The organism is Arthrobacter sp. P1_A5, assembly GCF_056406825.1.
Genome location: NZ_JBFTZL010000007.1, coordinates 1 through 57,671, shown reverse-complemented (window position 1 = coordinate 57,671; position 57,671 = coordinate 1). Strand labels below are relative to the sequence as shown.

At 66.9% G+C, this 57,671-nt stretch carries 51 protein-coding genes and 2 tRNA genes (1 of these 53 running past the window's edge); 34 read left to right on the top strand and 19 right to left on the bottom strand.

The genetic code is table 11. The features are described 5' to 3' along the window. A protein-coding gene (locus AC1D1S_RS03285; protein WP_476993707.1) for an FAD/NAD(P)-binding protein crosses the window boundary here: on the top strand, positions 1-565 show its 3' portion. Its footprint begins 1,658 nt before the window's first position; 565 of the gene's 2,223 nt are visible here — the last part of the coding sequence; its start codon lies beyond the left edge, outside the window; it ends in the stop codon at positions 563-565. A 183-nt stretch (positions 566-748) separates the two neighbouring features. Here the strand turns inward: AC1D1S_RS03285 and AC1D1S_RS03280 are convergent, their stop codons facing one another. Then, positions 749-5,302 carry an ExeM/NucH family extracellular endonuclease gene (locus AC1D1S_RS03280; protein ID WP_476993706.1) on the bottom strand — a complete coding sequence of 1,518 codons (4,554 nt, stop codon included), beginning with the start codon at positions 5,300-5,302 and terminating at the stop codon, positions 749-751. 374 nt (positions 5,303-5,676) lie between these two features. Then, positions 5,677-6,480, bottom strand: coding sequence for a VOC family protein (locus AC1D1S_RS03275; protein WP_476993705.1), 804 nt, complete (start codon positions 6,478-6,480; stop codon positions 5,677-5,679). 369 nt (positions 6,481-6,849) lie between these two features. On the opposite strand from AC1D1S_RS03275, the gene AC1D1S_RS03270 reads away from it, so the two are divergent. The 4 genes from AC1D1S_RS03270 (at position 6,850) to AC1D1S_RS03255 (ending at position 10,270) form a co-directional block, all read left to right on the top strand. Continuing rightward, the gene (locus AC1D1S_RS03270; protein WP_243181864.1) at positions 6,850-7,833 is read left to right on the top strand and encodes a glycosyltransferase family protein; all 984 of its coding nucleotides are present in this window, start codon (positions 6,850-6,852) and stop codon (positions 7,831-7,833) included. After that, positions 7,830-8,828 carry a glycosyltransferase family 2 protein gene (locus AC1D1S_RS03265; RefSeq protein ID WP_476993704.1) on the top strand — a complete coding sequence of 333 codons (999 nt, stop codon included), beginning with the start codon at positions 7,830-7,832 and terminating at the stop codon, positions 8,826-8,828. The genes AC1D1S_RS03270 and AC1D1S_RS03265 overlap by 4 nt, the downstream gene beginning before the upstream one ends. Next, the gene (locus tag AC1D1S_RS03260; protein WP_476870957.1) at positions 8,825-9,559 is read left to right on the top strand and encodes a polysaccharide deacetylase family protein; all 735 of its coding nucleotides are present in this window, start codon (positions 8,825-8,827) and stop codon (positions 9,557-9,559) included. The genes AC1D1S_RS03265 and AC1D1S_RS03260 overlap by 4 nt, the downstream gene beginning before the upstream one ends. Positions 9,560-9,745: 186 nt before the next feature. Next, on the top strand, positions 9,746-10,270 hold the full coding sequence (locus tag AC1D1S_RS03255) for a helix-turn-helix transcriptional regulator (protein WP_279294426.1): 525 nt from the start codon (positions 9,746-9,748) through the stop codon (positions 10,268-10,270). A gap of 261 nt (positions 10,271-10,531) precedes the next feature. Here AC1D1S_RS03255 and AC1D1S_RS03250 read toward each other — a convergent pair whose 3' ends face one another. Continuing rightward, on the bottom strand, positions 10,532-11,791 hold the full coding sequence (locus AC1D1S_RS03250) for an MFS transporter (RefSeq protein WP_476993703.1): 1,260 nt from the start codon (positions 11,789-11,791) through the stop codon (positions 10,532-10,534). 232 nt (positions 11,792-12,023) lie between these two features. Between AC1D1S_RS03250 and AC1D1S_RS03245 the strand changes: the two genes are divergently transcribed. Next, the gene (locus tag AC1D1S_RS03245; RefSeq protein WP_243181836.1) at positions 12,024-12,911 is read left to right on the top strand and encodes a helix-turn-helix transcriptional regulator; all 888 of its coding nucleotides are present in this window, start codon (positions 12,024-12,026) and stop codon (positions 12,909-12,911) included. Positions 12,912-12,966: 55 nt separating this feature from the next. Here AC1D1S_RS03245 and AC1D1S_RS03240 read toward each other — a convergent pair whose 3' ends face one another. Next, a complete protein-coding gene (locus AC1D1S_RS03240) occupies positions 12,967-13,248 on the bottom strand; it encodes a YciI family protein (protein WP_476993702.1) in 282 nt (93 codons plus the stop codon). Between the two features lie 759 nt (positions 13,249-14,007). After that, a tRNA-Ser gene (locus AC1D1S_RS03235) sits at positions 14,008-14,095 on the bottom strand. A gap of 163 nt (positions 14,096-14,258) precedes the next feature. Here AC1D1S_RS03235 and AC1D1S_RS03230 point away from each other — a divergent pair. From AC1D1S_RS03230 to AC1D1S_RS03200, 7 genes are all read left to right on the top strand, one after another. Next, positions 14,259-15,242, top strand: a complete 984-nt coding sequence (locus AC1D1S_RS03230) for an NAD(P)H-quinone oxidoreductase (RefSeq protein WP_028276366.1) — start codon at positions 14,259-14,261, stop codon at positions 15,240-15,242. 178 nt (positions 15,243-15,420) lie between these two features. Beyond that, entirely contained in the window at positions 15,421-15,957 is a 537-nt protein-coding gene (locus tag AC1D1S_RS03225) for a PadR family transcriptional regulator (protein WP_476944165.1), read from the top strand. 134 nt (positions 15,958-16,091) lie between these two features. Beyond that, the gene (locus AC1D1S_RS03220) at positions 16,092-18,431 is read left to right on the top strand and encodes a carbon starvation CstA family protein (protein WP_243181839.1); all 2,340 of its coding nucleotides are present in this window, start codon (positions 16,092-16,094) and stop codon (positions 18,429-18,431) included. A gap of 13 nt (positions 18,432-18,444) precedes the next feature. Then, complete coding sequence (locus tag AC1D1S_RS03215; RefSeq protein WP_476993701.1) at positions 18,445-18,636, top strand: YbdD/YjiX family protein; 192 nt, start codon at positions 18,445-18,447, stop codon at positions 18,634-18,636. A 160-nt stretch (positions 18,637-18,796) separates the two neighbouring features. After that, positions 18,797-19,474 (top strand): bacterial proteasome activator family protein, encoded by a 678-nt coding sequence (locus AC1D1S_RS03210; RefSeq protein WP_476993700.1) that lies wholly within the window; start codon positions 18,797-18,799, stop codon positions 19,472-19,474. 7 nt (positions 19,475-19,481) lie between these two features. Continuing rightward, positions 19,482-19,949, top strand: a complete 468-nt coding sequence (locus tag AC1D1S_RS03205) for a hypothetical protein (RefSeq protein WP_476993713.1) — start codon at positions 19,482-19,484, stop codon at positions 19,947-19,949. 163 nt (positions 19,950-20,112) lie between these two features. Next, positions 20,113-20,958 (top strand): aldo/keto reductase, encoded by an 846-nt coding sequence (locus AC1D1S_RS03200; protein WP_028276361.1) that lies wholly within the window; start codon positions 20,113-20,115, stop codon positions 20,956-20,958. A gap of 96 nt (positions 20,959-21,054) precedes the next feature. On the opposite strand, the gene AC1D1S_RS03195 is transcribed toward AC1D1S_RS03200, so the two are convergent. Together AC1D1S_RS03195 and AC1D1S_RS03190 are read right to left on the bottom strand one after the other, a co-directional pair. Further along, on the bottom strand, positions 21,055-21,312 hold the full coding sequence (locus AC1D1S_RS03195; RefSeq protein WP_476993699.1) for a hypothetical protein: 258 nt from the start codon (positions 21,310-21,312) through the stop codon (positions 21,055-21,057). Between the two features lie 36 nt (positions 21,313-21,348). Continuing rightward, positions 21,349-22,398, bottom strand: a complete 1,050-nt coding sequence (locus AC1D1S_RS03190; protein WP_476993698.1) for a hypothetical protein — start codon at positions 22,396-22,398, stop codon at positions 21,349-21,351. An 86-nt stretch (positions 22,399-22,484) separates the two neighbouring features. Between AC1D1S_RS03190 and AC1D1S_RS03185 the strand changes: the two genes are divergently transcribed. Next, a complete protein-coding gene (locus tag AC1D1S_RS03185) occupies positions 22,485-22,958 on the top strand; it encodes a DUF2231 domain-containing protein (RefSeq protein WP_243181844.1) in 474 nt (157 codons plus the stop codon). Here AC1D1S_RS03185 and AC1D1S_RS03180 read toward each other — a convergent pair. The 3 genes from AC1D1S_RS03180 to AC1D1S_RS03170 are packed head-to-tail and all read right to left on the bottom strand — an operon-like array spanning position 22,955 to position 24,466. Further along, positions 22,955-23,827, bottom strand: coding sequence for an MFS transporter (locus tag AC1D1S_RS03180; RefSeq protein WP_476993697.1), 873 nt, complete (start codon positions 23,825-23,827; stop codon positions 22,955-22,957). The two genes, AC1D1S_RS03185 and AC1D1S_RS03180, sit on opposite strands and share 4 nt — an antisense overlap. Before the next feature lie 29 nt (positions 23,828-23,856). Next, entirely contained in the window at positions 23,857-24,270 is a 414-nt protein-coding gene (locus tag AC1D1S_RS03175; RefSeq protein WP_476993696.1) for a hypothetical protein, read from the bottom strand. A gap of 43 nt (positions 24,271-24,313) precedes the next feature. After that, positions 24,314-24,466 carry a hypothetical protein gene (locus AC1D1S_RS03170; protein ID WP_476946098.1) on the bottom strand — a complete coding sequence of 51 codons (153 nt, stop codon included), beginning with the start codon at positions 24,464-24,466 and terminating at the stop codon, positions 24,314-24,316. Positions 24,467-24,485: 19 nt separating this feature from the next. Here AC1D1S_RS03170 and AC1D1S_RS03165 point away from each other — a divergent pair, with 19 nt between their 5' ends. The 4 genes from AC1D1S_RS03165 to AC1D1S_RS03150 all read left to right on the top strand — a co-directional run bounded on the left by AC1D1S_RS03165 (position 24,486) and on the right by AC1D1S_RS03150 (position 26,681). Continuing rightward, on the top strand, positions 24,486-24,773 hold the full coding sequence (locus AC1D1S_RS03165) for a cellulose binding domain-containing protein (protein WP_308197256.1): 288 nt from the start codon (positions 24,486-24,488) through the stop codon (positions 24,771-24,773). A 157-nt stretch (positions 24,774-24,930) separates the two neighbouring features. Next, positions 24,931-25,674, top strand: coding sequence for an HNH endonuclease family protein (locus AC1D1S_RS03160; RefSeq protein ID WP_476993695.1), 744 nt, complete (start codon positions 24,931-24,933; stop codon positions 25,672-25,674). Positions 25,675-25,899: 225 nt separating this feature from the next. Beyond that, complete coding sequence (locus AC1D1S_RS03155; protein ID WP_476946100.1) at positions 25,900-26,076, top strand: hypothetical protein; 177 nt, start codon at positions 25,900-25,902, stop codon at positions 26,074-26,076. A gap of 41 nt (positions 26,077-26,117) precedes the next feature. Next, the gene (locus AC1D1S_RS03150) at positions 26,118-26,681 is read left to right on the top strand and encodes a DUF805 domain-containing protein (RefSeq protein ID WP_476946101.1); all 564 of its coding nucleotides are present in this window, start codon (positions 26,118-26,120) and stop codon (positions 26,679-26,681) included. Positions 26,682-26,866: 185 nt separating this feature from the next. On the opposite strand, the gene AC1D1S_RS03145 is transcribed toward AC1D1S_RS03150, so the two are convergent. From AC1D1S_RS03145 to tmk, 4 genes are all read right to left on the bottom strand, one after another. Further along, positions 26,867-26,939, bottom strand: a tRNA-Thr gene (locus AC1D1S_RS03145). Positions 26,940-27,053: 114 nt separating this feature from the next. Next, positions 27,054-28,637 carry an alpha/beta hydrolase gene (locus AC1D1S_RS03140; RefSeq protein ID WP_476993694.1) on the bottom strand — a complete coding sequence of 528 codons (1,584 nt, stop codon included), beginning with the start codon at positions 28,635-28,637 and terminating at the stop codon, positions 27,054-27,056. 60 nt (positions 28,638-28,697) lie between these two features. Further along, a complete protein-coding gene (locus tag AC1D1S_RS03135) occupies positions 28,698-29,840 on the bottom strand; it encodes a DNA polymerase III subunit delta' (RefSeq protein ID WP_243181851.1) in 1,143 nt (380 codons plus the stop codon). Beyond that, complete coding sequence (gene tmk / locus AC1D1S_RS03130; RefSeq protein ID WP_476993712.1) at positions 29,837-30,493, bottom strand: dTMP kinase; 657 nt, start codon at positions 30,491-30,493, stop codon at positions 29,837-29,839. Before tmk ends, AC1D1S_RS03135 begins: the two co-directional genes overlap by 4 nt. Before the next feature lie 134 nt (positions 30,494-30,627). On the opposite strand from tmk, the gene AC1D1S_RS03125 reads away from it, so the two are divergent. Next, the gene (locus AC1D1S_RS03125) at positions 30,628-31,824 is read left to right on the top strand and encodes a trans-sulfuration enzyme family protein (protein ID WP_476993693.1); all 1,197 of its coding nucleotides are present in this window, start codon (positions 30,628-30,630) and stop codon (positions 31,822-31,824) included. A gap of 9 nt (positions 31,825-31,833) precedes the next feature. After that, the gene (locus tag AC1D1S_RS03120; RefSeq protein WP_028276353.1) at positions 31,834-32,193 is read left to right on the top strand and encodes a DUF2516 family protein; all 360 of its coding nucleotides are present in this window, start codon (positions 31,834-31,836) and stop codon (positions 32,191-32,193) included. 13 nt (positions 32,194-32,206) lie between these two features. On the opposite strand, the gene AC1D1S_RS03115 is transcribed toward AC1D1S_RS03120, so the two are convergent. After that, positions 32,207-33,055: a class I SAM-dependent methyltransferase gene (locus AC1D1S_RS03115; RefSeq protein WP_476993692.1), complete on the bottom strand. Its 849-nt coding sequence runs from the start codon at positions 33,053-33,055 to the stop codon at positions 32,207-32,209. Between the two features lie 178 nt (positions 33,056-33,233). On the opposite strand from AC1D1S_RS03115, the gene AC1D1S_RS03110 reads away from it, so the two are divergent. Next, positions 33,234-33,980: a phosphoglyceromutase gene (locus AC1D1S_RS03110; protein WP_243181854.1), complete on the top strand. Its 747-nt coding sequence runs from the start codon at positions 33,234-33,236 to the stop codon at positions 33,978-33,980. A 165-nt stretch (positions 33,981-34,145) separates the two neighbouring features. Here the strand turns inward: AC1D1S_RS03110 and phoU are convergent, their stop codons facing one another. Next, on the bottom strand, positions 34,146-34,808 hold the full coding sequence (gene phoU, locus AC1D1S_RS03105; protein WP_079552056.1) for a phosphate signaling complex protein PhoU: 663 nt from the start codon (positions 34,806-34,808) through the stop codon (positions 34,146-34,148). Positions 34,809-35,015: 207 nt separating this feature from the next. Between phoU and AC1D1S_RS03100 the strand changes: the two genes are divergently transcribed. Then, positions 35,016-36,248, top strand: coding sequence for a sensor histidine kinase (locus tag AC1D1S_RS03100; protein WP_476993711.1), 1,233 nt, complete (start codon positions 35,016-35,018; stop codon positions 36,246-36,248). Beyond that, a complete protein-coding gene (locus tag AC1D1S_RS03095; protein WP_028276348.1) occupies positions 36,245-36,925 on the top strand; it encodes a response regulator transcription factor in 681 nt (226 codons plus the stop codon). Before AC1D1S_RS03100 ends, AC1D1S_RS03095 begins: the two co-directional genes overlap by 4 nt. Before the next feature lie 164 nt (positions 36,926-37,089). Here AC1D1S_RS03095 and AC1D1S_RS03090 read toward each other — a convergent pair whose 3' ends face one another. Next, a complete protein-coding gene (locus AC1D1S_RS03090; protein WP_476993710.1) occupies positions 37,090-37,659 on the bottom strand; it encodes a hypothetical protein in 570 nt (189 codons plus the stop codon). Between the two features lie 326 nt (positions 37,660-37,985). Here AC1D1S_RS03090 and AC1D1S_RS03085 point away from each other — a divergent pair, with 326 nt between their 5' ends. The 6 genes from AC1D1S_RS03085 (at position 37,986) to rlmB (ending at position 43,205) form a co-directional block, all read left to right on the top strand. Further along, positions 37,986-38,468, top strand: coding sequence for a CarD family transcriptional regulator (locus AC1D1S_RS03085; RefSeq protein WP_026266570.1), 483 nt, complete (start codon positions 37,986-37,988; stop codon positions 38,466-38,468). Positions 38,469-38,664: 196 nt separating this feature from the next. Further along, entirely contained in the window at positions 38,665-39,510 is an 846-nt protein-coding gene (gene ispD / locus AC1D1S_RS03080; RefSeq protein WP_243181855.1) for a 2-C-methyl-D-erythritol 4-phosphate cytidylyltransferase, read from the top strand. Beyond that, complete coding sequence (gene ispF, locus AC1D1S_RS03075; RefSeq protein ID WP_243181856.1) at positions 39,507-40,025, top strand: 2-C-methyl-D-erythritol 2,4-cyclodiphosphate synthase; 519 nt, start codon at positions 39,507-39,509, stop codon at positions 40,023-40,025. Before ispD ends, ispF begins: the two co-directional genes overlap by 4 nt. Positions 40,026-40,145: 120 nt before the next feature. Continuing rightward, positions 40,146-40,505 (top strand): hypothetical protein, encoded by a 360-nt coding sequence (locus tag AC1D1S_RS03070; protein ID WP_079552067.1) that lies wholly within the window; start codon positions 40,146-40,148, stop codon positions 40,503-40,505. 115 nt (positions 40,506-40,620) lie between these two features. Further along, positions 40,621-42,069 carry a cysteine--tRNA ligase gene (cysS, locus tag AC1D1S_RS03065; RefSeq protein ID WP_243181857.1) on the top strand — a complete coding sequence of 483 codons (1,449 nt, stop codon included), beginning with the start codon at positions 40,621-40,623 and terminating at the stop codon, positions 42,067-42,069. A gap of 134 nt (positions 42,070-42,203) precedes the next feature. Further along, complete coding sequence (rlmB, locus tag AC1D1S_RS03060; RefSeq protein WP_028276342.1) at positions 42,204-43,205, top strand: 23S rRNA (guanosine(2251)-2'-O)-methyltransferase RlmB; 1,002 nt, start codon at positions 42,204-42,206, stop codon at positions 43,203-43,205. A 304-nt stretch (positions 43,206-43,509) separates the two neighbouring features. Here the strand turns inward: rlmB and AC1D1S_RS03055 are convergent, their stop codons facing one another. Further along, positions 43,510-44,313 carry a carbon-nitrogen hydrolase family protein gene (locus AC1D1S_RS03055; protein ID WP_476993691.1) on the bottom strand — a complete coding sequence of 268 codons (804 nt, stop codon included), beginning with the start codon at positions 44,311-44,313 and terminating at the stop codon, positions 43,510-43,512. 115 nt (positions 44,314-44,428) lie between these two features. Between AC1D1S_RS03055 and glgX the strand changes: the two genes are divergently transcribed. Together glgX and AC1D1S_RS03045 are read left to right on the top strand one after the other, a co-directional pair. After that, positions 44,429-46,543, top strand: coding sequence for a glycogen debranching protein GlgX (gene glgX / locus AC1D1S_RS03050; RefSeq protein ID WP_476993690.1), 2,115 nt, complete (start codon positions 44,429-44,431; stop codon positions 46,541-46,543). Positions 46,544-46,565: 22 nt separating this feature from the next. Further along, positions 46,566-46,922, top strand: coding sequence for a barstar family protein (locus AC1D1S_RS03045; protein WP_079552073.1), 357 nt, complete (start codon positions 46,566-46,568; stop codon positions 46,920-46,922). Positions 46,923-46,967: 45 nt separating this feature from the next. On the opposite strand, the gene glgP is transcribed toward AC1D1S_RS03045, so the two are convergent. Next, entirely contained in the window at positions 46,968-49,586 is a 2,619-nt protein-coding gene (gene glgP / locus AC1D1S_RS03040; RefSeq protein WP_476993689.1) for an alpha-glucan family phosphorylase, read from the bottom strand. Positions 49,587-49,737: 151 nt separating this feature from the next. Here glgP and AC1D1S_RS03035 point away from each other — a divergent pair, with 151 nt between their 5' ends. The 3 genes from AC1D1S_RS03035 to AC1D1S_RS03025 are packed head-to-tail and all read left to right on the top strand — an operon-like array spanning position 49,738 to position 57,339. Beyond that, the gene (locus AC1D1S_RS03035; RefSeq protein WP_476993688.1) at positions 49,738-51,810 is read left to right on the top strand and encodes an alpha-1,4-glucan--maltose-1-phosphate maltosyltransferase; all 2,073 of its coding nucleotides are present in this window, start codon (positions 49,738-49,740) and stop codon (positions 51,808-51,810) included. Between the two features lie 5 nt (positions 51,811-51,815). Continuing rightward, positions 51,816-53,612, top strand: a complete 1,797-nt coding sequence (gene treS, locus AC1D1S_RS03030; RefSeq protein WP_476993687.1) for a maltose alpha-D-glucosyltransferase — start codon at positions 51,816-51,818, stop codon at positions 53,610-53,612. A 1-nt stretch (position 53,613) separates the two neighbouring features. Further along, a complete protein-coding gene (locus AC1D1S_RS03025; protein ID WP_476993686.1) occupies positions 53,614-57,339 on the top strand; it encodes a 1,4-alpha-glucan branching enzyme in 3,726 nt (1,241 codons plus the stop codon). Positions 57,340-57,671 lie beyond the last annotated feature (332 nt).

The window sequence follows — 57,671 nt, the reverse complement described above, 5'->3', positions numbered from 1 at the left end:
CGGCGGGGCGGAAGGTGCTGCGATGGAGCCTGCCGGCGTCGGTGGTGCTGCCGCGGGCGGTGCTGGGGTCCGCGGTTTTGTGGGCAGTGCCGGCGTGCTCGGTGCTGCCTCAGGGACGGCGAAGGCCGGTGCGATATGGGACCGGACGGAGAACGCTGTGTCCGGTTCAGGGGTGGTGGCTGTGACCGGTTCCGGGGCGGGGGCCGTGTCCGCGGCGGCGATGATCGAGGCGCTGGCCCCGGCCAACCGGGTGGCCGTTAACTCCTCGCCCCTGCTGGAGCAGTTGCTCGCCGAGGGGCTGGTGCGGCCGCGCCTCATGATGAGCGTGGAGGGGACCCCGGTGCAGACTTCGGGGCTGGACGTCGTCCCGCATCCGTACCGCCCGCTCGGTGCCAACGGGTCCGTGACGCCGGGGCTTTACGTGCTCGGGCTTCAGCTCTCCGCCACGCAATGGGGCACGGCCATCGCCGCCGAGGCCCGGCCGAAGACCGGCCCGGTCTACCGCAGCGGACAGCGCACCCTGCGCGACGCCGACGAGATCGCCCGCGACATCCTGGCCCCCTAGCCCGCACCCGCCCGCCGCTCAGGAGCCGCTCAAAAGTGGGCATGCCCTCCGGCTTGCCTGCCTCCAAGAATGGACATGCCCTCCCCTGGGGCCGGGCAGTGGATGCGTGGTGCTTATGTCCAGTGCTGCGGGCCAGGGGAGGGCATGTGCCGTGGTGGGGACCGGGGATCCCGGGCTAAGGCATCAGCCCTTGAGGCACTTCCGGTAGACGGCCATGGCTGTCCCGTAGTTCACCTGGCCCACGAGATCCCCGGGCCTGGTCGGCTTGACCGGCGGCGTGCACTTCGGCGGGACGGGGACGCTGGCCGCGACCTTCACCGCCGTTTTCACTACAGTGCCGGATTCGACGGCGGTAAGCACCAGGGTGCCCGCGCCGGCGGCGGCTCCGGCCGGAACCTTCACGTCCACCTGAGCGGCGCCGGCGGTCACCGGTACCGTGCCCAGGGCCGTCACCGTGCCCGCGGCGTCGGTGAACTCGGCGCGCAGCGAGGCATTCACCGGGCTGCCCAGCGAGGTGAGGTCCAGCTTTGAAACCGCCAGTGTGATGGATTCGCCGCCCTTGACCTCGGCCGCCGTCGTGTTCACGACAGCCACGGAGCGGCGGCCGAAGTCCGGCGAGACCGGGTTGTGGGTCTGCAGGTACTTGATCCAGGCATCGCGGTCCACGAGCCCGGAGTCCTTGGTGCCCGCGCCTTCCTTGAAGATGCGGAAGTTGTCGCCGCCGGTGGCCAGGAAGTTGAACGTCCCGATCCGGTAGGACTTCGCCGGGTCGATCAGTGCACCATTGACCCGGATCGAGGTGATCCGGTCACCGGCGGCGCGGGCGGCGTCGTAGGTGTAGTTCACGTTCTTGGACAGGCCCAGCTGCTGGTACGCGCGGCTGGGAACCGTGCCGTCCGGGTTGGTCTGCCACTGCTGCTCCAGCAGGGTCTTGAACTGCGCACCGGTGAGGGACGTGGTCCACAGATTGTTCACGAACGGCAGCACCGCGTTGGCCTCGGCGTACGTGATGGTGCCGTCGGGCGCGTAGTACAGCTCATTGCGCAGGCCGCCCGGGTTGACGACGCCGATTTCGGCGGCGCCGAGGTCCGGCGCTTTCAGCGCATCGACCAGGGAGTCCGCCACCAGATTGCCGAGGGTGGACTCGCTGCTCCGGTCATCGCGCACAGCCGGGGAACCGGCGAACGCCGTCGTGATATCCGCCGTGACCTTGCCGACAGGCTGGTTGCCGACCACCGCGGCGTCGGCCAGGGCCTTGTCCACAATGGCCTTGACGGCCGCGACCCGCGGGTACTGCGCCACAAGATCCGCTGCCGGTTGCGCGGCGCTCGTGGTGCGCTGGACGTTGCCGGCCTTGTACCCGGTCACCGACATGGTCCTGGTGTCGATGGTCAGCTGGATCTGGCCGATGAACTCGCCGTAGTTTCCGGTCTGGACGATCGGGCGGGTCTTGCCGGTGGGCTGGCCGGCCGAATCCAGGACGGGTGCGTCCCAGGAGTACTGCTTGTGGGTGTGGCCGTTGAAGATCGCCGCCACATCCGGGGTGACCTTCTGGACCATCTTGGCGAAGGGGCCGCCGGCGGCGATTTCCTGCTCCAAAGTGGCCCCGTCGGGCGCGCCCGACCCGGCGCCGTCGTGGTTCTCCACGATGATGACGTCGGCGAGCTTGTCCGCCTTGATCTTCGCCGCGACCCGGTTGATCGCGTCGACGGGGTCACCGAATTCAAGGTCCGCGATGCCTGACGGCGTGACCAGTGACGGCACCTCCTGCGTGACCGTACCGATCACGGCGACCTTCACGCCGTTCATGTCCAGGACCGTGTATTCCGGCAGGACCGGGGTGGTGGTGCCCTTGGCGTAGACGTTGGCGCCCAGGTACGGGAACTTGGCGTTGGTCCCGCCGGCGGTGACGCGGTCGCGCAGGTCAGCCCAGCCGCCGTCGAACTCGTGGTTGCCCACCGCTGAGGTGCGCAGGTCCAGGGCGTTCAGCACGTCGATGGTCGGCTGGTCCTTGGCGATGGCCGAGGCGAACAGCGAGGCGCCGATGTTGTCGCCGGCCGAGATGAACGCGGTGGCGCCCGGGGCGGCGGCGGCGCGCAGCTTCTCGATGGTCCCTGCGAAGAACATGGTGTTCGAATCGATGCGGCCGTGGAAGTCGTTGATGCCCAGGAAGTTCAGCTCCACGCTGGCCGGGGTGACGGGCAAGTTCAGACCCACCACCACGGGATCGTGGTCGCTCGCCCGGAACTGGTCCGGAGCGTAGTAGTCGGTGACGTTGTTGTTGTAGCGGCTGTACTCCAGCGCCACGGATTCCACGGAGTTGATGTTCCAGATGTCCGCGCCGGTGACGGCGGCGTTGGCCGCCGGGGAGGCGAGGATGTGGTCCAGCGAGCCCACGAGGCCGCCGAACAGGTAGGAGTGCTTGGCGGAACCGTCGGCGTTCTTGGCCTTCTCATCCTGGTTGACGTACCCGGCGCCCGTGAGGACGTTGATCGGGTCCTCCTTGGCGTAGGAGTTGAAGTCGCCGATCAGGAAGACCTTGTCCGTGCCCTTGGACTTCTGCAGTTCGTCGGCGAATGCCAGCAGGGACTTGGCCTGGGCGGTGCGGGCCAGGTTCGAGGCGCCCTGGCCCTTGTCGGTGTCCTCCGGCGTCGCGGCGGAGCCCTTGGACTTGAAGTGGTTGGCGATCGCGATGAACTTCTTGTCATCGGCGGCGCCGACCGGCTTGAAGACCTGGGCCATCGGCTTGCGGGCGCTGGCGAACGCGACCGTGTCGTTGTGGATGATGGATTCGCCGATCGGTTCGGCGGCGGCCAACTTGTAGATGAACGCGGTGCGGATCATGTCCTCGTCCGCCAGCGGGGGTGCGTTGGCCGGCGTGCGGACATAGTCCCAGATCCCCGGCGTGGCGATGTTCAGCGCATCCACCAGCTTGGCGAGCGCGTCGTCCCGGGTCTTGCCGAACTGGGCCGAGTTCTCGACCTCCATGAGCGTGACGACGTCGGCCCCGGACTTGGAGATCGCCGCGACGATCTTGTCCTGCTGCCGCTTGAAGTTCTCCGCGTTCGCCGCGCCGCGGACGTCGCAGCCGCCCTTGACCGTGATGGGGTTGCCGTCCCGGTCCGGGTAGAACGTACAGCCGGAGATCTGGTCGCCGGTGGTGGGGAAGTAGTTCAGCACGTTGAAGGAGGCAAGCTTGAGATTGCCTCCCACGGCGGCCGGGGTCCCGGCCCGGGTGGCGCCGAAGCTGGCCGGCTGCACGGTGTCCGCGTTGGCGGCCGTCAGCTGCGTCAGGGGCTGGAACTTCCAGGCGCTGTTCGTGTAGCTGAGCACCACGTTGGTTTTGAACGTCACCGGCGCGCCGACCCGGACGGGATCGGCCGTGGTCAGGTACGGGAGAACCTGGGCCTTGGTGGCGGCGTCCTTGAGGAAGTTCGTGGTGGCGCCGTCGTCGAGCTTGATGCCGCGGGCGGCGTTCGCCGCGGCCGTGGCGGTGTACTCCGCAGAACCGAAGGACGCGACGGCGGTGGGCTGCTCCAGCGCGGTGGTGCCGCCGGCCAGGCCGATCTCGCCGTACTGGTTCAGCGAGAAGTTGTCCGCCACGGTGACGGGGCCCTGTGGGGTGAGCAGCATGCCTTCGAGGGATTCACGGAAGGCCTCGTCGGCGGGGAGCGCGAAGCCGGTGGCCTTGACCTCGGGGGCGGCCTCGGTGAGCTTCTTCAGATCGGCCGCCGCGGCGACGTTCAACTGCGTCATGCCGAAGAATTCGCTGACAGCGCCGGTGAGCTCGACGTAGTCGCCGATCCTGACGGAGTCGACCGTGGACGGGGAGTAGACGAACACCGCGTCCGACGCCGCGTGGTTGGCCGGGGTGAGATCGCCGCCCGTGCCGGGGGTCTGGACGTAGTAGCCGGCGAAGCCGCCGGTGGGGAACGTCGCGGTGACCCGGCCCCGCGTAGTGACCGAGGATCCTGCCAGCGGGCTTGCGGCGCCGGTGCCCTGGATTTCGGCAATGGTCTTGGCGGCCGGGGGAGTGCCAGGGTCCACGGGCGGGTCCACGGGGCCGGCAGCGCCACTGGCCGCCGTCGGCGTGATGGCGGCGTTCAGTGCGAAGTCGGCGGCGTTGTTGTTGGTGTCCGCGCCGTTGCTGCGGTTCATGCTCTTGACGTCGGTGTTTCCCGACGGCGCCGCGGCCGCCTGGGCCTCGAAGGTGTTGGAGGTGCCGTAGCCGAGGAGGTCCGCGACGTTGGCCGGTTCGATGACCGAGCCTGTCGGCAGCGGATTGAGTGCTGCGGCCTGTTTGGCCAGCACGATCGTGCCGCCGCCACCGGCCGGGTTGAAGCCGGTAGCGGTGGCGTCGGCGGCCGGCAGGTCGGCGCCGGCCGTGCCGTTGCTGCCGCCCTTGAGCAGGTAGTAGCCCTTGGCGGGAATGCTGCCTGCCAGGACTGCCACCGAGCTCGGCGCGCCGGTGCCCGGCGCTGAGCGGTACTGGATACTCCAGCCCTCCAGTGAGACCGGCGCGTCGGAGCCGTTGTACAGCTCGACAAACTTGTTCTTGAAGGCAGCGCCGGAGCTGCCGCCGCTGAGATAGGCCTCGTTGATGACCACCGGCGAGGTTCCGGCTGCTGCCGGCAACGGTTCGGTGGCGTTAGCCGGCACGGCCGCCGCCAGTGGGGCTGCTATCAGCGCCGCCGACAGCGCTGAGCCCAGCGCTGTTTTCCAGGGTGTTAGTTTCATCCGCTCTAACTCTCATTAGGGTGCCCCGGGTAAAGGGCAGGGTGCAGTGCGTCCGCAGGGTGCAGCGGACAGTGGCCGGCCAGAACTCCTGGTCAAGTCGTGCCGGGCCCATCCAAACAGGGGTGAATGAACAACGTATGGACTAAACGTGCATTCGGCGGGACGCCCCCCAGCGGGACGCGCCGCAGCCTTCCCGGAGCGGCTCGAAAGCCCCGGGCAATGGTGACTGGTGATGCGGGTGAGTTGTGTCCGGGTGCCTCCACCGGACGCTCCACAGCAGAATACCGGCCAGTAGCCCTCAGGGAAGGCTCTGGCCGGTATTTCCTACAACAATTTTTGTAATTAGGTGGGAAGAGCTCTGGTGTCCTGGCCGGTTAGGCGTCCGGGGCGGACTGCCCGCCCTGTCCGATGTCAGCCACGATCTTGAACAACGCGCCCGTGGGGTCGGTCAGTGTGGCGAGCCTGCCGAACGGGGTGTTGTCCGGCCCGTCGATGACTTTGGCGCCGAGGGACACTGCCGTATCGATGGAGGCGTCGGCGTCTTCCACGGCGAAGTAAACCTGCCAGTTGGACGGGACCTCGGCGGGAAGGTAGGCAGACGCGTCCATGATCCCGGCCTTGGCTGCCGGGCCCGCGCCCAGGGTGGTGTAGCGGAACTCCGGGGTGTCGCTCATGACGTCGGTGTCCCAGCCAAACACGTCCTGGTAGAACTTGACGGCGGCGGCGTAGTCCTTGGCGTGGAGCTCGTGCCACGCCGGAGCACCGGGCTCGGCCGCCAGTTCATAGCCCTTCATCTCAGCCGGCTGCCATACGCCGACCGATGCGCCCGTGGCGTCGGCGATCATCGCCATGCTGCCCTGTTCGGGGACGTCCATGGGCGGCATGTAGACCTGGCCGCCGTGTTCCGTTGCAGCCTTGACGGTGGCGGCGGCGTCCTCCGAGCGCAGGTACGTGGACCACATGTCCGGCCACGCGGCCTGATCCTCCTGCTTCTGCATCAGGCCGGCGACGGACTTGCCGTCCTTCCAGGCGGTGATGTAGCCGCCGTATTTTGCTTCGTCGCCGGTCTGGTACGTCCAACCGAACAGCGCACCGTAGAACGCCTTGGCCTTCTCGGCATCGGATGTCATGAGGTCGATCCAACATGGTGCGCCGTTGGAGTGCTCGGGTGTGGGCATGGAAGCTCCTGCTCTCTGTGGCGGCCGTTGACGTGCCCCCGCCGGACTCTGGTTTGTGTGGAGATGGGGTGGAGACACAGAGAGACTATGACGGTGCACGGATAGTTTCAACAGGTGGGTCGAGCGAGGGGTTGGGGCATCGGCCAACGCCGGCGTGTCGTTGACGCTGTACCCAACCATGGCCACCTTGATGCCCGACGCTGCAGTGTCTAGCAATCTGGCCAGATTGTGAGAGGATACGACCACGCCGCATGCCAATGGCGGGGTGTCGCATTAATGTTGCTCGAATGCGAGAGGTGACCATTGAACACTTCGCTAACAGTCCTGCAGTCTTTCCCAGCGCCGCGATCCACGACCAATCCCTATTTGGTGCAACTGGCCGGCGGCCTGCAAGAACTGCCCGATATCAGCGTCATTAACTTCAGCTGGCGCGCTGCTCTCTTTGCCAAGTACGACGTCTTCCACATCCACTGGCCTGAAATCTTGGTCAGCGGTCATAGTCCGCTGAAGAAACTCGGGCGACAGGTGCTCACGCTGGCTCTCCTCGGGAGGCTCGCACTGGCTAGGACGCCCATAGTGCGAACTGTCCACAACGTAGAGCTGCCCGAGGGCATCTCCGTCCGGGAGGTGTTTCTCCTCCGCCTTATTGACCGCAAAACCACGTTTTACGTTCGGCTGAACTCGAGGACGCAGCTGCCGACGGAGCGGCCCAGCGCCACGATTCCACATGGCCACTATCGTGAATGGTTCGCCGACTTTCCGAAGGCGCAGCAGATACCGGGTCGCATAAGCTACGTCGGCCTGATCCGGCGCTATAAGGGCGTTGAGGACCTGATCACGTCGTTTAGGGCAACGGCGGACACCCACCCCGAGCTATCACTTCGGGTGGGGGGTAAACCCTCCACCGGGGAGCTGGGGCAAGCCATGACGGCCTTGTCGCAAGACGACCCAAGGATAAGCCTCAATTTGCAGTATGTCTCCGACGCGGAGCTCGTTGACATCATCTCGAGTTCGGAACTCGTGGTCCTCCCGTACCGATTTATGCACAATTCCGGCGGAACCCTGGCCGCCCTGTCTTTGAATCGACCTGTGCTGGTTCCGGCCAATGACGTCAACCAAGCGTTGGCCGTCGAAGTCGGGCCGGGATGGGTGTTTCAGTACACCGGGGCGCTAACGCCCGAAATAATCCTTCAAACGTTGTCGTCAATTACAGCGGAGGGTCACCGGAGGCGCCCGGACCTCTCTTCGCGGGACTGGGAAGCGGGCTCGGTGGCCCACAGGGAGGCCTATGAACGGGCGCTTGCCAATGGTGTTGCCCGCTCACCGCAGCCGCAGAATGCGGGCCACCCGTGAAACAACAGACGCTGCTCGTCGCAGTGCTGACGTATCGACGCCCCGCAACACTTGAACGGGGCCTCGCAACCATGCTCCGGCATGTTGAGAAACTCGCTCGGGACACGGACCGGGCGATTTCGCCCAGTATCGTCGTCGTCGACAACGATCCGGCTGAAAGCGCGAGAAGCACAGTCATCGGCTTTCATTCCGACCTGATCCGGTACGTTCCCGAGCCGGTACCCGGCATATCGGCTGGTCGAAATCGAGCATTGGACGAAGCCGCCAACCATGATTTGCTCGTCTTCATCGACGACGACGAGGAGCCGCAGGAACTCTGGCTGGAGCCGCTGCTGGACACGTGGCGGCAGACCCGTCCAGCCGCAGTCATGGGAAGAGTGGTTTCGCAGTTTGATGCTGAACTTGATCCCTGGATTGCCGCTGGTTCTTTCTTCCGCCGCCGGAGGCTGCCGACCGGGACGGTGGTGCCGGTGGCGGCGGCGGGCAATCTCTTGCTAGACATGCGCCAAGTCCGGAAAGCCGGTGTACGTTTTAACAATAATTTCGGTCTCTCAGGAGGCGAGGACACTCTTTTCAGTCGGTTGCTTGTGCGGGCGGGCGGAAAGATTCTCTGGTGCGACGAATCGGTGGCGACGGACTTCGTTCCCGCTGATCGCACGACCCGGAACTGGGTTCTCCGAAGAGCATGGAGCCACGGAAATTCGGCCGCATTGGTCGACATCCACTCGGCGGAAAGAGCCATGCAAAGGGGGGTGGCGCGCCTGATGTCGGTTTTCCGCGGCATACTGCGAATGTGCGGCGGGTCCTTGCGGTTCGGCTTCGGGACGCTCATGGCATCCCACCGCCATCAGGCGCGAGGATTGCGGACAGCCTACCGCGGTGCAGGGATGCTCGCCGGGGCGATTGGAGTCGCCTATCTTGAGTACGCGCGCGAAAGACGCTCGCAGACGGGGTTCAGGCGGCCAGCCGTCCGCCGGCCGGGGAATAGCGGATGAAGCACCTGGCGCGGGTTGTAGTTCGCGCAGCCAAGCCCATCATCCGCGCACATTCAGGTTTTGTCGGCTCGGTCGTGGCCGTCGACACGGCGGTCCGGAATATTGTCCTGACCTATGACGACGGCCCAGAGCCAGGCGGGACAGACAGCATCCTGAAGGTGCTTGATGAACGGCAGTTGAGCGCCACGTTCTTCGTGCTGCTCAGCCGAGCACGCCGGCATCCGGGCTTGCTGGGCGAAGTCGCAGCTGCGGGCCATGAGATAGCCCTCCACGGACTTGACCATCGGCGGCTCACTGGCTTTTCTTTTCGTGAAGTTGCTCAAAGGACCAGGGATGGCCGCGCCGAGCTCGAAGATTTGATCGGCAGCCGGGTCGAGTGGGTCCGTCCACCATACGGCCGGCAGACATTGGCTAGTTGGCGCGCGGTCCAGTCCGCCGGGCTTATGCCCGTCATGTGGGGTGCCACGAGTTGGGATTCCAGGGAGATGCCCCAATCCGACCGTATCCGCAAGGCAATGACCGGTGCGGTCCCCGGGGCTATCCTCCTTTCGCACGACGGTCACGCTGGCCCGGCAGACGGCGTCGACGACGGACCCTCACCATCGCTGGACAGGGGAGAGCTAACCGCCGGGATCGTCGATGCGTGCGAAGATCGCGGACTGGGTGCCTGGTCGCTGCGGGATTCCCTGCAACACGGAACTCCTGTGCGCGCTGCATGGTTCAAGAAGTAATGCTGTGGCCAACATTCCGGCCAAGGATGCTGACTGAATAGACGAGTAAAGGCCGGCCCGAACGATCTTTCGATCGCCCCGGGCCGGCCCCTGAACCGCGCAATATCTGCGCTCCCGCGGAAGGTAAGAGCTTCGAACTCTTGGTACGGGGTCACCGCACACTGGTTTTCAAGTTTTGTCAGGTCGATGTCGGTTCGGGCGAGCAAGTGCCATAGCGTCCCTGACTCCCAGATTTATCCCGAACTGCGCAAGATGGAACGTGAAGGGCTCCTTGAGGGGGAGGAGATGCCGGGCGGGCGCTCCGGAACCAAACGCCGTTACCACATCACGGCGTCAGGGAAAGAGGCCTTTGCGGCCTGGATGGACACACCCAACACCTATCAGCCTGAGCGCGACCAGGTCCGCCTGCGTGCGACTTACATGGAAACCGCGGAGCCCTCGGCAGCTCGGGCACAGCTTCGGGCGCATATAGAGCACCACAGTGACCAGATCCAAGGATGGGAGAAAATCCTTTACCAGATCGACTCCGGCGCCTCGCCCATACTTAACCGTCGGCTCGAGAAAATGGCACCGGAGGACCGAGAAGGTACCCGGGCTTTCAAACGCTATGCCTACGAGGGGCTGATTCTCGACTCTGAAGCCGAAATTTCCTGGGCGCACCGGGGATTGCGGCTGCTCGACAGGCTTTACGGAGCGGAAGCAGGCGCCTGAGGCTAGGGGCACAGCAACCACTCACCAGCTGCGGACCCGTGCCGCGCTAACCAGGGGCAACAACCTCCATCGCGGCCCGGACGCAGGACAAGAAGGATTCAGCTGGGCTGAATCCTTTTCCTTTGCCGAGGAGAAACAGGAACGGCCGGCCTACCAGCCGGCCGTTCTTGTCCCGTCACCAGTGTCGCAAGGCATGGACACCGGTCTCCCCGGAACGTTCCGGGGATCATTGCCGTAGCTGTTCTTGGCACCAATAGCCAGTCAGAGCCGGCGCGGGAATGCCGAGCGGCGGCCGTACAGGGTGAGCAGCAGGGCGGTGATGCCGAGGGCGATCATGACGACCGGGAGCGCCAGCCCGTCGAATGGGGTCAGGAGGAGCGCGCCGAGAATGCCCGCGCCGAAGATAGCCAGGTTGAAGGCGACCGGGAGGAATGCATTGGCGACGTCGGCGTTGTCGCCTCCGGCGGTGGTGAGTGGTCCCTGGACTTGGGCTGATGCGCCGCCGAAGGTGAGGCCCCAGAGCGCGGCGGCGATCAGGATGGCGACTACCGATGCATGTCCGATCAGCAGAATGAGTCCGGAAGCGACGAACACGGTGACGCTGAGGTGAAGGAGGGGCCTCGGGTGGCGGTCCAGCAGCGCACCGGTGACGGCGACCCCGACGACGGACGCGATGCCGTAGACCAGCAGGACCAGGCTGGCGGAGAGGCCGGTGCCGGTGGCCCGGAGGTAGGGGGCGATGTAGGTGTAGATGGTGCTGTGGGCGAGCATCCAGGCGACGATGACGGCCAGGATGACGGCGACGCCGGGGATTTTGAACACCCGGCCCAGGGGGAGCCGTGACGCCCGCGGTTGGCCGGCGGCGTCGGGGACGCATCCGAGGATCAGCGCAGCCACGATGACCCCCAGGGCGGACAGGGCACCGAATGACCAGCGCCAATCGAAAGCTGTTCCGATCCAGGCGCCGAGTGGGGTGCCGAACGCGAATCCGAGGGGCGCCCCGGTGGACACGATGGCCAAGGACAACCCGGCGTGCCGGGGCGGGCTGATGCGGCGCCCGTAAGCGGCGAGCATTCCCCAGATGATTCCCGAGAATGCGCCCGCAAAGAATCGTGACACGAGTGACAACGTCACATCGGGGGAGACTGCGGTGACCGTGGTGGCAAGCACGAGACCGGCGATACCGCCGAGCAGGAGCGGCTTTCGTCGCATGCCACGCGTCAGCATGATCGCGGGGATGGTGACGATGACCGTTCCGAGGGCGTACGCGCTGACCAGCAGACCCACCGTACCTTCGCCGGTGTGGAGGCCAGCGGCAATGACAGGAAGCAGGCCGGCGGGCATCGTCTCGGTGGCGACGAGGATAAATCCCATGGCGGCCAGGACCACCAGTGCGGTCAGGGGCAGTCTTTGCTGTGCTCTGTTTTCTTGTGCATTGTCTTCTTGTGCGCTGCCCTCTGGTGTGGCGTCGACCAAGGCACTGGTTTCCTGTGCCGGTGTTCGGGTGGGGGCGGTCGTCATGCGGTTCCTTTCGTGCGTGGCGGTAGTGCCTCAGCGGTGGGGTTGGTCAAGCGTGGCTGTGTAGCCACCGGAAGCGGCGCCTCGCCCGACGTCGTCGACCGTTCCGCAGGCCGCGAAGCACCGCTCAACCCTCCGGCCAGTCAATCCCGATTTCCGTGGGCGGGGGAGTCCCCGGTGAGACGTGTACCGGGAGGGAACCCCTTGTTCGGCCGCAGCGATTTACCCTTGATGCATGGATAACCGGGGTGAAGTGCGTGAGTTCCTGATGTCGCGCCGTGCACGACTGACGCCGGAACAAGCGGGCCTTGCGGCAGGCTCGAACCGACGGGTGGCCGGATTGAGGCGCAGCGAGGTTGCGGTTCTCGCCGACGTCAGCGTGGAGTATTACGCCAAGCTGGAGCGCGGTTCCATCGCCGGTGCGTCCTCGTCCGTGCTCGAATCCATCTCGCGTGCCCTCCGGCTTGACGACACCGAGCGTGCCCACTTGTTCGATCTGGCCCGCGCCGCAGACGGCATCCCGACCTCTGGACGGTCGCGCAGGCGCGCGACCGTCCAGGCCGGGGCGCGTCTGAGCCTGCAGTGGGCGCTGGAAGCGATCACCGAGGGCGTCGCATTCGTTCGCGACCCGTACCAGAACCTGCTCGCGACGAACGCGTTGGGCCGGGCGTTCTACTCTCCAGTGATCGGGGACGGCGGCCGCACCCCGAACTTGGCGCGGTTCCAGTTCCTCGACCCCGCCTCGCGCGACTTCTACCCAGACTGGGACTTGTTCGGTGAAATGTGCGTCGGCATCATGCGCGCTGAAGCCGGCCGCGACCCCCACGACCGCACCATGCAGGACCTGGTCGGCGAACTGTCGACCCGCAGTGAGACGTTTCGGACACTGTGGGGCGCCCATAATGTGCGGACTCACGGGTCCGGCACGAAACGCTTTCACCACCCCGTGGCCGGCGAACTCACGCTGGCCTACGAGGAACTGGCGATCACCGCGGAACCGGGCCTGGTCCTCTTGGTCTACACCGCCGAGCCGGGCTCGCCCTCAGCGGAACGGCTGCACCTCCTCGCCAGTTGGAGTGCAAGCGAAGACGCCACGATCGAACGGCGCCGGGCAACCAGCTGACGGGAGGCAAGATCCGTGCCCGCCAGAGAGCGTGCTACCCGGCGCCGGGGTTGCCTTAGAGGTAGTTCAGGCTGATGAGCAGCGCCTTAAGCTGGGCGTACCGGTCTGTTGCCATCCAGGCCTTTGCGGCGGCCCGGGTCGGGAACGCGGGGTCGTTGAAAAGAACACTCGTGGTGAGCCCGCCGTTCCCCGTGGCCAGGAGCCCGCAGCTTGAGGTGACGCCTTTGCCCTGCTCCAGGTATCGAGGGTCGCGGAGACCCATTCCGTAAAAATCGCGGGTCGAAGAGGATTCCACGGCGAACCCAAAAACGGGTTTAGTGCCGCCCGGTGCGGTCATTCCCGGAGCCTGCACCTTATCGAACACTTCGCGGGAGGTGGGCGCAGTTGCGCAACCAGTTGTAAAGCCATTTTGTAGTGAGAGCAGATCGTTGCCGGCGCCATCGGAAACGATCGCCTCAACGCCGGGGACGGTTCGGGCAGGCGGGAGGACCGTTCGCACGGTCCAGGTCGACGGATACGTGAAGGAAATGTGGCCATCCGGGAAAGTGAACGTCTTCCGCGCAGGTGCTGCAGGCTTCGCTGACGGGGCAGGCGCCGCAACCGGGGGTGCCGCGCTGGCGGTCGGGGCCACCGGTGCTGGAGTGGCGGTTGGTGTGGCCGTCACGGTCGGCGCGGCCCCAGCCGTGGCCCCCGTGGTCGAGCGCGGAGCGGCAGCGGCAGGATTAGTTCCTGGCTGTGATGCACATCCGGCAAGGACGAGGCTGAGCGCAATGCCCGCCATTGTGACATGCGCGTAAAACCCGGTGCGGTTGAGACCCACTTTTTGGTTCCCCCAATATTTGCGACGGCCGGGTGAATATCCCGCTCGAGACCTCAGTATCAGGGATGCGGCCGGAAGTTATTGTCAGGTCTGAAAGACGGCGCAGAACCGTTACCTTGGGCTGCCAGTTGGCCGCCAACCCGACCGACATTCACAGCTGATAATTCTTGGGCCGGTCGGGAGTTTCACTCCGGGGCGGAGACGAGTAAGGCCGGCCGGAACGATCTTTCGATCGCCCCGGGCCGGCCTCTGAACCGCGCATGATCTGCGCTCCCGCGGAAGGTAAGAGATTCGAACTCTTGGTACGGGGTCACCGCACACTGGTTTTCAAGACCAGCTCCATCGGCCGCTCGGACAACCTTCCCTAACGAGTAGTCTTTCATAGGCAGTCGGCTGCAACAAAAACCAAAAACACGGTGCGCTTGCGGACGCGTGCAGCTCCCCGCCATATTCTGGGGAGTGATGTTGATCGGACCTGGCGATCGCGGCGAACGTGCGCGGAGCCAGTTAGGAATCGGGAGTGCTCCATGAAGGCTGTCTATATCTCAGAGCCCGGCGGACCCGAGGTCCTGGAAGTCCGTGAGGTTCAGGCCCCGGTGGCCGGCCCCGGCGAGGTGCTGATCGACGTCGTGGCCGCGGGCCTTAACCGTGCCGATGTCCAGCAGCGCAAGGGCTTCTACCCGCCGCCCCCGGGCGCCTCCGAGGTCCCCGGGCTGGAGGTCTCCGGCCGGATCGCAGGGTTCGGTCCGGGCGTGACCAAGGCGTTTTCCGTGGGGGACAAGGTGGTGGCGCTGCTCGCCGGCGGCGGCTACGCCCAGCAGGTGGCCGTCCCCGCGGGTCAGGTCCTGAGGATCCCCGACGGCGTGGATCTGGTCACGGCGGCGTCGCTGCCCGAGGTCGCGGCGACGGTCTATTCCAACCTGATCATGACGGCGCAGCTGCAGCCGGGCGAAACTGTCCTCATCCACGGAGCCACAGGCGGTATCGGCACCATGGCCATCCAGCTGGCCAAGGCCGTCGGCGCCCGCGTGGCCACGACGGCCGGGAACGCGGAAAAAGTCGGCACCGCCAAGGCCTTCCTCGGGGCGGACATCGCCATCAACTACGCGGAGGAAAACTTCCCGGCGAGCCTGCGCGCGCAAAACGGCGGCAAAGGCGCGGACGTCATCCTCGACGTCGTCGGGGCCAAATACCTCGAGCAGAACATCGATGCGCTCGCCGACTACGGACGCCTCGTGGTGATCGGGCTGCAGGGCGGCGCGAAGGCGGAACTGGACCTTGGCCAGCTGCTGCAGAAACGGGCCGCTATCATCGCCACCGCACTGCGTCCCCGCCCGGTGGAGGAAAAGACAGTGATCATGAACGCCGTCCGCGACGCCGTGTGGCCGATGCTGACCGACGGCAGGATCCGGCCCCTCGTGGCCAAGAGCTTCCCGCTGGACCAAGTCGCCGCCGCACACACCTACTTCGACTCCGGCGACCACGTGGGCAAGGTCCTTCTAGTCATGTAACGGGGTGTGGAATCCGCCCTAAAACCGCAGGTCCGGGCCGACTTATTCCGTGCGGGGCATGCGCTGTTTTGCGGCAAAGACACCAAAGACGATAGCGTGGTTCCATACGCGGTATACACGCGTCTTGGGGCGCGTGTATGCTGTGTGATTTCGTGACTTAGCGATTCCGGGGGGCGCCATGTCTATCCGTCACAGTCTCCTCGCCCTCTTGCAGGACCGCCCGCGCTACGGGTACCAGCTCAGGACCGAATTCGAGGACCGCACCGGGTCCTCCTGGCCGCTGAACATCGGACAGGTCTACACCACCCTGGACCGGCTGGAACGCGACGGGCTGGTCCGCAAAGACGGCGGCGACGGCGACGGGCACGTCATCTACAGCATCACCACGGCCGGCCGGACCGAAGTCGGCGCCTGGTTCACGGCCCCGGTATCCCGCGCGAATCCGCCCCGGAATGAACTGGCCATCAAGCTCGCCCTCGGCCTCACGATTCCCGGGACAGACGTCGGCGCCATCATCCACGCCCAGCGGACGGTCTCCATCCGCGCGCTGCAGGACTACACCAAGTCCCGCCGCGACACGGCCGCGCTTCAGCGCGCGGCCGACACCGCCAGGCTCCTGGTGCTGGATTCCCTCATCTTCCAGACCGAAGCCGAGGTGCGCTGGCTGGACCTCTGCGAGGCCCGCCTCGTGCAGCTCAGCAACCTCCGGGCGTAGCCGGGCCGACCGCTCGTCGCGCAATACACACCGCCGGGCGCAGGGCTGCGGCCGGGACCCGCCCGCATTGGTAGGGTGCCGGAGGGCAGTTCTGTACCGGTGGACTGCCCAGCTGGGTTTCTCAAGGAGGAGACATGGGCACAATGCCAGATGGCACACAACGCGAAAGCACAAACAACCTCACGCAGGGCAGCGCGCGTGGCACCGCGCAACTCGACGACGGGGTCGTTCCGGACCCGTCCCTCCCGCCGACGTCGGTGGATGAGTCGGTCCGCGACGCCGCGGACCGCGCCTGGACGCCCGCCAAGATCGCGCTGTGGGCGGCCATTGCGCTGCTGGGCGGGATCGCCTGGTTCATGCTCGCCATCATCCGCGGCGAGACCGTCAATGCCATCTGGTTCGTGTTCGCCTCCGTCTGCACCTACCTGATTGGCTACCGCTTCTACTCCAAGGTCATTGAGCGTTACCTGACCAAGCCCAACGACCGCCGTGCCACCCCGGCCGAATACAAGGCCGACGGCAAGGATTACGTCCGGACGGACCGCAACGTCCTCTTCGGCCACCACTTCGCCGCCATCGCCGGCGCCGGCCCACTGGTGGGCCCGGTCATCGCGGCCCAGATGGGCTACCTGCCCGGCACGATCTGGATCATCATCGGCGTCGTCCTTGCCGGCGCCGTCCAGGATTACCTCGTCCTGTTCTTCTCCATGCGCCGCGGGGGCCGGTCCCTGGGCCAGATGGCCCGCGAGGAACTCGGCGTCATCGGCGGCACGGCCGCCCTCATCGCAACCCTGCTCATCATGGTGATCATCGTCGCCATCCTCGCCCTGGTGGTCGTCAACGCCCTCGGCGAGAGCCCCTGGGGCGTCTTCTCGGTGGGCATGACCATCCCGATCGCCCTCTTCATGGGCGTGTACCTGCGCTTCATACGGCCGGGCAAGGTCATGGAGGTGTCCCTGATCGGTTTCGTGCTGCTCATGGCCGCCATCATCGGCGGCGGCGCCGTGGCGGGCACCGAATGGGGTGCCGCGTTCTTCCACCTGGACAAGGTCACCATCGCCTGGGGCCTCATCATCTACGGCTTCATCGCAGCCATCCTGCCCGTCTGGCTCCTCCTGGCMCCCCGCGACTACCTCTCCACGTTCATGAAGATCGGCGTGATTGTGATGCTGGCGCTGGCCATCATTGTGGTCCGCCCCGAAATCACCGTGCCTGCCTTCAGCGAGTTCGCCGGCCGGGACAACGGTCCGGTGTTCTCCGGCGCCCTGTTCCCGTTCCTTTTCGTCACGATCGCCTGCGGCGCGCTGTCCGGGTTCCACGCGCTGATCGCCTCCGGCACCACACCGAAGCTGATCGAGAAGGAGCGCCAGACGCGCCTGATCGGGTACGGCGGCATGCTCATGGAATCCTTCGTCGCCATCATGGCCCTCGTCGCCGCAATCTCCATTGACCGCGGCATCTACTTCGCCATGAACGCCCCCGCGGCGCTGACCGGCGGGACCGTCGAGACCGCGGCCGCGTGGGTCAACAGCCTGGGCCTGTCCGGCGTCAACATCACGGCCGGTGATCTCGCGCAGACGGCCAAGGACGTGGGGGAGCAAAGCATCGTGTCGCGTTCGGGCGGCGCGCCCACCCTCGCCGTCGGCCTTGCCCACATCATGCAGCAGTTCATCGGCGGCACCGCGATGATGGCCTTCTGGTACCACTTCGCCATCATGTTTGAGGCCCTCTTCATCCTCACGGCCGTCGACGCCGGCACCCGCGTTGCCCGCTTCATGCTCCAGGACTCGATCGGCAACTTCGTCCCGAAGTTCAAGGAACACTCCTGGCGCCCGGGCGCCTGGCTCTGCACCGCCATCATGGTGGCCGCCTGGGGCGCGGTCCTGCTGATGGGCGTCACTGACCCGCTGGGCGGCATCAACACCCTGTTCCCGCTGTTCGGGATCGCCAACCAGCTGCTCGCGGCCATCGCCCTCTCGGTCTGCCTGGCCATTGCCGCCAAGCGCACCGCCCCGAAGTTCCTGTGGATCGTGGCGGCGCCGCTGGCGTTGGCCGCCGTCGTGACCATCACGGCGAGCTTTTACAAGATCTTCTCGCCCGTTCCCGCGGTGGGCTACTTCGCCAATAACGCAGCCTTTGCCAAGGCTCTGGCGGACGGCAAGACCTCCTTTGGGACCGCCAAGACCCAGGCCGCCATGGAGGCCGTGGTCCGCAACACGATGATCCAGGGATGGCTCTCGATCATCTTCGTGGTGTTGAGCATCGTCGTCATCATCACGGCAGTGATGGCAACCATCAAGGCCCTGCGGAACACCGCCGCGGGGCTGCCCAACGCCGAGCACGAAGACCCCGCACAGGCCTCCCGAGTCTTCGCCCCGGCAGGGTTTGTCCCCACGGCGGCGGAGCGTGACCTCGTGGCCGAATGGAACCAGCTCCCGGCCGGAGACCGGCTCGAAAAGTCCGGGCACCACTGATGCGGGGTCGGACGTGAACGCGGTCCTCGCTGGGTTCCGCGGGTTTGCCGGGTACCTCAGCGGTGTGCTGGGCGCCGATGCCTACAAGAAGTACCTGGAGCACCATGAGGCCTCCGGGCACTCCAGCCTTCCCCTCACCGAGCGGGAGTTCTGGCGTGACCGGACCGACCGGCAGGACACCAACCCGCAGGGGCGGTGTTGTTGAGGCGGTGTTGTTGAGGCGGTGTTGCTGAGCGGCTGATGCTGGGCAGCTGGCCCGGCCGGGCCGGGGGAGGGCGGCTTGGGGCACAACGGTGTCCGACGCCGCCCCTCCGCTCCCGGCGGACGCCGGGTCCGGGCCGCCCGGCGCGTGAGAGTATGAAGCCATGAGCGATCAGCACGACACTCAGCCCAGCGCCCAAACTGCCGACGACGTGCCCGTCGAAGGCACACCCGTGGATGACGCCCTGCCCGGGACGTCCCTGGCGCCACCGGCTGCAGTGCCGCCCGGCCGCGCCGGTGGACCCGGTGCCGGGCCCAGGCCGCCCCGGGGCAGCGAACTTCAGGACCTCGTGGACCAGCCCGCCAAGGTCATGCGGATCGGCACGATGGTCAAGCAGTTGCTGGACGAGGTGAAGTCCGCGCCCCTGGACGACGCTGCCCGCGTCCGGCTGGCCGAAATCCACGACCGGTCCATCAAGGAACTCGAGGACGGCCTGGCCCCGGAGCTCGTTGAGGAGCTCGAACGGATCAACCTCCCCTTTCCGGAGAACGCCACCCCCTCCGACGCGGAACTGAGGATAGCCCAGGCCCAGCTGGTCGGCTGGCTTGAGGGGCTCTTCCACGGCATCCAGACGGCCATCGCGGCGCAGCACGCCGCCAGGGAGCACACCTACGCCCAAATGCAGCTGCGCCAGCTGCCGCCCGGAACCGTGATCGCGCCGGGCGTCATCATCGGGGAAAACGGCGAACCGGTCCGCGCCGCCGCGCCGCGTCACGGCGCGGAGTCCCCCGAGCCGCCCGAACCCGCGGACCCGGACCATGGCCCGGGCCAGTACCTTTAGCGCGACCTTGGGCTTCTTCAGCGCAGCACGGCAAGGCCGCAGGGACGACGCAGAACTTGGCAAGGGGCTCTGGCGGCGCGCCCACGACCGGTTCAACCGCGGGCTTGACCGCTACCACCAGGTCCTCGAGGGGGTCGAAGACGAGGCCCTGTACGGCGAGCTCGTCGAGATCGCCAATCAGCTCTCCGCGCTCGTGCCCCGGGTCCGGCAGGTCTGCGTGGAGGCCCAGCGGCGCTTTCCCAGCAATGGATTGGACATCCCGGGGCCGTTGGCAGGGGTCCACCGCGCCCTGTCGACGGCGGGCAACTCCCTGGCCATGACGGCTGAGGCGGCCGCGATGCTCCGGCTTGCCGTGGGTCCGGTCCCGGCGGGCGCCGCGTCGGTGCGGCGGCGCGCCGATTCCGTGCTGGAACAGGTCCACGACGCCGAGCGGCGGCTTGCGGAAGCCGACGGCGGCGGCCCGACGCCAGCCTGAGCCGCTACGCGAATTAGTCTCTTGCACAGGCCCGCCCCGGCATGGCTGGGTTTCCCGACATTCCCTTAATTTCCCGGGTATTCCCGGGTATTCCCGGTTACGCGCCTAGCTTAGCGGCGCCCTGTCGCTGGCCGGAGGGCGCCGAAGTTGGCAGGATACTTATATGACTTTTTCACCGGAACTGACTTTCAATGACGGCAACACCATCCCCCAGCTTGGCTACGGCGTGTGGCAGGTTGAAGATGACGTGGCCGAAAAGGTGGTTGTCCAGGCGTTCGAGGCCGGCTTCCGCCACATCGACACGGCAAAGATCTACGGCAACGAAGCAGGCGTAGGCCGCGCCATCGAGCGTTCCGGCCTCAAGCCCGAGGAAATTTTCATCACCACCAAGCTGTGGAACGCGGACCAGGGCTACGAGTCCACCCTGAAGGCGTTCGAGGAATCCATGGAGCGGCTCGGCCTCGAGACCCTGGACCTGTACCTGATCCACTGGATGCAGCCCAAGCAGGACAAATACGTTGACACCTGGAAGGCCCTCATCGAGCTCCAGAAGCAGGGCCGGGTCAAGACCATTGGCGTCTCCAACTTCACCAAGGAGGGCCTGCAGCGCCTGATCGATGAGACCGGCGTTGTTCCGGCCATCAACCAGGTCGAACTGCACCCGTTCTTCAGCCAGGCCGACCTGCGCGAGTTCAACGCGTCTAAGGGCATCCTCACCCAGGCATGGTCGCCGCTGGGCCAGGGCGGCGAGCTCCTCGAGAGCCCCGTCATTGCCCAGATTGCCGCCAAGCACGGCGCCACCCCGGCCCAGGTTGTCATCGCCTGGCACCTGGCCATCGGCAACGTGGTCATTCCGAAGTCGGTGACCGAGTCCCGGATCCGCGAGAACTACGCGGCCCTGGACGTCAGCCTCGACGAGACCGACATCCAGGCCATCAACGGGCTGGACCGTTCCGCCGAAGATGCCGGCCGGATCGGACCGGATCCGGCCGTCTCCGACTTCGCCTAAGCACCTCCCGTGACGCCGGCAGCCAGCCGGCGTTCGCACAGGGCCTTCACCCAGCACGGGGTGGAGGCCCTTCGGGCGTCCCGAAAGCCTCCGGAGTCAGGCGGCGGCCCGGCGCTCTTTCGCCGGAATTGCATCGACCACGGCCCAGCCGTCTTCGCCCGCAACGCAGCGGCTGGCGAAGCGGTCTGCGGAGGCAGCGTCATCGAAGCTCTCGGTGCGGATCCGGCCGCAGTCGGTGTCCAGGTAGGTGACCACGAAATGCAGCGCGCCATCCTGTGCGTCGTTGAAATCGGCCTCAAAATCTGACTTGATATCATGGCGGAAACCCTGCTGGAAATTCTGGTTGTTCTCCATGATTCCAGTGTGCGACTGACCACCGACACTAAGACTTCACTCCTCCGGCGTGTTGCCGAGCCGCAGCACCCGTTCCCGCGCCAGGACTTCCTTTCGGCGCTGCCGGTCGGCGGCCCGTGCCGTCTGCTGCGCCAGAGCCGACGCCAGCTCGTGATCCTTCCGGGCCGTTTTGAGCCAGGCTTCTGCCGCGTCCAGACGCCGCCTGAGCTCGCGCACCTCGTCGGCCAGCCGGCTGGTTTCCGCCGTCGCCTCCGCCAGCTCCGCGGCCGCGCGGCCTGCCTCCTCGTCGGCTTCCGCGGCGGCCACTTCGGCCGCCTCCAGGGCGGTCCGCGCCCGTTCCACCGCCGACGGCGTGGGCGTCATCCGTGCCGTCCCGACGGCCCGGAGGCGGGGCTGTTCCGTTGTCGGCTTTCCACCGGCAGTTCCGCCGCGCTGTGCGGTCCGGTCCGCCGGTTCYGTCCCTCCGGCGGCGGTCGCTGGTGCTGACCGGTGGACGCTGGCCGTTCCAGGCGCGGTTCCAGGCGCGGCTCCAGTGCCGGGCACCGACGCCGCATGGCTCCCCGGGACAGCCACTGCGCCGGCGAGGTCGACGACGTCGACCCCGTCCGCCGAGAGCGCCCGGAGCAGACAGCCGCTTTGCACGGCGGCGGCGGCCCCGGGATCGGCGGTGGCGGCCCGCAGGGTCTGTTCCACTTCCGTCGCGACGGCGGCGCTGATGGCCCGTCCGTGCCGGGCCGCCAAGGCCTGCGCCGCCTTCACCGTGCTGGCGAGGAGCTGGCGCCGCTGCTGGGCGAGGCGACGGAGGTCCGCTGCATCCAAGGCATCCTGTGCGGCCTGCATCGCCGTCCCCAGTGCAGCCAGCTCCCGCAGGATTTCGGGGCTGTGCGCCGCCAGCATGTTCACCGCCCACGCCGCGACCGACGGCTTGGGCAGGGCACGGACTGCGGCCGCCAGGGCACGCTGCTCGGCGGCGGTGACACCCGCGGAACTGACGTCTTTGGCCGCCGCCGTTCTAGCAGCCACGAACTCCCCGTAGGGCAATGCATAGAGCGGCCCGGCAATGCCCGCTAGTTCCCGCGATCCCATGCAAGAATCATAGGAGTCTGGCCCCGCCGCGAGTTCGCTGGCCCGTTATCAGACCCGGTGCCGTCACGTTCTGGAGGAGATTTCACTTGATCGAAATTGGTGGGCTCCCGGCCCATGTCCTGCTCGTCCACGCCGTAGTGGTATTAGCGCCCATTGCAGGTCTAGGCGCCATCGTTTATGCCGTGGCACGGCGCTGGTGGGGCTACCTGGCGTGGCCCCTGGGCGTGTTGTCACTGGGGCTGGTGCCAGTAACACTCCTGACCGCGCAGGCAGGCGAGCAGCTGGAGAAAGTCCGTCCGGCGTCGGCGGTGGTCCACGAGCACGCCCAGGAAGGTGACGTACTCAAAGTGCTTTCCGTGATCTTCTTCGTCCTGGTCGCGGCAATGTTGATGGTCACCTACGAGCCCTTTGGCCGGCGCCTGGCGTTCCTTGGCGGCCTTCGGAGCAACCGGATTGTCCGGGGAGCCGTCCTGATTGCCGGCGCCCTCGCGGGGGCCTTCTTCATTTACCAGAGCATCATCACGGGACATTCCGGCGCGGCCTCGGTCTGGGCGCGCTAAGTCAGCCCATCCGCGGGCCCTTGGCCAGGTGATGCGTGCCGGGCCCGGTGCAGCGTGACGAGCAGCAGGACAAGGGCCGTTGCCTGCAGTGCGGCCACGGCAGCGATGAGCGCCGGCCGTGCGCCGTAAAGTGACCCGTACAGGGCGCCGCCGGCCAAGGCTCCGGCGCCCTCGAACGCCGCGAACACCCCGTACGCCGTGCCCTGCCGGGGTTGGGGCACCAAATCGGCGACCAGCGCCTTGACTGTGGAGTCCTGGATGCCGGTGGCGGCACCCCAGACCAGGACGCCGGCGAGCACGAGCCCGGCGCTCGGCGCCAGGGCCAGTACGGGCACCCCCATAATCAGCACGGGCAGCGCCAGGAGCACGGCCGCCCCGGCGCGGTCGTAAAGGACGCCACTGGCGAGGGCCCCGACGGCGGCGGCCCCCATGGCGCCGGCGTACAGCAGCGGAACCACCGAGACGGGGACGGCCACGTCGGCCGTCAGGTGATAGGAGATGACGCCGAAGGCGACGAGTCCGGCGCTCCAGAAGAACCCGGCAAACGCGAACAAGGTGAAGACGCTGGAGAGCGCCGACGGCTGCCGCCCGGCGGGTTTCCCGCGGGGCGGCTCCGGCAAGCCGGAGGGGTCGGCCACGGGCCTGTCCGCGCCGGGATCCCGGACGCGGCGGCGCAGCCAAACGAGAATCGCCAGCGCCGCCGCCGCCGGAATGATGAGCACCGCAAAGGCTGCCGGCAGTGAGCCGGTGGCAACCAGCACCGCCGAGACGAGTAGCGGGCCCAGGAGCGCCCCGGCCAGATCGAGGGACTTGTGGACGGCGAAGCCGCGGCCCCGGCCAACCGGCCCGGCGACGGCGGCGAGCAGCACGGTTTTCGCCGGGCTGCGGACGGCTTTGCCTACCCTGTCCCCGAGATGAGCACGGCTGCCAGGGCCATCCCGGCGGTCCCGGCGAACGGCGTCAACGCCAGCAGCGGGATGCACACCGCAGTCAGCACATAGCCGGCCATCGTGAAAGTCCAGTACTTCCCGGTGCGGTCCGCCCAGGGGCCGAACACCAGCCGGAGTCCCTGGGACGCGGCTTCCGCGGCGCCGGTCACGAGGCCGACGAACAGCGCGGACGCACCGAGCTGGGCCAGCAGGGGACCGCCGAGCGGGCGGGCGCCGTCGGACACCATGTCCGCGGCGAGGCTGACCAGGCCGAAGCCGACAACCGGGCCCCACAGCCGGTGCCGCCAATTCCCGGTTTGGCTTCCGGACCGCGACGTCGGGTATTGCTGGCCGGCTGGCATCCTGCGCCCGGGCCGTTCCATTTCCTAAGGCTGACGGACGGCCCGGAAAAAGACAATACGCAGGTCAGGGGCCTGTCGCCGCGTCGAGGCGCAGAAGGAAATATTGGCCAAAGGGGTTCTTTCTGGGCGGGACCGTCACCTCAACGCCGTCGCCGACTGCCACGCCGTCGCTCACGGCCACGGCCACGGCGACGCCGACGCCCTCGCCGTCTCCCACCCCTACATCGGGCGCGCCGATCAGCGCGGTCTGGAACCTCGGCAGTTCATGGACCGGCGGCTACGTGGCCAATATCGAGGTCACTGGCCTCCGGGCGGCGGCCGGTTGGAGCGTGAGCTGGCCCGATCCGAACGTCACCCGGGTGGCCAACTCCTGGGGGATCAGCTGCACGGTGCTCCCCAAGGTGTCGGTGACCTGCAGCGGCTCGGACTGGGCCACGAAGGTCGCCGCCGGCCAGAAACTGTCCGTAGGCCTGCAGGTGGATTCGCTGAAGGCTCCCGTCAACCCGGTGCTCACTCTGAAGTAGCCGGCCGCGCAAGGGCGCCCTCACCGCGCAACGTATTGACGAGAAGCAGCCTGGAGCCGCGGCCACAGCCTCACGTGAGCGACTCCATGCTCCGGCCTGCGCGGGCACGGAGCGGGGTGCGGGTAATCTGGTCATTTTCGCCGCACTCATGATTGGCATGATCATCTCCCGCTCCGCCGCCACCAAGTCCCTGACCGTCCTTGCCGGCCTGCTTCTGGCAGGCTCCCTCGCCGGCTGTGATGCCGCAGCCCACGTTGGCGCCAAAGTCGCAGACGCCGTGCACAGCGCGGCCGCATCCCAGGCTCCCGGTGCCGGTGCCGGTGCCGGTGCCGCGCACCCGGGCGAGGCCGCCGCGGCCGTAGCCCAGCTGGCGTCCATCCCGGTGAAGGGCAAGGCCCCAAAGACCGGGTACAGCCGTGGGCAGTTCGGTCCCGCCTGGTCCGATGTAGACCACAACGGCTGCGACACGCGCAACGACATGCTCCGCCGTGACCTCACCGACGTGACGACCAAGCCGGGGACCAGGGATTGCGTCATCGCCTCCGGCAAGCTTGCCGACAAGTACACCGGCAAGACCATCACCTTCACCCGTGGTGAGAACTCGGCCGACGTCCAGATCGACCACATTATTCCCCTGTCGCTGGCCTGGCAGACCGGCGCCCAGCAGATCAGCGCCGGCCAGCGCCTCCAGCTCGCCAACGATCCGCTGAACCTGATGTCCGCCGACGGCCCCGCGAACCAGCAGAAGTCAGACTCCTCGGCCGATGCTTGGCTGCCGGCCAACAAGGCGGTCCGGTGCGAATACGTCGCCCGCCAGACTGCTGTGAAGGCCAAGTACAAGCTCTGGATGACCCGTCCCGAGCACGACGCCATCGCCGGGATTCTCGCCACCTGCAAATAGCGGCACCGCATCCCTGAGGGGTACCTTCGTCGGAGCCGCCTAAACCGCGCCCAAATCTCCGTCTCGTCGAATAGCTTCCGTCCCTGAGGACGGCACACCAAGGTGTCGGCCCTTTCTGCTCCCTGACCTGCGGAAACATTCCGGGATGCCATAGTGCCCACGGGACGAAAACGCCGGTAGCATGACAGCCGGGGGCCCGCTGGGGCGCCCGGTATTGGGGGAACCATGGCACAACCGCGCCGGCTACTCGGCAGCAGTCCCAGCTCCGTCATCGCGGGCCGTCACCGCCTCGAGGTCCATAACGCGCAACGCCGCGGTGCCGCGCGTGCCCAGGCCCATGTCCTGCCCCCGCCGAGCCAGGCGCCACACTTCAGCGATTCCGCCGCGGCCGACGTCCCCTGACCCTCCCGGATCCACCCGGCACACCAGTGAAGGAGCATCACATGTCAGATCCGCATTATTCTCAGCAAGGCACCGGCCGGCAGATGTGGCCCAGCGAGCAGCCCCGGCAGAACCCGGGGTGGGCGCCGAACCCGTACGCCGCTGCGGCGTACCCGGCTCACGGATCCGGGCCCGTGCCACTCTGGGCACCGCTCTACGGCGCTTCCCTGCCAGAGGCCGCGTCGCGGTTCTTCAAGAAGTACGGGACGTTCTCCGGCCGCGCCAGCCGGAGCGAATACTGGTGGTGGATGCTCGTCTCCGGTCTCGTCTCGATCGTCTTAAACGTCATCATGCTTGCCGGTGGGGCGGCCGGCGCAAAACTGGGCCCCAACGGCGCCAGCGTCCCCGGCCCCGCCTATATGATCGGGCTCATCCTGGCAGCCGTCTGGTTCCTGGCAGTCATTGTCCCGTCCTTGGCCCTGACGGTCCGTCGACTCCACGACTCGAACTTCAGCGGCTGGATGTACCTCATCGTCCTCATCCCGTTTATCGGCGGCATTATTCTCCTCGTCTTCACGCTGCTGGAATCAAAACCCGAGGGCCAGCGGTTCGACGTCCCCGCATAAGCATCCGGGTCGCACCCACTGACCCCGCGCGAACTACAAGAAGGCCCTGCCGCCCCTGAGGGCTGCGGGGCCTTCTTCTGGGTCGGGGTTCCCGGCCCGATACGGCCCCGTACGGACCCGTCCCGCCGCAACCAATAAAAAACCCCGTATCCCCGTTGAGTCAACGGTGATACGGGTTCTTCTCGAGCTTCCTGCCAGAATCGAACTGGCGACCTTCTCATTACGAGTGAGACGCTCTACCAACTGAGCTAAGGAAGCAACCACATGAATGCCCTGCGAACCGGGCGGATCATGCAAGAGACAACTGTAATAGAGTCCCGGCGTCCGGGTCAAAATGAGCGACCGAAGCCGCCATGCGGCCCCGTCGCGGACCTAGCAGACGGTGTTGTCCGCCGGGGCCTTTCCGTCCACAAGGTAGTCATCGACCGCGTTGCCGATGCAGCTGTTGGAACGGCCGTACGCCGTGTGGCCCTCACCCTTCCAGGTCAGCAGCGAGGCGTTCCCAAGCTGCTTGCGCAGGGAACTGGCCCATTGCACGGGCGTAGCCGGGTCGCCGGTGGTTCCAACTACGACAATCGGGGCCGAGCCCTTGTAATCGACCGGGGCAGGGGTCCGGACGTTCTTGTACGGCCAGTCCTTGCAGTTGCTGCCGCCATAGGCGAAGTAGTAGCCCAGCGTGGGCGACAGCTGGCGCAGCTTCTGGTCCTCGGCCCGCATGGACGCGGTGTCGGACACCATCGGGTAGTCCAGGCAGTTGATGGCGTTGAAGGCGAAGGTGCTGTTTGACGTGTAGGTGCCGCTGGGATCGCGGTCGGCGCCGAAGTCGGCCAGCTGCAACATGCCCGTGCCGTCGCCGGCCAGGGCGGTGGCGAGCGCCCGGGTGAGGATCGGCCAGTTGTCATTGTTGTAGAGCGGGATGATGAGGCCGCTGACAAACGTGGAGCCCGAGACCTTCCGGCCGTCCTTCGCCGGCAGCGGGTTCGCCTCGGCCGCGCTGATGGCGTTGCGGATCTGCTGGACACCTTCCTCGGTGCTTCCCGCGAGGGGGCATCCGGACGTCTGCTGGCACTTGGCGACATAGGCGTGGAGGGCCTTTTCGAAGGCCACGGCCTGGTCGCGGGTCAGTTCCTCGTTGCTCAGCGATGGGTCAAGGGCGCCGTCGAGGACCAACCGGCCCACGTTGTCCGGAAACAGCGATGCGTAGGTGGCGCCGAGGAGCGTCCCGTAGGAGTAACCGAGGTAGTTCAGCTTGGAGTCGTTGGCCACCCCGCGCAGGATGTCGAGGTCCTTCGCGGCGCTGACGGTGTCGATATGGGCCAGCACCGGCCCGGTTTTCTCCACGCACTTGGCAGCGATGGCCTTGTTGTCGGCCAGGGCCTCGTCTAGTCCGGCGTCGGTGTCCAGGGCGTAGGTCTTGGCGCGGGACGCGTCGCGTTCCTTGTCCGTGAGGCACGTGACCGGGGCGGAGCGCTTCACGCCGCGGGGGTCGAAGCCCACGATGTCGTAGGCGGACCGGACTTTGTCCGAAATATTGGTGTTGGCCGCATCCCTGACGAAGTCGTACCCCGAGCCGCCCGGGCCGCCCGGATTGACCATCAGGGTGCCCTTCTTGTCGCCTGTCGTGGCGAGCTTGATGGCGGCAAGCTCGATGCGTTCGCCGTCGGGCTTGCTGTAGTCCAGCGGAACCTTGATTTTGGCGCACTGGAAGTTGCCTTCACACGGTTTCCAGTCGACCTGCTGGGAGTAGTAGCTGCGCAGCTCGGCCGGCGCGGCCGCCACGATTGACGGGTCCGCCTGCCCCGCCGCCCCCGATGCCGGCGCACTGGACCCGTTGCCGCCCCCGCCGCCGAAGAGGGTGCACGAGGCCAGCGTGAGGGCCAGGGCCACGGCGCCGACGGCCCGCATGCCGATCGCCAGGGATCTGGATCTTGCGGACTGGGGTCGAGCAGGCTTCATGCGGTTCTCCTTGGAGGCTAGGAACGAAAGCGAAGATGATCGTTGGAGCGGCCGGAACCGTCAAATAAGGCTGGAAGCCATGGACTCGATCGTCAGCAGCGGGGCCACGTTGGTTGTGGTGATCCGCGTGCGGGCCTTGTTGATGGCGTCCATTCGGGCAAGGGTCACTTCGGCGGTGGAACGGGAGGCGAAGTCTTCGAGTTCGCTTCTGAGTTCAACGTTGACGAGTTCCACTGCGTTCCCCATCTGGATGATCAGGACATCCCGGTAAAAGGACAACAGGTCCGTCAGGGTGCGGTCAAGGGAGTCGGTGACGGAACGCTTGGCGCGGCGCTTCTGGTCGTCCTCGAGCTGCTTGACCTGGCTCCGCATGGCTGGCGGCAGCGTGCCGCTTTCGGGTGCCCCGAGAGTGGCCAGAAGCGCCGTCTTCTCGGCGGCGTCGCGCTCGTCGTTGGAGCTGTTGGCTTCCTCGGTGGCGATCTTGACCAGTTTCTCGGCCATCATGACCGCCGCCGTGACGCCGCGAAGGGACAGCGGAAACCGCACCGTCTCGAGCCGGCGCTCCCGGGCCTCCGGGTCCCGGGCCAGGCGGCGGGCGATCCCGACGTGGCTCTGCGCCGCGCGGGCGGCGCGCTCGGCGACCGCCGGGTCCACGCCGTCGCGCTTCACCAGCAGTGCAGCGACGGCGGCAGCCGGCGGAAGCCGCAGCGCCACCGGCCGGCAGCGGGAGCGGATGGTCACCAGGACATCGGCGGGGGAGGGGGCGCAGAGCATCCAGACGGTGCGGGGCGTGGGTTCCTCGATGGCCTTGAGCAGCACGTTGGTGGTCCGCTCGGCCATCCGGTCCGCGTCCTCCACCACGATGATCCGCCACCGGCCCGACGAGGGCCGGTTCCCGGCGGTGGACACGAGCTCACGCGCCTCGTCGATGGTGATGGTGACCTTCTCCGTGCGCACGAACGAGACGTCGGAATGGGTTTCGCCGAGGATGGTCAGGCACGCCGGGCATTCGCCGCAGCCGCGCAGGCTGACGTCCTCTTGGTCGCAGTTCAGGGCCGCGGCGAACGCCTTCGCGGCGTTGGAACGGCCGGAGCCGGGCGGTCCGGTGAAAAGCCACGCGTGCGTGAGCCCTTCGTTCTGGGCCGCCTGGCGCAACTGGGCCACGACGGCGTCCTGGCCCTGGAGGTCGTCCCAGACCGTCATGCTGTGCTGCTTTGGGTGACGGCCAGCAGGGATTCGACGCGCTCGAGGATCCGGGCGGCGAGTTCGGCGACGGGCAGCCGGGCGGGCAGCACCAGATACGCCTCCGGCCGGGCCGAGGCGAGGTCCAGGAAGGCCGCCCGGATCGTGGCATGGAATTCGTCGGCCTCGGACTCGAGGCGGTCTTCGGCGGCCTCGCCGGCGGTGCGCCGCTGCCGGCCAACGGCGGGTTCGACGTCGAGGAGTACCGTCAGGTCCGGCTGCAGGTCCGATGTGGCCCAGGCATTGATGTCCCGGACCGCCTGCGTTCCGAGGCCTCGGCCGGCGCCCTGGTACGCGACCGAGGAATCGATGTACCGGTCGGTGAGGACGATTTCGCCGCGTTCTAGGGCGGGGCGGATGACCTGGCTCGCGTGCGCCGCCCGGGATGCCGCGAAAATCAGGGCCTCTGTATGGGCATCGATGTGGCCGTGGCCGTGATCCAGCACGAGGGACCGCAGCTTCTCGCCGATCGCCGTGCCGCCCGGTTCCCGGGTCCGCAGCACGGTAAAACCACCTGATTCCAGGGCTTTGGCGAGTTCAGCCGCCTGCGTGGACTTGCCGGCGCCGTCTCCGCCCTCGAAGGCAATAAACAGTCCGGGCAACAGGCCGGTCAACTTTCGGCCGGACGCTCCGGGGCTCTGGGTAGTCACCGTTCAAGAGTACCGACAATCCCCGACACTCCAGTCTGCGCAAAGTCTGCGGCGTAACGGCTTGGGTACCCTGCCGGGCGCCCACGTACCCTGTCCTCATGAGTCTTACTGAAGAACAGGCCGCCTCGCTTTCGCCGGATTCCCTGGTCGTCGCGGCAGGGCGCCCGCCGCGCACCCGCGACGAACCGGTCAACCCGCCGCTGGTGCTGTCCTCGACCTACTTCGGCACGGGACCGCTGGGCGACGGCGACCGCGGCTACGGCCGGTATTCCAACCCCACGTGGGACCCCTTTGAAGAGGCGCTGGGCCAGTTGGAGGGCGCGGAACTGCCGGGCCTGCTCTACGCCTCGGGACTCGCCGCCGTGAGTTCGGCCCTGTCCCTGGTGCCCGCCCAGGGCGTGCTCGTCATGCCGTCGCACAGCTACGCGGGATCGGTCACCATGGCCACCGAACTGGCGGCCAAAGGGTTCCTCGAGCTGCAGACGGTGGACATCGCGGACACCGACGCTGTACTTGCGGCGCTTGCCCCGGCCGGCGGGCGCGCCGCCAGCATGCTCTGGCTGGAGAGCCCCACGAACCCCATGCTCGGCGTCGCGGACATGCGGGCCCTGACCGCCGCGGCGCATGAGGCCGGCGCCATCGTCGTCACGGACAACACCTTTTCCACTCCCCTGGTACAGCAGCCCCTGAGCCTGGGCTCCGACGTCGTGCTGCATTCGGTGACCAAGTACCTCTCCGGCCACTCCGACGTCGTACTCGGTGCCCTGGTGACGTCCGACGCCGGTCTCCGCGCCGCCCTGCTGCACCACCGCACCATCCACGGCGGAATCGCCGGACCATTCGAGGCGTGGCTGGCGCTGCGCGGGCTCCGCACCCTGGCGCTGCGGATCGAGCGTTCGCAGGCGTCGGCCCAAATCCTGGCCGAGCGGCTCGACGGTCATCCGAAGGTGGCCGGCGTCCGCTTCCCCGGGCTGGCCTCGGACCCCGGCCACGCGCGGGCCAAGGAGCAGATGAAGGGYTTCGGKTCCGTCCTGTGCATCGAGGTGGCACCGGTGGGTGGGCAGGGCAGGGGCCTCAGCGGCGCGGACGCCGCGGACCGCATGATCCGCGCCCTGCAGCTTTGGCTCCCCGCGACCTCGCTGGGTGGGGTGGAATCCCTGATCGAACGCCGGCGCCGGCACGCCGCCGAGCCGGAGAGCGTGCCGGACAACCTGGTCCGGATGAGCGTGGGCATTGAGAACGTGGAAGACCTTTGGGCCGATTTGGAGCAGGCATTGGGCACTCTGGACGGCTAGGCTGGGGGAGTGGACGGACGCATACTCATTTACTTTGTCGAATCCGGGGTTTACCTGGTCCTGGCTGTCGTGGCCTTTGTCCTTGAGGCATGGGCGTTTTTCGATTGTCTCCGGCACAAGGCCAACGCGTTCGAGGCCGTATCGAAGCGGACCAAGACCTTCTGGCTGGCCCTGACCGGCGGCGCGTTCGCCGTGGGACTGTTTTCCCTGCTCTCGCAGCTGGGCAGCGGTGGCGGCGCCAGTTCGCTCGGGATTTTCGGCCTTGCAGCGGTGACGGCCGCGTCCGTGTACCTCGCCGACGTCCGCCCCGCCGTCAAGGACGCCGGCCGCGGCCGCGGCAGCAACATGGGCCCCTACGGCCCCTGGTGACCACCGGCGGCACCTAAGCTCCCGGGGCCACGGCTTCCCAGCCGACCGTCACTTCGCCCAGCCGCCAGCGGGACGGGCCGTCCTGGATCGGCCAACCGGCGTCGAGCAGTGCGCGGCACATCGCCCCGAAGCGCTGCCGGTTTCCGAAGGCAGCCAGCGGCGCCGCTTCCAGCCAGGCTTGGTCCATCGCCTGCAGGTAGGCGTGGATCTTCTCGCCGGGCACGTTGCGGTGGATCAGGGCCTTCGGCAGCCTTTCGGCAACGTCGGAGGGCAGCACGAAGGCACCGAACCGCATGGACAGGCTCAGGCTCAGCGGCCGCTCGACGTCGAGCGCCACCCAGGCGGCGCGCCGCCCAATTTCATCGCACGTGCCGTCGATGAACAGCCCGCCCGGGGCCAGCCGGTCCTGCACCAGCCGCCAGATGCCCGCCACGTCGGCTTCCTCGTACTGCCGCAGCACGTTGAAGGCGCGGACCAGCACGGGCTTTCCGGTCATGGGCAGTTCGAAGCCGCCCAGCTGGAACCTTAGGCCGGGCCGTTCAAGGGCTTGGGCCTGCCGGACGCGCTCCGGTTCGATTTCGATCCCCACCATTTGAACGTCCCCGCGGACCGCGGAGAGGCGTTCGAAGAGTTCGACGGCGGTGGCCGGTGAGGCGCCGTACCCGAGGTCGACGGCGAGAGGATGGGCCGCGGCCCGCAGCCGCCATGCCTGCGGTCCGGTCAGCCAGCGGTCCACGCGGCGCATCCGGTTGGGGTTCGTGGTTCCGCGGGTCACGTTACCCACGGGCCTGCCGCCGCGCGCGCTGCCCCTCGTTCCGCCCTTGTTCCGGGGGGCCAGCACCCGTTCAGCCTTCTGCACCACCGCCCAAGCCTATCCTCCAACGCGGGGTCACCTCACTTCCGTGGTGGCCGCTGGATGGACCGGCAGCGACCCCGCGTTGCCCTGAAGCGGGCGGTGAAGCAGAAGGTGAGGCACGCTCTGAAACGCGCGGTGTGTAACGCTCGGCACCGCCGCCAACCGCTCGGCTAGGATGAAAACCATGACTTACAAGCTGATTCTGCTGCGCCACGGCCACAGCGACTGGAATGCCAAGAACCTGTTCACCGGCTGGGTGGACGTTGACCTCAATGACCAGGGCCGTGCCGAGGCGGTGCGCGGCGGCGAGCTGCTCGTGGAGAACAACATCCTCCCCGACATCCTCTACACCTCGCGGTTGAAGCGGGCCATCAACACGGCAAACATGGCCCTGGAAAAAGCCGACCGCGGCTGGATCGACGTCAAGCGCGACTGGCGGCTCAACGAGCGCCACTACGGCGCGCTGCAGGGCAAGGACAAGGCCCAGACCCTCGCCGAATTCGGCGAGGAGCAGTTCATGCTGTGGCGCCGGTCCTACGACACCCCGCCGCCGCCCCTGGCTGACGATTCCGAGTTCTCCCAGGTGGGGGACCCGCGCTACGCGGACCTCGGCGACGCCATCCCGCGCACCGAATGCCTCAAGGATGTCCTGATCCGGCTCATGCCGTACTGGGAATCAGACATCAAGGAAGACCTCAGGGCCGGTAAGACCGTCCTGGTCACCGCCCACGGAAACTCGCTCCGCGCCCTCGTCAAGCACCTTGACGGGATCAGCGACGAGGACATCGCCAGCCTGAACATCCCCACCGGCATCCCGCTGGTCTACGAACTGGATGAGGACTTCAAGCCCCTGAACCCGGGCGGCACCTACCTCGATCCCGAGGCCGCCGCCGAGGCCATCAAGGCCGTCGCCAACCAGGGCAAGAAGTAACCGGCCCCCGCCCGGCCAGGCACTAAGCAAGGCACAGAGCACAAACGACGGCGTCCGGCCACCCCCAAGGTGACCGGACGCCGTCGTTCGTTCAGCGCGGTGCTATCAGCGCCGTTGTACCGGCGCCGTTGTAACTGCGGTTGAGTCAGCCGCAGTCGGCCGGAGTCAGTTGTGCTCGATCGTGCTCGGCTGCCACGCGCCCGTCACCAGGTACGTGACCTTCTGGGCCACGGAGACGCCGTGATCCGCGAAGCGCTCGAAGTAGCGGCTGGCCAGGGCAACGTCCACCGTGGTGGCCGGCGACTCCTGCCAGTCGCTGCGGGCGATCGCCTGGAAAACGCTCAGGTGAAGGTCGTTGACGGCGCCATTGGCCTTCATGATCTCCCGGGCCACGCCGAGGTCGCGGGTTGCCAGCAGCTCCGTGAGCTTCTGGGCGATCAGCAGGTCCTGTTCCGCGAAAGCCTTGAAGGTCTCCCGCAGCTGGTCCGGGACCACTGACGCCGGATAGCGCAGACGCGCCAGCTGGGCCAGGTGCCGGGCGAGGTCGCCCATGCGTTCGAGCGAGGCGCTCATCCGGAGCGAACCAACCAGCATGCGCAGATCGCTCGCCACCGGGCCCTGGAGGGCGAGGATGTCGATGGCCCGCTCGTCGAGGCTGTTCTGCAGGAAGTCGATGCGGGCATCGGCGGCAATCACGTCCTCGGCGAGGTCGATATCGGCGCCCTGGAAAGCTGTCGTGGCCTTATCGATGGCCTCTGTGACCAGCGCTGAGATCTCGACGAGCTGTTCCCTTACCTGGGCGAGCTCCTCCTGAAAAACCTTACGCACGTGTGCGTCCTTTCCTCGGAAATATTGCCTGCAATCGAAGTGGCGGGCCTATTTCGGTTCACCTACCGGCGCTCCAACTGTCAACTCTTTCAGGGTCCGGTGAACTGTTACGCCCCAATAGGTGAACGTTAGCTGAACCGCTGCCCGAATCGCAGGAGATTTCGGTTTCGGTCACGTGGCAGAGCATAAGCTGGAGCCGTGGATCCAATGCTCATCGGCGTGATCGCCGGCCTGATCGGCCTCTCGTTTGGCATGTTCGGCGTACTCGCGTTCCGGGTCAGTGAGCAGCAGCGGCATATTGTCGATGTCGACGTCGATGACCCCTCGCTGCCCGAGGGGGCCGCGGAAGTGCTCGCCGTCCTCGGCCGCGCGTTCGTGGTGGTGGATGCGATCGACGGCGTGGTCCGCGCCAGCCCCGCCGCCTACGCCTACGGCCTGGTCCGCGGGCACACGGTGGTCCACCAGCAGCTGCTGGAACTGACGGCCAAGGTGCGGCGGGACGGCGTCATCCTCGAACAGCAGCTGGAACTGCCGCGCGGCCCGCTCGGCCAGGGCACGATCGTTGTCCAGGTCCGGGCCGCCGTCATCACGGAGGAATATGTCCTCCTGCTGGCCGATGACCGGACTGAATTCACCCGCACCGAGGAAGTCCGCAACGACTTCGTCGCGAACGTCTCTCACGAACTSAAGACACCGGTCGGGGCGATCTCCCTCCTGGCCGAGGCACTCGAGTCGTCCGCTGACGACCCCGAGGCGGTGAAGCGGTTCGCCAAGCGCATGCACAAGGAATCGACACGGCTTGCGGCGCTTGTCCAKGACATCATTGAACTCTCCCGGCTCCAGGGCGCCAACGTCGCGCAGCAGGGCCGCCCGGTGGACATCAACCTTGTGGTCAGCGAGGCCGTGGACCGCTCCGTGCTGCCGGCCGAGAGTAAGAACATCCAGCTGGTGGTCGGCGGACACGCCGATGCCCTGGTCTACGGCGACCAGGACCTTCTCGTAACCGCCCTGCGCAACCTGATCGATAACGCCATCCGCTACTCGCCGGAGAACACCAAGGTGGGCGTGGGCATCCGGGCCAAGGACGGTCTCGTGGCGGTCTCGGTGACGGACCAGGGCGATGGGCTCAGCGCCGAGGACCAGGAGCGCGTCTTTGAGCGCTTCTACCGCGTGGATGCYGCCCGCTCGCGGCAGACCGGCGGCACCGGGCTTGGCCTGAGCATCGTCAAGCACGTCATTTCCAACCACGGCGGCGAGGTGACCCTGTGGTCCCGGCTCGGCCAGGGTTCCACGTTCACCATTCGACTTCCCGAGATAGAAGGGCAGGACGACGGCGACGTCCCCGAGGCGGGCAAGCCCGCTGCCCAAACTTCCAGTCGGGACCCCAGACCGCAACGACGTGACGCCGCAGGCGTCCATGAGCAAGGAGCTACCGCTTGAGCAGGATTCTGATTGTCGAGGACGAGGAGTCCTTCAGCGACCCCCTGTCCTACCTGTTGGGTAAAGAAGGCTTCGAAGTGGAGGTGGTGGACAACGGACTGGACGCCATCACCGAATTCGACCGCAACGGCGCCGACCTCGTGCTCCTGGACCTGCAGCTGCCTGGCCAGTCCGGCACCGAGGTCTGCCGCCAACTCCGGCAACGCTCCGGGGTGCCCGTGATCATGCTGACGGCCAAGGACTCGGAAATCGACAAGGTGGTGGGGCTAGAACTGGGTGCCGACGACTATGTCACCAAGCCCTACTCCTCGCGGGAACTCGTGGCCCGGGTCCGGGCCGTCCTGCGGCGCCAGAGCGAGCCGGAGGAGCTTGTCTCCACCACGGTGCAGGCCGGTCCTGTTCGGATGGACATTGAACGCCACGTGGTCAGCGTCGGGGGCGAGCAGGTCGCCTTGCCGCTCAAGGAGTTCGAGCTGCTGGAGATGCTGCTGCGGAACTCCGGCCGGGTCCTGACCCGCGGGCAGCTGATCGACAGGGTCTGGGGCTCCGACTACGTCGGGGACACCAAGACCCTCGACGTCCACGTCAAGCGGCTGCGCAGCAAGATCGAGCCGGATGCGTCCGCGCCGCGGTACCTGATCACGGTCCGGGGGCTGGGCTACAAGTTCGAGCCCTAAAGGTCGGAAGAGGCAGCCCGGCGGCCGCTGCTGCCGGGCCGCTGCAGCACTACTGCCCTGCTGCCGGGCCGCTGGAAGTCCGGCGCAGTTGTACATCAGGGGACACACAAAAGGAGGGGCACCTGCAGGTGCCCCTCCTTTTGCAATAGGTCCAGCCGTTGAAGCTAGTGGCCGGCCGTGCTGCTCGGCGTCGGTGTGGCCGTCTCGGTCGGCGTAGCCGTCTCCGTCGACGTGGCCGTGCCGGACCCGGTGGGCGCCGGCGTCGGCAGGTACGACTTGTAGTCGACGATCGTGCCGTCCATGACCGGAACCGTGAACTTGGCTTCCTTGTTGGTGCCGTTCTCGGAGATGGTGACCTCGAGGACGGCGCCTGGCTTGGCGCCGGCCGGGGTCAGGATCGCGGCGTCGGTGGAGTCGTTGAGCATGGTGTAGGAGTTCTTCTTGACCGGAACCTGGGTCTGCGAGCCCTCCGCACCCTTGATGGTCAGCACCACGTCGTTGGAGGAGGTGTTGTACACGGCGCCGATCACACGGCCCGGCTTGTCCTCGCCATCGGAGACGATGATGAAGTTGCGCAGCTGCAGCGCACCGAGATCCGTCCGGGTTCCGTCCGAGGCCGCGTACTGCTCCGTGGTCTGCTGGGCGTTGATGTAGCCGCAGCCGGTCAGGGACAACAGGCCGATGCCAAGTGCAGCCGTTGCCATTGCCAGCTTGCCGCGCTGGCCCCGGTTCATCGCAGTGAAACGCACGTCACGCACTCCTTGAGAGTCTTGAAACATTATTCAGCCATAGCCTAGCCGCAATCGGCCGCAAACAAGGATTCGGCGACTACACACAAGCGCGGCCACGTGTGCTCCTCCGGCGACGGGTCCCGGCTCGGCGGGGGACGGAAACCTCTTGGCAGTTAGGGCCGCAGGCACTATTATCCGCATTCGTCAAGGGGTTTGAGGGGGCGGATTGCGGCCATTTTCCCCGGATTCATGCGGTTCCAGGCACCTTTTGATGCCAGTTGTATGCCTTAATCGTGATAAACTGGTCTGCGGGAAAGGGGAATGTCCACATGGTTTTTGAGGTCGGCGAGACAGTAGTTTACCCTCACCACGGTGCAGCCAAAATTGAAGAAATCAAGATGCGCACCGTCAAGGGCGAAGAGAAGATGTATCTCAAGCTCAAGGTGGCTCAGGGTGATCTGACCATTGAAGTTCCAGCAGAAAACGTTGACCTGGTAGGGGTTCGGGACGTAGTGGGCAAGGAAGGCTTGGAGCACGTGTTCGACGTGCTGCGGGCCGAGTTCACTGAAGAACCCACCAACTGGTCGCGTCGCTACAAGGCAAACCTGGAAAAGCTTGCTTCCGGTGACGTCATCAAGGTAGCCGAGGTCGTCCGTGACCTCTGGCGCCGTGATCACGACCGGGGTCTCTCCGCGGGAGAGAAGCGCATGCTGGCCAAGGCCCGTCAGATCCTGATTTCGGAACTGGCACTGGCTGAGAAGACCGATGAAGAGAAGGCTGCAAGCGTTCTCGACGAGGTCCTGGCTTCCTAGCACAGGGCCGGCCCAACAGGGCCGGCGCAGATTAAGAATCGAACCCCGGTGGCGTCAGCCGCCGGGGCTTCTTTTTGCCCTTTTCAGCGGCCGCCCCCTCCGTTGCGCTATCAGTTGAGGTCCCTTTGAGCGCTCCAGGGCAGCCACAACCAGGGCAACGGGATGGTCCGAGGCGCGGGGACGTAGTCTTGTGCCCATGGATACTGCACCGACGAATACGTCACAGGCGAATACGTCACAGCCCGGTCCCGCCACGGCGGTCATAGTTGTAGCCGCCGGCTCCGGCCAGCGCCTGGGCTACGGCATGCCGAAAGCAAAGGTGCCTCTCGGCGGGGACACCATCCTCACCCACGCCCTTCGCGGTGTGGCGGCTGCCGGGATCGCACAGCAGATCTGCATTGCGCTCCCCCCGGGTGACACTGAGTTGCGGGCGCTGTGCGAGGCCTTCACGCAGGAGCTTGCGGCCGGGCAAGCCGGAGCAGCGTCGGGCAACGGCGTCCGGGTTCCCGTCGTGACGGTCGTCGACGGCGGTGCGGACCGCGCCGATTCAGTCCGCGCCGCGATGGCGGCCCTCCTGCCCGATATCGAATCGGTGCTGGTCCACGACGCCGCCCGGGCGCTGACGCCTGAAGCCGTCTTTCACCGCGTGGCAGCGGCGCTCGGCGCCGGTGCCTCGGCCGTCATCCCGGTGATACCGGTCGTCGACACCGTCAAGACCGTGGAACCGACCACCGGCGACGGCGCCGCGGTGGCCCCCGAGCTGGTCACCGGGACGGCGCCCCGGGAGTCGCTCCGCGCCGTGCAGACACCGCAGGGATTCGCGCTGAGCACCCTCAAGCGCGCCCACGAGGCTGCCTCCGGGTTCGACGCCGGCCAGGCCGCCCTCGTCACGGACGACGCGATGCTTGTGGAGCTCATCGGGGTCCCGGTCCACGCTGTACGCGGCGCCAGCCAGTCCCTGAAGATCACCACGCCCCTGGACCTGATCCTGGCCGAAGGCCTTCTTGAAGGACCCCTGGGCTTGCGCTGGGTGGAGGGATGAGCATGTCCGCCAACCCGCCAGTCGTTCCCCCGGTCATTCCCCGGACCGGGATCGGCATCGATGTCCATGCCTTCGCCGCCGAGGAGGAGCCGCAGCCGCTGTGGCTCGGCGGCCTCTTCTGGGAGGGGGAGCGGGGTCTGTCCGGCCACTCAGACGGCGACCCCGTGGCCCATGCCGCCGCCGACGCGCTCTTCTCGGCCTGCGGGATCGGGGATCTGGGCACGCACTTCGGTACGGACCGTCCCGAATATGCCGGAGCATCCGGCGTGACCCTGCTGGCCGAGGCCGCCAGGATTGTTCGCGCCCACGGATTCGAAATCGGCAACATCGCCGTTCAGTTCGTGGCGAACCGGCCAAAGTTCGGCCCGCGGCGGGAGGAATCCCAGCAGGTCCTCAGCGCTGCTGCCGCGGCGCCGGTGAGCGTCACGGCCACCACGAGCGACGGGCTCGGGTTCACCGGCCGCGGCGAGGGGATCTCAGCCGTGGCTACAGCGCTCGTGTATCCGGCAGGCTAATCACCGCAGGTTAAGCACGGCAGGCTAATCACCGCAGGTTAAGCACAGCCGGCCCCGGTCCCCTACGCTTGAGGGAAGACCCAAGCGAGACACCCGTTCCGAACTGCCAGGAGACCTGCCGTGAAGAAGCTGCTGACCGCCGTCGTACTCGTGGCAGGGACCATGCTGAGCGGCTGTGCCGCCTCCACGACAACGCCCCAAACGCCTAGCGCCACTCCGAAGCTCAGCGTCGAGGAAAGCTGTAAGTTCCTCAACACCGACACCTTCGTGCCCTCCGGGAGCGCGAAGGAGCAGGCAGGGCAGATTGGCCAGCACTACCAGGAGGTTGCGGACAAGGTAGCGCCGGAGGTGGGCGCCCCGATCCAGCAGATGGCCGAGATCATGAAGCAGGTTGCGGCGAGCCCTACGGGAACCAAGACGGATCAACAGACGGCCCAGCTCACGGAGCAGATCAACAAGATCGGCCAATACTGCAAGTAGGCCACTGCACCGGCCGTCTCCGGCGGCTGGCCTGCCGGCCTGTGCCGTGCCGGCCTGCGCCGTGCCGGCAAAGCCGCGGGTCAGGCCCCGGAGCGCCATCGGCTAATCTGGAGCGGTGACCCTGCGCTTTTACGACACTGCATCCGCCGAAGTCCGCGACTTCGTCCCCCTGGTACCTGGCAAGGTGAGCCTGTACTACTGCGGAGCCACCGTCCAGGGCATGCCACACGTCGGCCACATCCGCTCGGCCATTGCGTTCGACCAGCTGACCCGCTGGTTGCAGTACCGCGGTTTCCGGGTGACGGCAGTCCGCAACGTCACCGACATCGACGACAAGATCCTTGCCAAGTCGGCCGCCTCGTTCGGCGCCGACTTTGAAGACGAGCCAGGAGCCCTCCGCAACGAGGAATGGTGGGCCCTGGCCTACCGCTACGAGCAGGAATTCCTCAAGGCCTATGACACCCTGGGCGTCTCCCGCCCCACCTATGAGCCCCGCGCTACCGGCCACATCCCGGAAATGCACACCCTCATCCAGCAGCTGATCGACCGAGGCCACGCCTACCCGGCTCTGGACGACTCCGGCGACGTCTACTTCGACGTGCGTTCCTGGTCCAAGTACGGCTCGCTGACGCGGCAGAAACTCGACGACATGCAGGGCGCCCCGGACGCGGACCCCCGCGGCAAGAAGGACCCCCGCGACTTCGCGCTGTGGAAGGGCTACAAGGACGGCGAGCCGACGACGGCGAGCTGGTCCTCCCCGTGGGGCGCCGGCCGCCCGGGCTGGCACCTCGAATGCTCGGCCATGGTCACCAAGTACCTCGGCACCGAGTTCGACATCCACGGCGGCGGCCTGGACCTGCGCTTCCCGCACCACGAAAACGAAATGGCGCAGTCCCAGGCGGCGGGCCACGGCTTCGCGAACTTCTGGATGCACAACGGCATGGTCACCTACGCCGGCGAGAAGATGTCCAAGTCCATCGGCAACACCGTCAGCCCGGCCGAAATGCTCGAACTCGCCCCGGCCCGCGTGGTCCGCTACTACCTCGGCCAGGCGCAGTACCGCTCGGTCCTGGACTACCAGCCGACGTCGCTGCAGGAGGCGGCCGCCGCCGTCGAACGGATTGACGGGTTCATCAGCCGCGCAAGCCGGGTCCTGCCCGACCCGGGACCGGATGCATCCGCTGGTTCTGTCCCGGAAGCTTTTGGGGTGGCCATGGACGATGACCTCAACGTTCCGCAGGCACTGGCAGTGCTCCACGAGACCGTCCGTGCCGGCAACACGGCTCTCACCGACGGCGACCTCGACGCCGCGGGTCTGGCGCTGGCCAGCGTCACCGCCATGCTGGACGTCCTCGGCCTCAACGCCACCGCAACGCCGGCGGCCGACGACCAAGCCAACACCGCCCTTGGCGTCCTGGTCGAGGCTCAGCTGGAGGCGCGCGCCCACGCCCGGGCCGCCAAGGACTGGGCAGCGTCCGACGCCATCCGGGACACGCTGGCCGCAGCCGGCGTCGTCGTCGAGGACGGCCCGGACGGGGCGAGCTGGAGCCTGAAGCGCGGCTAAACCCCGTTGCCGGCGGCCGGTGAAGTGGGCCGCCGTCGTCCCTTCCGGGCCACCCCGAAATCGTGGATTTTACTCGAGTCAGTAGACTGGAGGTCAGACTTGTCAACGAATCGCGTATTTAAAGGGTGAAACTCATGGCCAACAACGGTCGCCGCTCGGTCAAATTGAAGAAGGGCCCCTCCGTCGGAACCGGCGGTCACGGCCGCAAGGCTCTGGAAGGCAAGGGCCCCACGCCGAAGGCGGAGGACCGCCCCTACCACAAGGCGTTCAAGAACAAGCAGCTCGCCGAACGCTCCGAGGCCAAGCGCGCCAGCGGAAGCCGCACTACCAGCGCCGCCGCCCGCACCGGCCGCTCCGGTCCCAAGGGTCGCGCCACCGAAGAGGTCGTCACCGGGCGCAACTCGGTGGTCGAAGCCCTGCGCGCCGGTATCCCGGCCAAGGCCCTGCATGTCGCAGTCCGCATCGAAATGGACGACCGCGTCAAGGAATCCCTGAAGCTGGCCGCCGAACGCGGCATCCCGCTGATGGAAACCGGCAAGCCCGAGCTCGACCGGATGACCGACGACGCCATCCACCAGGGCCTCGTGCTGCAGATCCCGCCGTATGAATACCAGGACGCGTACGAGCTCGCCGAAGAAACCCTCGAGGCCTGGAAGAAGGGCCACGTAGCCAACGCCCCGCTCTTCGTCGCGCTCGACGGCATCACCGATCCCCGAAACCTCGGCGCGATCATCCGCTCCGTCTCGGCTTTCAGCGGCCACGGCGTCGTAGTCCCGGAGCGCCGCTCCGTGGGCGTCACCGCCTCGGCCTGGAAGACCAGCGCCGGTGCAGCCGTCCGCGTCCCCGTCGCCCGCGCGGCCAACCTGAACAACACGCTCAAGGCGTTCAAGAACATGGGGATCTACGTCCTGGGTCTCGACGGCGACGGCGACGTCTCGCTGCCCGAGCTCACCCTGGCCACCGAACCGGTATGCATCGTCGTCGGGTCCGAGGGCAAGGGCCTGAGCCGCCTGGTCCGCGAAAACTGCGACCAGATCGTCTCCATCCCGATCGACTCCGCCATGGAATCCCTCAACGCCTCCATGGCCGTCGGCATCTCCCTCTACGAAATCTCCCGCCAGCGCGCCGCAAAGTAGTCCTCGAGCGGCCGCAGGCGGCCTTACTCGGTTCTGGTCGGCGATGCGCTCCTTAGCAAAACTCCGGTCCCGTCTCCGACGCTCCCTCACCTTTGGTCGTAAAACGTCAAACGCTCCCTCACCTTTCGCGGTAAACGGCTAAGCGCTCCCTCACTTCTTGTGGGGGAGCGCTTCGGTTAAACGTGCGAAACGTGGTGGAGCGTTTCCGTTTAACGTGCCAAAAGTGAGGGAGGGTCTTTGGCTGAACCAGCCCGGCGGTTGGTGACCGCGGGACGTAACCATTGCGAACTTGGCCGATAGTGACTTAGAACTTGTGGCGGTTGGCCAGGACCGGGAGTTTGGTGCGGGCTTCCTGGACCGCGGCGGTGTCCAGGTCAGCGAACAGCAGTCCGGGGGCGCCGTCGAGCTCTTCGAGGACATCTCCCATGGGGGAGACCACCACGGAGTTCCCGACGCCGGTGGGGGCGGAACCCTTGACCGGGTGACCCACGCTGGCGGGGTCGCCCTGGCCGCAGGCGAGAATCAGGGTGGTGGAGTCCAAGGCGCGGGCGCGGGCCAGGAGCTTCCACTGCTCGGCCTTGCCGGGGCCCGAGCCCCAGGAAGCGCACACAATGTTGACGTCGGCGCCGAGGTCCGCGTTTTCCGTGAACAGGTCCGGGAAACGGACGTCGTAGCACGTGGCGAGGCCGAACGTCACGCCGTCGAGCTCGAAGGTGACGGGGGCCGTGCCGGCGTCAACCGTGTCCGACTCGGCGAAACCGAAAGCATCGAACAGGTGGATCTTGTCGTAGCTGGCCTCGAGGCCGCGGCCGGTGACCAGCAGGGTGTTGCGCACCTTGGCGCCGTTGCCGGCGGTGCCGGGAGTGAACATGCCGGCGACGATCACCAGGCCGAGCTCTGCCGCGAGGTCACGGACGCGGGATGCCCACGGGCCGTCCAGCGGCTCTGCGATATCCAGGAGCGAATTGCCGAAGGCCCGCATGGTGGCTTCCGGGAATACCACGAGGTCCGCGCCGCCGGCCTTGGCCTGGCGCGCGTAGGCGTCCACGAGGTCCAGGTTTGCGGCCACGTCACGGCCGGTAATGATTTGGGCTAGTGCAACGCGCACAATTACCTCCAACTCGGCGCTCCATTACAGTATGCAGTGCGGCGGTCCGTACACTGCAAAACGTCATGAAAACGAAAACGGGGGCCATTTGTCTGGCCCGGCTAAGCTTTAAGCAATGGTTATGTCTTACATAGATACCGCTTCCACCGTAGACGCTTCGCGGGCGTTTCCGCTGGGGATCAGCGTTCCACATACCGGGTCGCCGGCAGTGGACGATCCCCGGGGCGCGTTCGCCAACGTGGCCGTCTACGCGCCCGGCGTAACCACGCTGGAGATCGAATATCAGGCGCCCGGGGGAACCTGGCAGGTGAAGACCCTGCCCAACGTCACCGACGGCGTCCACCACGGAATTGTTGAGGGCATTCCCGCCGGCTCGCGCTATGGCTTCCGGTCCTCCCCGGAACACGAGGCCCTCCCGCTGTCCATGCCCGCCACGGATTTCGATGCCGCCGGCGAGCAGCCGCTGCTGATGGACCCCTACGGCCGGGCCGTCGACGAACGCGAGGGGCTGATCACCAGCGTCCGGGTCGCTAACGACTTTGACTGGGGTCTGGACCGCAGCCCGCGGGTCCCGTGGCGCAACACGATCGTTTACGAGGCCCACGTCCGCGGCCAGACGAAGCTGCACCCGGACATTCCGGAGGACCTGCAGGGGACGTATGCCGGGATGGCCCACCCGGCCATGATCGAGCACCTGATCTCGCTGGGCGTCACGGCGGTCCAGCTCCTGCCCGTGCATTTCCACGTGGACGAGCCGCACCTGCAGCAGCTCGGGCTGACGAACTACTGGGGCTACAACACGGCCGCGTTCTTCGCCCCGCATCCCGGCTACGCCACCGAAGCCGCCCAGGCCGCCGGCGCCCACGCGGTCCAGGACGAGTTCAAGGGCATGGTCAAGCTGCTGCATGCCGCCGGACTCGAAGTCATCCTCGATGTCGTCTACAACCACACCGCCGAGGGCGGCACGGACGGCCCCACCCTGAGCTTCCGCGGCCTGGGCGAAATGCAGTACTACCGCAACGACGGCCACGGCAGGTACGTGGACACCACGGGCTGCGGCAACAGCCTGAACTTCGGCGAACCCCGCGTCGTGCAGCTGGTGCTGGATTCCCTGCGCTACTGGGTGAGCGAGTTCCACATCGACGGGTTCCGCTTCGACCTCGCCGTCACGCTGTGCCGCAACAGCGCCAACGAATTCGATCCGAGGCACCCCTTCCTCGTCGCAGTCGGAGCCGATCCGGTCCTGTCCGGCGTCAAGCTGATTTCCGAACCCTGGGACGTGGGCTACGGCGGCTGGCAGACCGGCCGGTTTCCCGCCGGGTGGGTGGACTGGAACGATCATTTCCGCGACGCCGTCCGCAGCTTCTGGCTCGCCGACCGCGCCGCGATCGACGGCGGTGGCAGCGGCRGCCCGGTGGCCCGCCTCGCGGACGCCCTCTCTGGTTCCGCCCGGTTGTTCGAGTCCTCGGGCCGGTCCCGGCTTGCCTCGCTGAACCTGATCACGGCCCACGATGGCTTCACCCTGGCCGACCTGACGGCCTACGACCGCAAGCACAACGAGGCCAACGGCGAGCAGAACCGGGACGGCCACGGCGATAACCGCAGCTACAACCACGGTTTCGAGGGCCCCACTGAAGACGGCGACATCCTCGCCCGGCGCGCCCAAAGCAGGCGGAACCTGATGGCCTGCCTGATGATTTCCCAGGGCGTACCCATGATCACCGCCGGGGACGAGATCTGCCGGACCCAGCAGGGGAACAACAACGCCTACTGCCAGGACAATGCACTGACCTGGATCGACTGGACCAGCACCACGGAATCCCATGCGATGCTGCGCACCACCAAACGCGTCATCCGGCTGCGCAAGGAGTTTCTGGCCAGCCAGCCGCATGATTACCCGGCGCGTGACAACCAGTCCTACTTCCACTGGTTCGATGTGGACGGCCAGCCCATGTCCGCCGACACGTGGCATGACCCCGGCCACCGGGTGATCCAGCTCCTGCTCGGGTCCGACGACGGGCACGTCGACGGCCTCGTGGTGGTCAACGGCGGCGCCGACGACGTCAAGGTCACCTTGCCTCGGCTGAGCAATGAGGACGGCACCGGGCACCGGCTCTTCGAACTCCGCGTGACGACGTCCGAACTCCATGACCGGCGTCAGGGCGCCCGCGTCGCCTCCGGTGAGCGCGACCTCGTCCAGGCCAACACGATCAATATCTACCGCACCTAAATAATTCGAGATTAAGGACCCCATGAAGATTTACTCGGCAGAGACCTGGACCATCGAAGAACTCACGGCGCAAATCGGCGACGCCGGCCGGCGCGCCCTGGTGGTCCCCGCCGCCGACACCAAGCAGGCGGTCCTGGACACGTTCGGCGAGCTCCTGGACGTCCCGGAGGACTACGGCACGGACCTGGATGCCCTGCACGATTCGCTGCACGACGTCGCGGATGCCGTGACGGACGACGGCGAGGCCCCCGTCACGTTCATCTGGCAGGTGCCTGCCGCGCTCCGCGCGGACCGCTCCTTCGGCGTCATCTGCGAAACGCTGCAGGACGCCGAAGGCTACGCCGGCAAGAGCCTGGACGTCATCGCCGTCTGCCTCTAAAGAGAGCCAGCACGCCACGCGGTGACGGTCAGGCCGCGGTGACGGTCAGGCGTTGACGATCAGGCCCAGCTCCGCTTTTGAGGCCAGGGCACCGTTCTTGGGGAGCACACGCACGGTGTAGCCGAAGGACCCCGAACGGTCGATCACCAGCGTGCCGCTGAAGAGGTGCCGGCCCTTGCCGAGGTCTTCGGCGGCCTTGAGCTCCGCGACCGTGATGTCCGTCAGCTCGTCGGTGTCCTCGGCCCGGCCGTAGGCCACCTCAACATAGACGTCGTCCGGTGAAAGCTCACGCAGCGCCACGTACGCATTTACCTGCAACAGATCGCCGATCTGCGGGTCCTCGGAGACCCCCACCGAGTCGACGTGTTCGACCTGGATGTGCGGCCATGCGGCCCGGACCCGTGAGCTCCACGCCGCCAGGGCCTTGGCCTGGGCGTAGTTGTCCGCCACAGCGTGGCGACCTGCGATCGCGGCGGGCCGGTACAGGACGTTGACGTAGTCCCGGAGCATCCGTTCCGCGGAAACCGCCGGGCCCAGGTGGGACATGGTGTGCTTGATCATCGAAACCCAGTGCGTAGGAACGGCCTGCGGGCCGGGCTGGGACGGTCCGGCAGCGCCCGCGGCGTCGGACACGGTCAGCCCGTAGAACCTCGGCGCAACCTGCGTTTCGAGCAGCTCGTACAGTGCCGCCGCCTCGATGTCATCGCGTTCCTCCGGGGAGGCGTCGTTGTTGGCGGTCGGGATCGCCCAGCCGTTCTCGCCGTCGTACATCTCATCCCACCAGCCGTCCATGACCGAGAGGTTCAGCGAACCGTTCAGGGCAGCCTTCATGCCGGAGGTACCGCAGGCCTCCAGGGGGCGCAGCGGGTTGTTCAGCCACACATCGCAGCCGGGGAACAGGGTCCGGGCCATGGCGATGTCGTAGTTGGGCAGGAACGCGATCCGGTGCCGCACGGCGGGGTCGTCGGTGAACCGGACGAGGTCCTGGATCATCTTCTTGCCGGCGTCGTCCGCCGGGTGGGACTTCCCGGCGATGACCAGCTGGATGGGGTGCGTCTTGTGCAGCAGCAGCGCCTTGAGCCGTTCCGGGTCGCGCAGCATCAGAGTCAGCCGCTTGTAGGTCGGCACGCGGCGGGCAAAGCCGATGGTCAGGACGTCCGGATCCAGGACGGAGTCCGTCCACGCCAGCTCGGCGTCGGCCGCGCCGCGCTTCTTCCACGCGGCCCGGAGCCGGCGCCGGACATCCTCCACCAGGGACACCCGCATCTCGCGCCGCAACGCCCAGAGGTCCTCGTCGGTGACGTTGTAGGCCAGGTCCCACCGGCCCTGCGCCTCCGCCTCGGCACCGAACTGGTCCCGCGCCAGCGCGGCGATGCGGGGGTCCACCCAGGTGGGGACGTGCACGCCGTTGGTGACGGAGGTGATGGGGATTTCGGAGTGGTCGAAGCCCGGCCAGAGGGCGGAGAACATCCCGCGCGAGACCACGCCGTGCAGTTTGGCCACACCGTTGGCCCGCTGGGCCAGCCGCAGCCCCATCACGGCCATGTTGAACACGAACGGGTTGCCGTCGGCGAAGTCTTCGCGGCCCAGGTCCAGGATTTTGGCCACCGGGACGTCCGGGGCGAGGCCGGCTTCGAAGAAGTGCTGAATCTGGGAGATTTCAAAGCGGTCGATCCCCGCCGGCACCGGCGTGTGGGTGGTGAACACCGTGGACGCGCGCCCGGAGGCCAGGGCCTCCTCCCAGCTCAGCGGCGCCGCGCCGGACATCAATTCCTGGATCCGCTCGACGCCGAGGAACCCGGCGTGGCCCTCGTTGGTGTGGAAGACCTCCGGCGCGGGGACGCCCGTGAGCCGCTGGAACTCCCGCAGCGCCTTGACCCCGCCCATGCCCAGCAGGAGCTCCTGCTGCAGCCGGTGGTCACCGCCGCCGCCGTACAGGCGGTCGGTGATGCCGCGGGCGGCCTCGTCGTTGCCCGGAACGTTGGAATCCAGCAGCAGCAGCGGCACACGTCCGACGTCGGCCCGCCACACGTGCGCCAGCAGGCGCCGTCCCTGGGGAAGCGGCAGCGAGATCTGGACCGGTTTGCCGTTGCCGTCCGGGGAGGCCTCGCGCAGGAGCGTCAGGGGCAGCCCGTCGGGGTCGAGGACCGGGTACGTTTCCTGCTGCCAGGCGTCCCGGGAGAGCGACTGCTTAAAGTAGCCGGCCTGGTACAGGAGGCCGACGCCGATCAGCGGCACGCCAAGGTCCGAGGCCGCTTTCAGGTGGTCCCCGGCCAGGATGCCAAGGCCGCCGGAGTACTGGGGCAGGACCTCGGTGATGCCGAACTCCGGCGAGAAGTAGGCGATGCATGCCGGCGCGCCGTCGCCCAGGCTCTGGTACCAGCGCGGCTGTTCCAGGTACCGGTCGAGGTCATCGGCCGCGGCGTGGACGCGCCGCACCACGTCCTGGTCCGCGGCGAGGCGCTGCAGCTCTTCCCGGCTCACCAGGCCCAGGAAGGTCACGGGGTCGTGGGCGCTCTCCGCCCAGATCCMGGGGTTGAGCCCCTCGAAAAGCTCCCGGGTGGGCCGGTGCCAGGACCACCGGAGATTGGTGGCGAGCCGGGCCAGCGGCCGGATCGACTCCGGAAGTACGGTTCGGACGGTAAATCTGCGGATTGCCTTCACCTGCGAAACACTAACGGACAAGTCGGTGCCCCGGAACTGCTTTAAGATTCTTTCCCGTAAATGACGGATATCACTCCGACCAGAACCGGAAACCTCCGGAAAACGTTCGAGGCCTTAGCATTCTGGCCGTTTTGTAGATAACGTCGAGGCTGTGACGAATAACTCGCGAACCAGCGCCGTGTCCAAGCAAAAGCCCAAGGCCCTGATCACGGATGGCCTTCGATTTGGCCGCTTTCCGATCACCGCCGTGCAGCCTTCGGTGGAGGGCGGAAAGTTTCCCGCCAAAGCCGTCGAGGGCCAAACCATTGTCGTGGGAGCCACCGCGTTCCGGGAGGGACACGACCAGCTCGGGGTCAGCGCCGTCCTGCTCGACCCCCGCGGCAAAGAGCGGCAGCGGGTCCGCCTCGCCCCGCCGCCCGGCCCCCGCGGAATGGGCACGGACCGCTGGGAAGGCCTCCTGACCCCGCCCGCCACTGGCAACTGGTCCTTCGTCATCGAGGCCTGGCACGACCGCTACGGCACCTGGCACCACAACGCCGAGGTCAAGGTGGAGGCCGGCATCGACGTCGAGCTCATGCTGTCCGAAGGTGCCGCCCTGCTGGCCGAAGCCTCCGAAGACGCCTCCCGCCCCTCCGGTGACCGCAGAACGCTGCGGATGGCCGTCGTCGTCCTCTCCGACACGTCCCGGACACCCGAGGAACGCCTCGCCGCCGGCTTCGGCGCCGACGTCGCCGCCGTCGTCGAACGCCAGCCCATCCGCGAACTTGTGACGGTTTCCGAGCCTTACCCGCTGCTGGTGGAGCGAAAGCTTGCCGGAGCCGGCGCCTGGTACGAATTCTTCCCCCGCTCCGAAGGTGCCGTGCGCAACCACGACACGGGGGAATGGACCTCCGGCAACTTCCGCACCGCCGCGCAGCGCCTCGACGCCGTCGCCGCCATGGGCTTTGACATCATCTACATGCCGCCGATCCACCCGATCGGCGTCCAGCACCGCAAGGGGCCGAACAACACCCTGATCGCCGGACCGCACGATCCCGGTTCGCCATGGGCCATCGGATCCCACGAGGGCGGCCACGACGCCATCCACCCGGATCTGGGCACCTTCGAGGACTTCGACGCCTTCGTGGCGCGGGCCGGTGAGTTGGGACTCGAGGTGGCCCTGGACCTGGCCCTGCAGGCCGCGCCGGACCACCCGTGGGTGCAAAGCCACCCGGAATGGTTCACCACGCGCGTCGACGGCACTATTGCCTACGCGGAGAATCCGCCAAAGAAATACCAGGACATTTTCCCGCTGAATTTCGACAACGACCCCGCGGGGCTGTCCAATGAAATTCTAAGGATTGTGATGCTCTGGGTCAGCCACGGCGTMAAGSTGTTCCGSGTSGACAATCCGCACACCAAACCCGTGTGGTTCTGGGAATGGCTAATCGGCAAGGTCAATAAGAAGCACCCCGACGTCGTCTTCCTCGCCGAGGCGTTCACCCGCCCGGCCATGATGCACGCTCTTGGCCGGGCCGGCTTCCAGCAGTCCTACACCTACTTCACCTGGCGGAACACCAAGGAAGAACTGGAGACGTACTTCCAGGAGGTCAGCCACGAGTCGGCGGCCTACTTCCGGCCGAACTTCTTCGTCAACACCCCGGACATCCTCACCGAATACCTGCAGTTCGGCGGCCCGGCGGCCTTCAAGATCCGTGCGGCCTTGGCCGCGACGGCAAGCCCCATCTGGGGGGTGTACGCCGGCTTTGAGCTTTACGAACACGTGGCGCGTCCCGGCGCCGAGGAGTACATCGACAACGAGAAGTTTGAGTACAAGGCCCGCGACTGGGACGCGGCGGCAGAATCGGGGCGCACCCTGGCCCCGTATCTGACCCGGCTCAACGCGATCCGGCGCGCGCACCCGGCCCTGGGGGATCTGCAGAACCTGACGATGCACCAGAGCTCGGACAGCTCCACCGTGGTGTACTCCAAGCACAAGACCCTCGCGGACGGGACCAAGGACACCCTGATCATCGTCGTCAACGTGGACCCGCACGGCACCCGGGAGAGCACGGTGTCCCTGGACCTGCCGGCGCTGGAACTGGACCCGGAGAACTTCACGCACAACGGCCGTTTCATGGTTGATGACCTGCTGACCGGCGAGAGTTGGGAATGGGGGGAGTACAACTACGTCCGCCTGGACCCGCACCTCGAGCCCGTTCACATCCTTAGCATCCGGAGGTAGTGCCAGTGAGTTTTAGCCCGCAGAACCCGAGCCAGCACTTCAGCCCGAGGGGGAGCTTTGAATTGAATGCCCCGGGCCTCCAGCACGATCCCCTCTGGTACCGCAAGGCGGTCTTCTACGAGGTCCTCGTCCGGGGCTTCGCCGACGGCAACGGAGACGGCTCGGGCGACTTCCACGGCCTGATCGAGAAACTGGACTACCTGCAGTGGCTCGGGGTGGACTGCCTCTGGCTCCCGCCGTTCTTCCAGTCACCGCTGCGCGACGGCGGGTACGACATCTCGGACTACAACTCCGTGCTGGACGAGTTCGGCACCATCAGCGACTTCAAACGGCTCGTGGCCGAGGCCCATGCCCGGGGCGTCCGGGTCATCATCGACCTTCCGCTGAACCACACCTCCGACCAGCACCCGTGGTTCCAGGAGTCGCGGAAAGACCCCGACGGTCCGTTCGGCGACTTCTACGTCTGGAGCGACACAGACGAGAAGTACGAAGACGCCCGCATCATCTTCGTGGACACGGAGGAATCCAACTGGACCTTCGACCCCATCCGCCGGCAGTTCTTCTGGCACCGGTTCTTCAGCCACCAGCCCGACCTGAACTTCGAGAACCCCAAGGTCATTGACGCGCTCTTCGACGTCGTGCGGTTCTGGCTGGACCAGGGCATCGACGGCTTCCGGGCCGACGCCATCCCGTACCTGTTCGAGGAGGAGGGCACCAACTGCGAGAACCTGCCGCAGACCCACGAATTCCTCCGCCAGCTGCGCCGGATGGTCGATGAAAGCTACCCGGGCCGCGTGATTATTGCCGAGGCCAACCAGCCGCCCGCCGAAGTGGTGGAGTACTTCGGCACCGAAGAGGAACCGGAATGCCACATGGCGTTCCACTTCCCGATCATGCCGCGGCTGTACTACGCGCTGCGGGACCAGAAGGCAGCACCCATCATCGAGACGATGAAGGACACGCCGGACATTCCCGAAGGCGCCCAGTGGGGCACGTTCCTGCGCAACCACGACGAACTGACGCTGGAAATGGTCACTYCYGACGAACGCGCCGCGATGCTCGGCTGGTACGCGCCGGATCCACGCATGCGCGCCAACATCGGCATCCGGCGCCGGCTGGCCCCGCTGCTGGATAACTCCCGCTCCGAGATCGAGCTCATCAACGCCCTGCTGCTGTCCCTGCCCGGCAGCCCGTTCCTGTACTACGGGGACGAGATCGGCATGGGGGACAACATCTGGCTCGAGGACCGTGACGCGGTCCGCACCCCGATGCAATGGAACCCGGACCGGAACGCCGGGTTCTCCCACGCCGACCCCGGCAAGCTGTACCTGCCGGTGATCCAGTCGCTGGTCTACAACTACAGCATGGCGAACGTGGAGGCCGAGGCCGCCCATTCGGGGTCCCTGTTGCGCTGGACCAGGCAGATCCTGAGCGTCCGCAAGAACCACCCCGCCTTCGGACTCGGCGGGTTCAAGCACGTGGAGGCTGACCACGACGTCGTCCTGGCCTATCTGCGTGAACTCCCCGAAGGCAACGCTGCCGGCGCGGACGCCGAGACCATCCTGTGCGCCTTCAACCTCTCCCAGCACCCCGTGGCGACGACGCTGCGCGTGCCCGGCTTCGCCGGAAGGGGCCTCCGGGACGTCTTCGGCGGCCAGGCGTTCCCGGGCATCGGCGAGGACGGAACGCTGACTCTGACCCTGGGCAGCCACGATTTCTTCTGGTTGCGGATCCGTTCCGCCGCCTCCAACCCGGCATCCCCGTTCACGCAGGCGATGCCCGTCCTGTCCATTGAGGGTTGAGATGACGCGACCAGCCCTTCCCCCGGCCTTGAGCGGACTGCTTGGCGCCTGGCTGCCGCGCCAGCGATGGTTCCCTGTCAAGACCGCCGAGTTCACCTTCGAACCGGCGGGCGGCCTGCGCCTGGAGACCGGCGCCGGCGGGGCCACGTTCGAGGTGTTGCTGGTCGCGGTGTCCTACCCCACGCCCGGCGGCAGCCGCACCGACGTCGTCCAGGTGCCGCTCAGTTTCCGGCCAGAACCCCTGCCGGGGGCAGAACGCGCGCTGATCGGCGAACTTCCCGGAACGCGCGCTGATGCAGCCCACCAGTGGGTGTACGACGGCGTCCACGACGCGTCCTTCGTCGCCGCCTGGCTGGAGCTCATGCGGCACGGCGCAACGACGCCGTCGGGCAACGCCACCGGCCACCTGGTGGAGTCCGGCTACAGCCTTCCGTTCGCAACAGGCAAGGTCAAGGTACTCTCGGGCGAGCAATCGAACAGTTCGGTGATCGTCGACGACGAGGACGGCGGCACAGTCGCCATCGTGAAGTTCTTCCGGGTGCTGTCCGAAGGCCAGAATCCCGAGGTTGAAATCGGTGCGGCGCTGACTGCGGGGCACACCGCGGAGGTCCCGGCAACCCTTGGCTGGGTGGCCGGCGAGTGGGAGGTGCCGGCGCCCGCAGCAGGGGCGGAGCCGTCGGGAACCGCCCGTCCTGCCACTGTCCGTCCCGCCTCCGGCGAACTCGCTGTTGCGCACGAATTCCTCGCCGGCGGGCTCGATGCGTGGCGGCTCGCCGTGGACGCGGCCAGCCGGGGGATCGGGTTTGCTGCCGAAGCCCACGCGCTGGGCGCGGCGACAGCCACCGTGCACCGCAGGCTCGCCGAGGCCCTGGGCACAGCCGCCGAATCTGCGCCGGGGCAGGACATCGCGCCGGGAGTGGCCGAGCGCGTCCGTCAGTCCTGGGCCCAGGCCGGCCAGGCCGTCGGGCCTTACGAAGAAGCCCTGGACGGTCTCCTCGGCCGGCTCGAGGGCACCAGCGCCGGCCCGCTCCAGCGTATCCACGGCGACCTCCATCTCGGGCAGATCCTGCAGGTGCCCGGCAGCATGGTCCCGGGCGAGCCGGGGGCCCCACCGCGCTGGGCCATCCTCGACTTCGAGGGCGAGCCCCTGCGCCCCATCTCCGAGCGCAACTTCCCGGACGTCGCTCTTCGCGACGTTGTCGGCATGCTGCGGTCCTTCGACTACGCCGCCGGCGCCGCCGTCCGCGAAAACCCTGGAGCCGTGGTGCCCGGGACCTGGGTKGATGGCTGCGCTGAGGCGTTCCTGGCCGGCTACGCCGACGTCATTCCCGGCAGCATCGACCGCGACTCGCCGCTCTTTGTGGCGCTGTGGCTCGACAAAGCCCTCTACGAAGTCATCTACGAACTAAGGAACAGGCCGGACTGGCTCTCCATCCCGGTGAACGCATCGCGTCGTCTCCTCGGCAGTACAGGTTCCGGCGTCGCCGCCGAAGCCGCAGCGGAAGGTATAAAAATGACAGGATCAGCACGTATCGATCGGCCCGGCACACCACTGCCCGTGGATGGCGAGACCCTTGCGAGGGTCTCCAGCGGCGAACACCACGCGCCCCACTCGGTCCTCGGCGCCCATCTCGATGACCATGGCCATGTCACCATCCGGACGGTCAAGCATCTGGCGGAAGCGGTCTCGGTCGTGACGTCGGCAGGTTCGACGCCCATGACGCACGAATCGAGCGGCGTATGGGTGGCCGTGATGGAGCCGCTCGAGCGCGGCCATGTGCCGGATTACCGGCTCGAGGTGACCTACAAGGACCACGAGCCCCAGATCATGGACGACCCCTACCGTTACCTGCCCACCGTCGGCGAAGTAGACCTGCACCTGATCGGTGAGGGCCGGCACGAGCGTCTGTGGGATGTCCTCGGCGCGCATGTGCAGCACTACAAGTCCTCGCTTGGCGACGTCGACGGCGTGTCCTTCGCCGTCTGGGCCCCGAACGCCCAGGCAGTCCGCGTCAAGGGTGACTTCAACGGCTGGGACGGCCGCGAACACTCCATGCGTTCCCTCGGTTCCACCGGTGTGTGGGAAGTCTTCATTCCCGGGGTTGTAGCAGGGGCGTGCTACAAATTTGAACTCAGGACCCGGCACGGATACTGGGTGGAAAAAGCGGACCCGCTGGCCTTCGGCACCGAGGTCCCGCCGCTGACGGCATCCCGGGTGGTGGAGCCCTCTTACGTCTTCAAGGATGCCGAGTGGATGCAGGCCCGCGCCGCCCGCGATCCGCACAACTCGGCCATGAGCGTCTACGAGGTCCACCTCGGTTCCTGGAAGGTGGGGCTGGGCTACCGCGAACTGGCCAAGGAACTCGTGGAATACGTCAAATGGCTCGGCTTCACCCACGTGGAGTTCATGCCCGTGGCCGAGCACCCCTTCGGCGGCTCGTGGGGCTACCAGGTCACCTCGTACTTCGCGCCGACCTCGCGCTTCGGGCACCCGGACGAATTCCGCCACCTCGTTGACGAACTCCACCAAGCCGGCATCGGCGTCCTCCTCGACTGGGTCCCGGCGCACTTCCCCAAGGACGAGTGGGCCCTGGCCCGGTTCGACGGCGAAGCACTATACGAGCACGCCGATCCCAACCTGGGCGAACACCCGGACTGGGGAACACTGATCTTCGACTTCGGCCGCAGGGAGGTGCGCAACTTCCTGGTGGCCAACGCCCTGTACTGGCTCGATGAGTTCCACATCGACGGGCTCCGCGTGGACGCCGTCGCCTCCATGCTCTACCTCGACTACTCCCGCGAAGAGGGTCAGTGGCAGCCAAACCGCTTTGGCGGCCGCGAAAACCTGGAAGCGATCTCCTTCCTCCAGGAGGTCAACGCCACGGTCTACAAAACCCACCCCGGCGCGGTCATGATTGCCGAGGAATCCACCGCATTCCCGGGCGTCACGGCACCCACGAGCGGCGGCGGCCTGGGCTTCGGCCTCAAATGGAACATGGGCTGGATGCACGACTCGCTCAAATACATGGCCGAGGACCCGTACAACCGCCGGTGGCACCACGGCACCATCACGTTCTCGATGGTCTACGCCTTCACGGAAAACTTCCTGCTGCCCATCAGCCACGATGAAGTTGTGCACGGCAAGGGCTCCATGCTGCGCAAGATGCCCGGTGACCGGTGGCAGCAGTTGGCAAACCTGCGCGCATTCCTGGGATATCAGTGGGCCCACCCGGGCAAGCAGCTGATCTTCATGGGCACCGAATTCGGCCAGGAAGCGGAGTGGTCGGAGCAGTACGGCCTGGACTGGTGGCTCGCGGACATCCCGGCGCACAACGGCATGCAGCTCCTGACCAAGGATCTCAACGAGCTCTACCGTTCCACGCCGGCGCTGTACGAGCGGGACAACCAGCCCGAAGGGTTCCAGTGGATCAATGGGGGAGATTCGGACCGCAATGTGCTGACGTTCATCCGCCGCGACGCCGACGGCAACCCGCTGGTCTGCGCCGTGAACTTCTCCGGCGGCCCGCACACGGACTACCTCCTCGGCGTCCCGACCGCCGGCGAGTGGCAGGAAGTGCTCAACACCGACGCCGCCAGCTATGGCGGTTCCGGGGTGGAGAACACTGGAACCCTGACCGCGACGAAGGACGGCCTGGACGGACAACCGGCCATGCTCACCGTCACCCTGCCTCCGCTAGGGGCCGCGTACTTCAAGCCGCTGGGCTAGGAGCTAGGCGCAGCGCCCGGGCAGCAGGTCTGGCGCGCGTGGGGAAGTGTTTTGCGAGAGGCCCGGAATCCCCGTGATTCCGGGCTTTTCTGCACCGTCTTCGGCGCCGCTTTGTCAGCCGGTCCAAGTGGTGGTAGAGTTTATTTCCGCGCTGCTCCCCGGAGTTGAACGGCCACCAAGACCCAGAAGCCTATGGCAAGAATGAGTCTGGATCGCCGATTTGACTAGGGTGAAGCGGCCGGGTAAGTTTGAAAAGTTGCTCCGGAGCGATCCTTGACTGTTTGGTTGGTTGTGGTGGTGCCGGGTGTGTCTGTTGTTTGAGAACTCAATAG

Excerpts from the sequence above, each read along its gene's own strand:
- AC1D1S_RS03280 (WP_476993706.1), bottom strand. The coding sequence starts at position 5,302 with ATGAAACTAACACCCTGGAAAACAGCGCTGGGCTCAGCGCTGTCGGCG.
- AC1D1S_RS03275 (WP_476993705.1), bottom strand. The coding sequence starts at position 6,480 with ATGCCCACACCCGAGCACTCCAACGGCGCACCATGTTGGATCGACCTC.
- AC1D1S_RS03260 (WP_476870957.1), top strand. The coding sequence starts at position 8,825 with ATGAAGCACCTGGCGCGGGTTGTAGTTCGCGCAGCCAAGCCCATCATC.
- AC1D1S_RS03255 (WP_279294426.1), top strand. The coding sequence starts at position 9,746 with ATGTCGGTTCGGGCGAGCAAGTGCCATAGCGTCCCTGACTCCCAGATT.
- AC1D1S_RS03250 (WP_476993703.1), bottom strand. The coding sequence starts at position 11,791 with ATGACGACCGCCCCCACCCGAACACCGGCACAGGAAACCAGTGCCTTG.
- AC1D1S_RS03245 (WP_243181836.1), top strand. The coding sequence starts at position 12,024 with ATGGATAACCGGGGTGAAGTGCGTGAGTTCCTGATGTCGCGCCGTGCA.
- AC1D1S_RS03240 (WP_476993702.1), bottom strand. The coding sequence starts at position 13,248 with ATGACCGCACCGGGCGGCACTAAACCCGTTTTTGGGTTCGCCGTGGAA.
- AC1D1S_RS03230 (WP_028276366.1), top strand. The coding sequence starts at position 14,259 with ATGAAGGCTGTCTATATCTCAGAGCCCGGCGGACCCGAGGTCCTGGAA.
- AC1D1S_RS03225 (WP_476944165.1), top strand. The coding sequence starts at position 15,421 with ATGTCTATCCGTCACAGTCTCCTCGCCCTCTTGCAGGACCGCCCGCGC.
- AC1D1S_RS03210 (WP_476993700.1), top strand. The coding sequence starts at position 18,797 with ATGAGCGATCAGCACGACACTCAGCCCAGCGCCCAAACTGCCGACGAC.
- AC1D1S_RS03200 (WP_028276361.1), top strand. The coding sequence starts at position 20,113 with ATGACTTTTTCACCGGAACTGACTTTCAATGACGGCAACACCATCCCC.
- AC1D1S_RS03195 (WP_476993699.1), bottom strand. The coding sequence starts at position 21,312 with ATGGAGAACAACCAGAATTTCCAGCAGGGTTTCCGCCATGATATCAAG.
- AC1D1S_RS03175 (WP_476993696.1), bottom strand. The coding sequence starts at position 24,270 with ATGGAACGGCCCGGGCGCAGGATGCCAGCCGGCCAGCAATACCCGACG.
- AC1D1S_RS03160 (WP_476993695.1), top strand. The coding sequence starts at position 24,931 with ATGATCATCTCCCGCTCCGCCGCCACCAAGTCCCTGACCGTCCTTGCC.
- AC1D1S_RS03155 (WP_476946100.1), top strand. The coding sequence starts at position 25,900 with ATGGCACAACCGCGCCGGCTACTCGGCAGCAGTCCCAGCTCCGTCATC.
- AC1D1S_RS03150 (WP_476946101.1), top strand. The coding sequence starts at position 26,118 with ATGTCAGATCCGCATTATTCTCAGCAAGGCACCGGCCGGCAGATGTGG.
- AC1D1S_RS03140 (WP_476993694.1), bottom strand. The coding sequence starts at position 28,637 with ATGAAGCCTGCTCGACCCCAGTCCGCAAGATCCAGATCCCTGGCGATC.
- AC1D1S_RS03135 (WP_243181851.1), bottom strand. The coding sequence starts at position 29,840 with ATGACGGTCTGGGACGACCTCCAGGGCCAGGACGCCGTCGTGGCCCAG.
- AC1D1S_RS03110 (WP_243181854.1), top strand. The coding sequence starts at position 33,234 with ATGACTTACAAGCTGATTCTGCTGCGCCACGGCCACAGCGACTGGAAT.
- AC1D1S_RS03090 (WP_476993710.1), bottom strand. The coding sequence starts at position 37,659 with ATGAACCGGGGCCAGCGCGGCAAGCTGGCAATGGCAACGGCTGCACTT.
- AC1D1S_RS03085 (WP_026266570.1), top strand. The coding sequence starts at position 37,986 with ATGGTTTTTGAGGTCGGCGAGACAGTAGTTTACCCTCACCACGGTGCA.
- ispD (WP_243181855.1), top strand. The coding sequence starts at position 38,665 with ATGGATACTGCACCGACGAATACGTCACAGGCGAATACGTCACAGCCC.
- ispF (WP_243181856.1), top strand. The coding sequence starts at position 39,507 with ATGAGCATGTCCGCCAACCCGCCAGTCGTTCCCCCGGTCATTCCCCGG.
- rlmB (WP_028276342.1), top strand. The coding sequence starts at position 42,204 with ATGGCCAACAACGGTCGCCGCTCGGTCAAATTGAAGAAGGGCCCCTCC.
- AC1D1S_RS03045 (WP_079552073.1), top strand. The coding sequence starts at position 46,566 with ATGAAGATTTACTCGGCAGAGACCTGGACCATCGAAGAACTCACGGCG.